Raw genomic sequence first — 57,351 nt, 5'->3', positions numbered from 1 at the left:
CATGCCGGGCGATTCCGATATCGAAATCCGCCAGATCTTCTCCGCCGAGGATTTCGGTGCCGAGTTCACGCCTGAGGCGCGGGCGCAGGAAGAGCGTGTTCGCGAGCTGGCGAAGAAAAATCTGTAATCCTCTTGGCTTCGGCAGCGCCTATAAAGGCCCCAGCTTATCTGGACTTGAGCTTCACATACATCTGACGCATGTCATTGGCCCAGCCATCAATCACAGGTTTAACGTCGGAGGCTTTCATTGCCTGAGTTTCATTTTCCAACGGTTTGCCGGTGCCTTTGCGCACCACCTGCGCCACGACCTTGTTGCTCGCACCGTCGAGGAACACCGCTTCGGTGGCCAGCGTGGTTTCCTGATCACGGATACCGCTGGCAGTGCTGACGGCTGCCGCCACCAACGCCACCGGGATCACTTCATAAGCGTGCAGGCCTTCGGTCTTGCTGCTCACAGCAGTGATGGCCGCACGCACCACAATCACGCCAGGGCCAGGGCCGTTGGCCAACGGCAGATCCTTGCTGATTTCACGCTTGAGCGCCTGATCGTAATAGGAGGTGATGCCGTTGAGGGTCTGTTGGGAAATCTTTGCGGTCGGTTGCGGCTTTGGATAGAGCTGGGTCGGCTCGATGTACACGCTGGTGAACTTGCTGATATCCACTTTCGGATCAATCCAGCGCATCACCTCGGCACCGGACGGCGACTTGGCCTCCTTGAGCTGGCTGTAGTCCTTGAGAAAGCCGGAATACTCATCGGGAGCGACGGTTTTGCTGGAGCAACCCACCACGCCAAGGGTGGCAATGCAGAGGGTGCCCATCATTACTGCTAGCTTCATGCTGTAACTCCTGTCAGAAGGCCTGAATGTATTGCGTAGGGGGAGTTACAGGTATAGCTAAAACCCAGCCGATTGCGTCGCAAAACCACAAAATTTATAGGAGACCCCGCGCGGCCTGACAAACCTCACTTGAGCCACAGTTGCAGATTCCATTTAAGAAATCGAACAAGATGAACATGGGAAATCCGGCGCTGAAGAGAACGGGTCAGGAATGACAAGGCCCGCTCCCACAGGGTCAGTATTGATCTCAAGCGCCGTGTGTCACCAGGACGATGTCGCCCCGCTCTTCAACGCCATCTCCCGGCGACTGTTGGCGCGCATCGCCTTGATCAGCGACACCGAGCCCACCAGCAGAATCGCTGCGCCAAACAGGAAGTCGATGTTGTACAGCTGGAAGTCCTGCACCGGTCCCACCAGCAGCACGCGCACCACGGCAATAGCCACCAGCGTAGCGAGGAAGTCGATCCCCGGTTCGTCGCGATAGAACACGTGCAGCAGCGGCAGGCACAGCACCAGCAGCAACAACAGCACCACAACCTTGAACGAGCCTTTGCGCTCGACGCTGAACGCGCATTCGTGCGGGCCGTAGGCCTTGTAGTCCTCGTCGCGGATCATCGAGTTTTTCTCGTTGATGTACTCGACGCGGTTGTATTTCTGAATCGGGGTGAAGGTGTTGGACAGGTCCATCAGCGTGGTGATGTTCTTGAAGCGCAGGTCGATGCGCTCGCTGCCCTTGAGGTAATACAGCACCGGTTTGTAGCCGTAGCGATAGGTGTCGAACGGAAAGTCGGTGACCTGACCCTGCACGCCGATTGGCCGTGGTTCAAGCTCGGCGTAGGCGCTTTTGGTCGGTGAGGCGAGGTTGCGGCTCAGCGGCTGGATCTTGACCTGTTCGAGGAAGATCGGCGTGACGCCATACGACCACTGCAACGGTTCGAGGCGCAGACGCAGTTCGTTGCGACCCAGATCGTAGCGGTTAAAGGTGCGTTCGGAGACCACCAGCGAGCCACTGAGCATGAACTCGCCGCGCAGGTTGTTGGTGACGCGCAGGGTCAGTTGATCCTTGCCCAACAGCGCCGCTTCGGTGGACGGCGGCGTGCCGCACCACGCGGTGCTTTCACCGGCGCCGCCCAACTGGCCGTCGCGGTTTTCCTTGAACACATAGAAGTAACTGGCCCACAGCGTCAGCATCAACAGCAACGCCGTGAGGCCCAAAATCTTTTTGCCCGCACTCACTACCCAGACTCCCTTCTTCGTTCCGTCGTCCAGCCGAAAACCCGCTGGCGACGGCGACTCTACCAAAAGGCCAGCATCGACCCAAGGGAAAATCCGGGAATGGTGCGGGGTGTAAGGGTTTCCCCTGTATAGAAGGGGCCGCTAGACAATTGTGGTGAGGGGATTTATCCCCGACCGGCTGCGCAGCGGCCGCAGAACCAGCCAACAGGTTTTAGCTGAAGAAATGCTTCGGCAGATTTTAGGTCTGCTTCGCAGCCCATCGGGGATAAATCCCCTCACCACAAAGTATCTATCAAGCAATGGATATTCAGCGTCTGCGGAACAGCGGGCGCGGTTCGATCACCGAGCGGCCGTACAGCACGCTCATGCCGGCCAGTCCTTTCAGGGCATCTTCGGCCGACTTGTCCTCGCGCACCGCAAAACTGTCGAACCCGCACTGACGCATATGGCTGAGCTGGTCACGCAATACATCGCCAATCGCCCGCAACTCACCGCTCCAGCCAAACCGGCTGCGCAGCAGATAGGCCTGACTGTAGGCGCGACCATCGCGAAAGCTCGGGAAATCCAGGGCAATCAGCGGCAGCGAAGCCAGCCACGGCACCACGCTATCAACGTCGTCGTCCGGCCCCAGCCACACCGCGTGGGTCGACGGCGATTGCAGCCAGTGCGCCAGCGGCAGGATCAGCAATCCTTGCGGCCTGCCCTGCTCCGGCTCGCGGATCAGCGTCCACGGATCATCCTCGACCTGCCGCGCCACACCCTGCTCCAGCCGCAGCAGATTGTTCATGCCGAGACCTCCAGCATTTTCGGGTAGACCCGCTCCTTGAACGGCTCCAGGCCAATGCGCGCCACGGTGTCGACAAACAGTTCCTCGCTTTCGCGGTAACGCACGAAGGTGCCGATGATCCGCTCGATCACCAGCGGCACCTCAGCCGCGCTGAAGGACGGGCCGATGACTTTGCCCAATGCGCTGTGTTTGCCCTGCGCGCCGCCGAGGGTGATCTGGTACCACTCGCTGCCGTTCTTATCGACACCGAGAATGCCGATATTGCCAATGTGGTGGTGGCCGCAGGCGTTCATGCAGCCGGAGATGTTCAGGCTGATGTCGCCCAGATCGTGCAGGTAATCGAGGTTGGCGAAACGCGCCTGAATCGCCTGGGCAATCGGGATCGACTTGGCGTTGGCCAGCGCACAGAAATCCCCGCCCGGGCAGGCGATGATGTCGGTCAGCAGGCCGACGTTGGCGCTGCCCAGATTGTGCTCGCAGGCCAGTTGCCAGAGCTCATACAGGTCAGACTTCTGCACATCGGGCAGGACGATGTTCTGCTCGTGAGCGATTCGAATCTCGCCGAAACCGAAACGCTCCGCCCAATCGGCCACCGCCAGCATCTGCAACCCGGTGACATCCCCCGGGGGCGCACTCAGGCCGGGTTTGGTCGACAGCACCACGCTGGTGTAACCCGCTTTCTTGTGCGGCTGTACATTGCGCGCAACCCAGCGAGCGAACGCCGGGCTTTCGGCCAGACGCGTGCCGAAGTCCAGATCGGTATCGGCCAGGGTGTGATAGATCGGCGGCACGAAAGCACTGGCGACTCGCGCGTATTCAGCCTCGGTCAACTGCGCCGGGCCGTCCTTGAGGTGTTGCCATTCTTCCTCGACCTCTTTGGCGAACGCCTCGATGCCCAGCGCCTTGACCAGAATCTTGATCCGCGCCTTGTACTTGTTGTCGCGCCGGCCATGGCGGTTGTAGACCCGCAGGATCGCCTCGACGTAGGACAGCAGATGCTGCCACGGCAAACCTTCGCGGATCTGCACACCGAGAATCGGCGTGCGCCCCAACCCGCCACCGACGATCACTCGCAACAGCATTTGCCCGTCGCGCCCCGGATAAAGATACAGGCCGATGTCATGCATCATGATCGCCGCGCGATCCTGTTTTGCCGAGCAGATGGCGATCTTGAACTTGCGTGGCAGGAAGAGGAATTCCGGGTTGATCGTCGACCATTGCCGGAGGATTTCTGCCAGCGGGCGCGGATCGATCAGCTCGTCCGCCGCGACCCCGGCGAAGGCTTCGGTGGTGATGTTGCGCACACAGTTGCCGGAGGTCTGGATCGCATGCATGTTGACCTGCGCCAGACGTTCAAGGATGTCCGGCACCTGCGCCAGTTCGATCCAGTTGAATTGCAGGTTCTGCCGCGTGGTGAAGTGGCCGTAACCGCGATCGTAGTCGGCGGCGATGCTCGCCAGCGTGCGCATCTGCTCGGCACTCAGGGTGCCGTAGGGAATCGCCACCCGCAGCATGTACGCGTGCTTCTGCAGGTAGAGGCCGTTTTGCAGGCGCAGCGGCAAGAACTCCTCTTCGCTCAATTCACCGGCCATGAAGCGCTCGACCTGATCGCGAAACTGCGCAACGCGCTCGAACACCAATGCGCGGTCGTAATCGTCGTATTGATACATGTGCCTGCCCCACCTCATCAATTAATTCTGTGGGAGCGAGCCTGCTCGCGAATGCGGTGTGTCAGGCAACTGCATTGTTGGCTGACACACCGCATTCGCGAGCAGGCTCGCTCCCACAGTTTTCGTAAAGGCACTATGGACGAGCAGCGCAGCACGCAACAGATTCACCTGAAACGATAAAAACCGTATCAGGACGCGGCAGAACGCCGCAGGCAGCACTCCAATCTGATCCGCACAAATGAAATATTCCTGAGCCTGTTTTGTTTCTGGCGGTATTCCTACAGTGCAGCTCGTGCCAGACCAGGGTGGCCTGGCAAGACTTTGCAACCGTGGAAGAACTGACCATGAGCACAGCAACAATCGGACAGGCTTATAACTACAAGGTCGTCCGCCAATTCGTTATCGCGACGGTGTTCTGGGGTGTCGTCGGCATGGCGATGGGGGTATGGATCGCCTCGCAACTGGTGTGGCCGGACATGAACCTCGACCTGCCCTGGACCACCTTCGGCCGCTTGCGGCCATTGCACACCAGCCTGGTGATTTTCGGTTTCGCCGGCAGCGCGCAATTCGCCGCCAGTTACTACGCGGTGCAGCGTACCTGCCAGGTGCGGCTGTATTCGGACAAGCTCGCCGCCTTCACGTTCTGGGGCTGGCAATCGGTGATCGTGATCATGCTGATCACCCTGCCGCTGGGCTACACCACCACCAAGGAATACGCCGAGATCGAATTCTCCGGCGCGGTGTGGATGGCGGTGGTCTGGGTGGCGTATGCCATCGTGTTTTTCACCACCGTGGTGCAGCGCAAGACCAAACACATCTACGTCGGCAACTGGTTTTTCGGCGCGTTCATTCTGGTGATCGCCATGCTGCACGTGGTCAATCACCTGTCGATTCCGGTGGACTGGTTCAAGTCCTATCCGGTGTATTCCGGGGCCACCGATGCCATGGTGCAGTGGTGGTACGGGCATAACGCGGTGGGGTTCTTCCTGACCACCGGCTTCCTCGGAATGATGTATTACTTCGTGCCGAAACAGGTCAATCGCCCGGTGTATTCCTACCGGCTATCGATCGTGCATTTCTGGGCACTGATCACCCTGTACATCTGGGCCGGCCCGCACCACTTGCACTACACCGCGCTGCCGGACTGGGCGCAGTCGCTGGGCATGGCGATGTCGCTGATCCTGCTGGCGCCGAGTTGGGGCGGGATGATCAACGGCATGATGACCCTCTCGGGCGCCTGGCATAAGTTGCGCACCGACCCGATCCTGCGCTTTCTGGTGCTGTCACTGGCGTTCTACGGCATGTCGACGTTCGAAGGCCCGATGATGGCGATCAAGACCGTCAACGCCCTCTCCCACTACACCGACTGGACCATCGGCCACGTTCACGCCGGGGCGCTCGGCTGGGTGGCGATGATCACCTTCGGCGCGACTTATCACATGGTGCCGAAAGTCTTTGGCCGCGAGCAGATGTACAGCACACCGCTGATCAACCTGCACTTCTGGCTGGCGACCATCGGTACGGTGCTGTACATCGCCTCAATGTGGGTCAACGGCATCACCCAGGGCCTGATGTGGCGGGCGATCAACGAGGACGGCACGCTGACCTATTCGTTTGTCGAGGCGCTGCAGGCCAGTCATCCGGGGTTCATCGTGCGCTTTGCCGGCGGGGTGTTCTTCCTCAGCGGCATGCTGCTGATGGCCTACAACGTCTGGCGCACGGTGCGGGTCGCCGACGTGGCGCTGGCGCGCAGTCAGGCGCAGATCGCCTGAGGCCGGGAGCTGAAGAGGATGGATATTTTCTTGAATGTGCTGGGCGTGGTGTTTCTGTGGCTGGCGGTGGAGTACTGCCTGCGCCACCAGACGGCGGAAAGCCTCGACGATGCGAGCATGGTGCCATTTGCCGATGATCCGGAGGTGGCACGGCGGGTGGAACTGGCGACCGGAAAACCCGTGAAAGCGGTGGCGCCGGAAGAGGCGAAACCGGGCTGGATCAACCTCGACATGTAATCCCCGCCCCGTGTAGGAGCTGCCGAAGGCTGCGATCTTTTGATTTTGATTTTCTAAAAACAAGATCAAAAGATCGCAGCCTTCGGCAGCTCCTACAGGGTTTGTGGCGGGTCAGGCGCGATCGCGGGGAATCAGGCTCTGCAACTGCTGCGCGAGAAAGTCTGCATCAAACACAAAGGTGTCCGGATCCTTCAGGCCATTGGTCTTGCGCCACTGCCACTCGCCGCTCGGTAATCCCACCAGCGAAATGCTGCCATAGCGCGCCGCGGTCAGGCCCATCACCGCCAGGGAAATCTGCCCGGCGCTGCCCATCACGTCCGGCACGAATTCCACCATTTTGCCGGCAATCACGATGCTCAGTTTCTCGGTCTTGAAGGTCGAGGTTTCTACCGGAGTGCTCGGCCCGAATGCGACGTAAGCTTCGCGGCTCACCGCCAGCAGGTTCGGTGCCTGCACCGGTTCCAGCCATTGCTGGATCTGGCCGAACAGTTCGGTGATGCGGCTGGCCCACGCCTGCGACTGGGTTTCGAACAGTTGCTTCTTGTGCGCTTCACTCTCGGCATAGTGACGAAGCATTTCGCCCAGTTGTTGTACGTCGTTCATCGGTACGTTCCTCGGGGAGAGCCTGCGAGAGTCGATAGTGACAGATCGAGGCGCCGGCGTACGTTTAACCTCGAACGCCGACACCGTGACACTTGGCAAATGGATCAACGGTACAGTTGCTTTGTACTGGCATCCGTCGTGCAACCGATGGACACTCGGCCGGAGCCCGACTTTTCCAATACGGGCCATTGAACGAGGAACTTCAATGCGTACCATCGGCTTGATCGGCGGCATGAGCTGGGAATCCAGCGCTGAATATTATCGACTCATCAACCAACAGGTCCGCGACCGCCTCGGTCCGCTGCGCTCGGCGCAAATCCTGATGTACAGCGTCGACTTCGGCCCGGTCGAGCAGGCCCAGCATGCCGGGCGCTGGGACGATGCGGCGGCGATTCTGGTGGATGCTGCCCGCAGGCTGGAGGCTGGCGGCGCCGAGTGCGTGGTGCTGTGTACCAACACCATGCACAAGGTCGCGGAGCAGATTCAGGCAGCGATCAGTATTCCGTTCCTGCACATTGCCGAACCGGCAGCGCAGGCCGCGCTGAATATTGATGCGCACACGGTGGGCCTGCTCGGCACGGCGTTTACCATGGAGCAGGACTTTCTCAAGCAGCGCCTGATTGCGCAGGGTCTGAAGGTACTGGTGCCGGACGACGCCGAGCGCAGGGACGTGCACCGGATCATCTACGACGAACTGTGCGTCGGAGTGATCAGTGATGAATCACGCAAAATCTATCAGCGAGTGATCGAAACGCTGACCGCGCGCGGTGCCCAGGCGATCATCCTCGGCTGCACGGAAATCGGTCTGCTGGTCAAACCCGAACACAGCGCCCTGCCCCTGCTCGACACCACAGAACTGCATGCGCAGGCGGCGGTGGCATTCGCGCTGGGCGACTGACTCGCGCAAAACCTGTGGCAGCGTGCCTTGCCCGCGAAGAACGATGACGCGTAATACCTGAAAAACCGCGGTGAGTTCTTCGCGGGCAAGCCACGCGCCCACAGGATTTTTGGCTTATCGACGACGCAGACGGGCCATGCTCAGGGTGTCGACCCATTGCCCGTCACGCACGGCGTAGTCACGGAACAGGCCCTCGGTCTCGAAGCCGAACTTGCGGTAGAGCCCGATGGCCGCCTCGTTGTCGGCGTACACCGAGAGTTCGACCCGATGCAGGTTCATCCAGTTGTCGGCGACGTCCAGCGCCGCTGCCAGCAGCTTCGAACCGACGCCCTTGCCCTGCCACGCCAGCGCAACGGCCATGCCGACACTGCCGGCGTGGCTGCGACGAATCCGCGAAAAAGCCTCCAGTCCGAGATGCCCGATCACCGCACCTTGATGCAGCGCCACCAGTTTCACCATCCGCTCATTTTCCGGCATCAGTCGTTGGCGCCAGATCTCGGCAGACTGAAACGGCATCTGCAACACCTGCCGGGTCACGGCCGGGTCGTTGTAAAGCGCGGTGACGCCCTCGACGTGGGATTCGCTGAAGCGTTCGAGGTGAATGGCGGGGTTGTGCTCAGGCATGAAAGATCCCTCCTGGATCAGTGCGTGGCCGGTCACTTTAAACCGCTTCTTCACGGACTCGCCACGACTGTTTAAAGCCGTTGACCGAAACGTCCGGTAAGCCACAACGCCTTGCGCCATTGCCTACGCATCCGCCAGAATCCGCCGGCTTGTACGCCTTGAGGGCCGGCTCTATCGTTTCCGGGTCGCTGATGAATCAGCGATCGGGTTTAGCAGCTCGGCAATTCTCAAGGCACGCTGGTTTCGCCATTTCTGTTTTATGGCGGCTTGCGTGGGGCACTTCGGTGCGCCGGGATCCTTGAGCCTGGACTGCTAACCCGCGTACAGCCGCCACCCCATTCGTTTAGCAGCGATGGATGACGGCTCCATTTCTCAAGGAGCTTCACCATGATCAAACCAACGCCAAACCCACCCGAACCGACACCACCTCGCCTTACGAATCCGTGGATTCGAAGACCTTCCACGAAGCCGCCGAACGCGCCCTCGACCACTACTTCAATCCCCTGCTCCCCAGAAAACCGCTGCTCAAACCCAACACCCGCTACCTCATCGCCCCCGGCATCGACAGCGAAGAACTGCTGGCCGACGCCTGCGAAACCCTGACCTCGGCTAAAACCATGGCCGCCGACTTCGCCGGGCTGGTGGACGGCTCGCATCGGCATGTGCTGCTGGGGATTGCGCAACTGATCATGCTGGCGGAACTGGCGGTGAACCGGGTGCTGGATAATCTGGATGTGGCGGCTGAACCTCAGCCCTGAGTGTTGAAACTGAAACGGCCCCTTCGCGGGCCGTTTTTGCGTCTGCAGGAAAACTGTTCATTGATGACCATTCGTCTTGAAACCACGCTCACCTGTCAGATCTGACAGGTGACGGTTCTCTTCTATCGCGGTGTGATGGGGCACGTCCCGAAGATAGCTACGCACCCTACGCCAGGAGAGCAGCATGAGCACGAGCATCAACATCAATTCGACACAGATCAGCGCCTTGCTCCAGCTATATCCGATGGCCATCCCGGGCGCAGTAGAAAACCTGCAACCGCCAGGGGCCTACCATCTCGGCATTCCCGAAAGCATTCATTCGCCATCCACCAAACTCTTCATGGTGATCGACCCGGTCACGTTGTTTTCTACTCCCTCTGAAGCAGGTAACTCCGTAAGGCTGTGGGTCAACGGCCAGGCGACATCCGTGATCAAGCCGATCAAGCCGGGCGAAGAGAACAACCGCATTTTTATGGAGTTGCTTTGGGGAGTGATGAAGGATGGCCTCAATACGCTGTACTACGAAGTCACCCGGGTCAGCGGTAATAAAGATCAATCCACCCCGATACTGAATGTGCTGTTCAACAACCCGGTCTCCGGTATCACGGTCAGCCATCCGGCCAGCATTGGCCCGGGGCAGCCGGCCACGTTCACCCTCACGCGCGACTACCCGCGCGAATATGACGTGATGACGCTGACCGTGGGGACGTGGAGCAAAACAATTCCCTACGTCCATCCTGCCAACCCGGTTACCTACACCCTGACGACCCTTGACCTCCAGCAGATCGGTGACGGTACTCGTTCAGTGAGCGCCACCAATGAAGATCAACTGAGTAACCTCAGAGTGTCGCCGACGACCTCCATCGTCATCACTGCCAACACACTTGTTTTACCGCCCCCTTCCGTCACAGGGCAGACAGGCAACAACTTCAATCCGACGTTGCAGAATGTCGAGGGAGTGGTGCCTGCGGGCACTTTGCTGCCCAGCGACAAGATCCACTTCGTGTGGGAGGGCGCGATCAGTGCGCCAGGGGCTTCCTTCACCAGTCCGCAACGCCTGGTCAGTGCCGGTCTGAAATTCGTGGTACCGCGCTCGGTGCTGGCCTACAGTCTGGGCAACGGGATCAAGGTCTCCTATGTCATCGAACGCAATGGTGTTACGACCTCGTCGAAAGTCTTGCCACTGAATATCCTGCCATTGCCCGCCACGGCGTTGGTCCCTCCGAAGATTGTGGAAGCGGACGCGAACAACGTGCTGGACGTTATCGCGCTGGGCGCGAAGAACGCGACGATTCACGCCTTGCTCTGGACGCTGATTGCCGATGGCATGCCGTGCTGGCTTTCGCTGGAGGGCAAGAAGGCGGACGGCACGGCGCACAATCTGGTCTTGTGGAATGGTCTGCTGGCGCGGGTCAATCCGACTTGGGTCAGCCAGGGTTTCTGGCCTCAAGCGTTGGTGAACAGTTACTTGAAGCAGCTGGGAGATGGCACTTCACTGATCATCAAGTTCGCGGTGTCGATGGACATGAGCAATGTCAGGGCGACGGCCGTGGAGTTTCCGGATCGGGCCTACATGATCAAGGCTGTGGCACTGGTCGTGCCGACCATCGGCAACGTGAACGAGGACACCGCCACCGGTAAACCTGTTGCGGGCGCAGGATTCACCACAGCGACCACGCTGGTGATTAGAGGCAAGCTGAGCCCTGGCCAGCAGGGCGAGTTGTACGATGGCAGCGGCGCGAGCGCGAAGCCGTTGGGCAAGATGACCGCCAACCCGGCGGGAGACTATTCGATCACCATCACGGTCGCTCAGGGCGCCCATCGGTTCTACATTCAGTCGCTGTATCACCCCGGGACTGTGTACTCCAATGTCTGGACCCTGACTGTGGTGGCCAACGTCAACGCAATCATTGACTGGATAAAAGAAAACAGCGCCACCGGTGCACTCGTTCCGAAGGGAGGGTCGACCACGGCGACCACGCTGGTGATCAGCGGTAAAGCGAGTGCCGGTCACACGCTCCAGTTGCTGGATCATGCTGCCTTTAAAGCCACGATCCCGGTCGATGTTAAAGGCGTTTACACTTACACACTCACGGGCCAGGCACCGGGGGAGCACAGTTATACGGTAAAAGCGAATTATGGGAGTGGAGTGGAGTCTTCAGCGTGGGCTCTCAGAATTATCCTGTTTTCTCCACTATATGATCTGACTGACTTTAACGATCTATCAATGCGTGGTTGGATAAAAGGTCCTGCAGGTAGGGAACTCCAATTCTGGCCTACTCAAGATCGCCCTGGATATCATTTATTTAACAATACTTCCGGCTCGGGCTCTCATGCTGGAACAGTGTTGTCGAAGGAGTTTGAGGTTTTCAGCGGACGAACATATGAATTTAGAGTAACCGCAAAAAAAGTTAATCCCGGCACACCTAATGATGCACTTTTAGTTTTGTACATTGGAAATAGTGCTTCTTCAACATTTAGAATTTCCAGTAATCCGTTTCAGGATTATTCATTTAGAGCTGCGGCCCTGACAACGGGAAAAATTGCTTTTCAGATTGTCAATCTTCAAAGTGCTATGGATGGTAACGACTATGATATTGATAGCCTTCTGGTTCGATCATTGTGATTTTTTTGGGGAATGATAAAGGGGACGCATTTATTTAATTCTGAAGCGCTCGAAGTGAATGGCGGGGTCGTGCTCAGGCATGAGAAATCCCTCCTGGATCAGTGCGTGGCCGCTCAATGTAAACCGCTTCTTCACGGATTCGCCACGACTGTTTAAAGCCGTTGACCGAAACGTCCGGTAAGCCACAACGCCTTGCGCCATTGCCTACGCATCCGCCAGAATCCGCCGGCTTGTACGCCTTGAGGGTGGGCTCTATCGTCTCCGGGTCGCTGATGAATCAGCGATCGGGTCTCGCAGCCCGCGATCTCTAGACGCACAACATCCTCCAGTTTTATGGCGGCTGTACGTGGGAGACCCTCGGGTCTGCCGGTTCTAGAGTCCCGGTCTGCGACCCGCGTATAGCTGCCCCCCTTTCGTATCGCAGCGAATCGTGGCGGCTCCATGACTCTGGAGATTCAATCATGATCAAACCAACACCAAACCCACCCGAAACCGACTCGACCTCGCCCTACGAAACCCTCGATTCAAAGAAATTCCACGAAGCCGCCGACCGCGCCCTCGACCACTACCTCAATCCGTTCCACCCCAGAAAGCCGCTGCTCAAACCCATCACCCGCTACCTCATCGCCCCCGGCATCCCGAATGAAGAACTGCTGGCCGACGCCTGCGAAAACCTGACCTCGGCCAAAACCATGGCCAGCGATTTCGCCGGGATGATCGATACGCCGCAGCGGCATGTGCTGCTGGGCATCGGGCAACTGATCATGCTGGCGGAACTGGCGGTGAACCGGGTGCTGGATAATCTGGATGTGGCGGCTGAACCTCAGCCCTGAGTGATGAAACCAAAACGGCCCCGCATGGGCCGTTTTCGCGTCTGTAGGAAAACCGTTCTCCGACGACCATTCGTCTTGAAACAGCGCTCACCTGTCAGATCTGACAGGTGACGCTTTCACGTATCCAGCGTTTGATGACGCCTGCATCCCTACCTCGCCGGAGCATCGACATGACTACGCCTACCTCACTGCAAAACACCAATCTGGTGCTGGCACCTCCTTTCGTGCAGGGCGCCACTGATTCAGTTATCGGCGCGCGCATCGGTGTCCCGCTTGCCATTTACAATCTGGTGCCCGACGGCCTGGGCGCGAGAGTTCGAATCGATCCGCCACTGGCAGGCACGGTCGATCCGACTGATACCATCGTGCTGAAGCTAAAGGGTGAGGTGGCGCCACTGGACAGCAAGCCTGTCGGCAACCCGGACGCCCCGATTGAAATGCGTATTCCAGTGGGGCGACTGCACTCCGACCGAGTCAACGAGCTGTACTACGAAATTTTTCGCAACAGCCAGAACTTCAGCTCTTCCACGCCGATGCTGGAAGCGCTCTTCAACATGATCCGGCCTGGCTTGAAAGACGTCCGCCCCGATATCGTGGGCCATTCCGAACTCGGCATGACGCTGCCTGACGAGATCAAGAATGGCGTCGGGCCAGGGTTTGTCAGCGCACAGGTGTGCTTCACCTATCCCTATTGCCGGGCCTACGACACGATCACACTCAAGTGCAATGGGGAGATCGTCACTTTCGAAGTGGGCGCCAACGACGCACCGCAACCACCTGACCCCGGCTCGCCGGCACCGACCACCGTGTGTTTTATCGTGGATCGCGCATTCCTCGACAAGGCCATCAGGCCGAGCGGCAAACTGGACTTTTCATTCACCGTGACTGACCAACTCCTCAATACACCCGACCCCGACGCCGTGTGGTCAGCCTCGCAAACCGTCGACGAGGACCTGGACGGCAAACGCTTGCAGGGGGTGATCTATCGTGAACGCCCGAACGATCCTGGCGATGTGTCCGAGATCATCGACCTGGAGTTACTGGGTACCAATCGACTGCAAGTGATTGTGCTGACCAACGACCCGCGCCTGCTTGCGGGGGATGTCATCGATGGAACCTATACGGCAAGCGCTGAAGGTAAACTCGACGTCGTGGTGCCGTTGAAGGGAGTTGTGGAAGCCGACGAGTTCGGACAGAAAAAGGTCTTGATCCTGTGGGTAGACAATAACAAGGTGATCGCCGGCAGCACAGTGAAGAGCATGTATGCGGTGCTGCGCAATGGCACATCTATCGGCCAATCGGTCGCGGCCATGGCCCGAGTGGTGGGTGAAGGGTTACCGGATCTGCTGCCACCACGTTTTCAGAAATCGGTGGGTGGTGTTCTGGACCCGTTGGATCCCGCTAACCTGAAAGGTGCAAACGGCCAGGTGGAAGTGCTCGGTTTCCGTTCAGGCGATGTCGTAAAACTGATTGGCTCTTGGGCTGGCTCACCGACATTCGATTTCAAACCATTGAATTCCGCAAGCCGGGCCAACTTTCCTTTGGACAGCGCATTTCTCGCGGCGAACATGGGTAAACAGTTGAAGTTACGTTATGTACTGCAACGTAGTGGCAAGCTGTACGACTCGCAAGTACTGGACGCCTCAGTAAAGAGAATTGCGGATCACGATCCGAGACTGCCTGTGCCGACGATTGATGGGAACGACACATCTAACCTGGACGCTACAAAACTGCTTCCGTCCTCCGTGCTTCAGTTGCCGGCGTATGCACATCAAGTGTCGGGACAGAGCGGATGGTTACGCTATGAGGGGGTGGACAGCAAGGGTAATCCGGTCTTCCACGACGACCTGAATGGTGACGCCCTGAGCGCCGGACCGGGACTGGTCCGGCCTGTACCGTTGACTTGGTTGCAAGGGCTCATGGATGGCAGTGTGTTCACCATCCTGTTCAGTTTGAACTATGACGGGGTGGCCAATGCGGGATTGGCGGTGAAGTTTCCGGTTCGCAGTTACACCGTTCAGGCACAGCCTGATGTCGTGGTGGCGTTTCTCAATGCGCCTTACACCGCTACGACGGGCGAACAGGTGACGGGGATTGAACTGCTTGTCACTCAGGCAGGGCTGCCCAGTGCAGGACAGACTGTCACCATCACCTTGCCACAGGGGACGACGTTTGCCGGAGGGGCGGGAACCAAGGACTTCGTGACCGGCGTTGACGGGAAGATAGCGGTTAATGGGGTTAAGGCGGGGAGTGTGGAAGGGGATCATTCAATTACTGCTGTCAGTGGTAGAGCAACGGCCAGCGCGAGGTTGAGCATTCGTGCGGATGAAGGAGAAGTGATCGACCATACGGACTTCACTAATGGTACAAATGGTTGGTCGGTTCGTAGCGGAGCTCAGACATTAATGAAGGAAGGCCAAGATGGATTCTTACGATTCATCTCCGATACCAATTCCCTCTCAGCCATTACTAAGACATTCAGCTTAACCAAAGGAAAATACCAACTCACAATAACAGCGAGAACGACTCATCAAACTTCGAACTTATGGTATCATTTCCATAATGCCTGGGCATCAGCGCCGCTCGGCACATTCTGGAGCGAAGTTAGCAGCGAACTAACCTTAAGCGCAGACGTAAATCAATCCGTATCTTGCGGCTTTCCATGGGCCGGTACCAAAGGCAATCTGGGCGACATAACCTCTATAAAAATTATAAAACTGAAGACCAATTAACCCGACACATCTAATACAGCAAAAAAAAATGAAAAATGGGACAAGGAAAAAGTGGACGGATTTATTAAATTAAGCCCGTCTTTTTTACGAGAAAATAAAAGGTGACGGATTTATTTGCCTGCAATAAAAGCAAATGAACGGGACGGATTTATTTAACTGGATAAATCCGTCTTTTTTACCGTTATTCAAACCACTCCCCACGTTCGCTAAACGTCCGCCGAATCAACTCCACGAGCACCTGTACCTCTTCAACACCCTGCGAGTCACTGTTCACCGCCAACCACGCCTGCAACCGCATCGCCTCCTCAAACAACCCCGGCAACGCCACCAACCCGCGATCAAACCGGCTCATGTACATCGGCAACAAACCAATGCAAGCGCTGCACCGGATCATCTCCAGCATCAGCTCGTAAGACTGCATCTGCACCACCCCGGCCAAGCGCTGTTCGACGAGATTGTTCCACGGCCGGAAGCTATCGATCTGCCGGTCATGCTGCCATTGCACCAGCATGAAATCGGCAAGATCATCCGGGCTCCCTGGCCGTGCGGTCACGCGGGAATAGCGTTTGGCAATGTGCGGCTGGTATTCCAGTTGCGCGAGGCGTTGCGGTTCGCTGGTGGCGAAGGTCGGGCCGGGGTACGGGGTTTCACCATGGGCGAGCCACAGCACGATGTCGGCGCTGACGGCGCGCAGAGCCAGTTCGCTGTCGAGGGCGATGATCTCGAGGCGAACGCTGGCATTGCGCCGCAGCAACGCAATCAGGTCGCGACCGAGGATGTCATGCAGGATCGACTCGGCGACCGCCAGCCTGATCAGGGGTTGCTCGATCACCGGCAGCTTGCGTTCGTGAGCCAGCGCGATCAGTTGCGCCTGCAATTGCTGGCCTTCGCGGGTCAGGCTCAAAGCGCTGCCCTGAAAGCTGAACAGCGCGCATTGCAGTTGTTGTTCGAGCTGCGCCAGTTGTTTGCGCAGCAGGCTCGAGCGCACGTTGAGGCTGCGGGCGGCCTGCATGAAGCAGCCGCAACGGGCGCTGACCAGAAAGTATTGCGCGACCTCGGCATCGATGCTCGCGACTTGCGCCAGCCAAGGCTCGCGCTCGCCCTGTGCCCAGCGATAGTCGGGGCTACCCTGTCGTCCTGCGGGTTCGGTGAATGACATCGATGACTCCCTGTCGATCTTTGTTGTTGATGCTTCCGGCGCGGTATGGAACGTCTGAACCTGTGAAGATCCTGTGGGAGCTGGCTTGCCAGCGATGGGGGACTCACATCCAGCCCCTGTGTTGCCTGACACTCCGCCATCGCTGGCAAGCCAGCTCCCACAGGGTTATTGGTGGGTTTCGAGGACCTTGTTCAGCTCGGCCCCGTCGATACTCAGCGTCGCAGTATTGAGCATCCCGTCCAGATACGCCTGGGCAATCTGCTCTTGCCGTTGCGCCCGCAAGGCCTGGGTCAGTTGATCGCGCAATTCATCGAGGGTTGCGGTACGTGCCGGCTGCTGTTCGGTGAGTTTGATCACATGGAAACCGGCTGCGCTCTGCACCGGGTCGGACACCGCGCCGACCTTCAACTTAGCCACCGCCCCCCGCACCTCCGGCACCAGTTGCTGCAACGGTTGCAGCCCGCTGTCGCCGTCGCGTTCGGCGGTCAGCCGATCCTGCGAGTACTGAGTCGCCAGCGCGGCAAAATCCCCCGGCGTGCCCTGGGCTTTCTTGCTCAGCTCGGCCGCCTGTTTGCGCACGGCGTCCAGGCTCTGGGCATCCGGCACCGCGAGGAAAATCTGGCTGACCCGATACAACGGCGGAGTCATCCAATTGGCCTTGCCAGCGTCGTACGCCTGTTGCAGCTCGGCCGCACTCGGATAGTCCGCCGGCACGGTGCTGACCGAGCGCAGGTAATCGCGAAAGACGATCTGCTCGCTGGCCGCGCGGGTTTGCCGCACCACGTCCGGACGCTGCGCCCAACCCTGAGCGTCGGCCTGCTCGAGCACGGCTTTCTCCGCCAGACGGGTACGAATCCAGCGCTCCAGTGCTTCACGGTTGCCGCGCAGTTGCTCGGCACTTGCCGGTGGCAATGTCGCCAGCAACGCCTGCAACTCCTGCGGCGTCACCTGCTGATTGCCCAGTCGCGCCACGGCCGGCCCCGCAGCAACCGCCGCCAACGGCGACGATTGCTGGGCGGCAACCGGGTCAGTACCCGGTCGCAGCACCAGCGCCACGGCTACCACCAACAGCGCCACTGCCCCGGCGCCGATCACCATGGCAGGCTTTTTCACAGCGCGACTTCCTCTTGCTCAGTGGTAGCGACTTTGGCTGTCGAGGCTTGCGCGGCCTGGGTGAAATCACGCAGGTAGACGATGAATTCCTGCAGCAAACGGTCCCACAGCTCCAGGCTGCCACGCAGGTGATCGTTGCTCACACCCGCCGCGACCACCACGTCCATTTCCATCACCAGAAACTCGCCCTGCAACGACAACCGGGCAAAACGCCGGGTGGCGTTCCACTGCTCGGCCACGCCCTGTGGCAACTCACCTTGCACCCGCAGCGCACAGCTGAAGGTGAAATCGACATAGCTGCCCTGCTCCACCGCCGGGTTGCCGAAACGCACGGCATAACCGATGCCCTGACTGGCGCTGAGCAACTGCACGATGCCGTTCTGTTCCGTCTGGTTGACGCGATAACCGGCCGCTTGCAGGACTTCGGTCAGGGATTGCGGGGATACATGGCTGATCAATTGAGTCATGACTTCTTCCTTGTTTGTTAATCAATGCGCGAGCGCAGCTTGCGGCGCGTCGAATTGAGTCTTGTAGAGCTCGTCACCGAACCCCTGCGCCAGTTCATCGAACTTGACCCGGGCGCTGCCCGCGAAGGGCTGGCGGATCTTCATCACCTCGGCCACATCAATGTTTTCGTAGGCGCTGAGGATCTGCTTGGCGACGCCGTACATCTGCTGATTCTTGACTGAACATTGCTGCACTTGTGTGTCACGTTCAGCCAATTGCGCTTGAAGCTTAGACCGTTCTGCCTCTTTGGCACGGGCCATGACCAGCAACTCGTCGTAGGCCTTCTTGAACTTGCCGACCTGTTCGCTACTGGCGGCGACTTGCGCTTGGGCCTGGTTGTGCAGGTTCTGCTGCTGGCCGGCCAACTGCTCGGCCAGGCCTTTAGCCTTGGCCAGTTCAGCGGTCAATTGCTTGATCTGCGCCTGCGCGGCCTTGGCCTCATTCTGCGCCGCCAGTTGCGCGGCGCTGGCCTGGGCCTGCTGGCTCTGCAGGGTCTGCAACTGCTGGGTGGTGCTGCGCAACTGGGTGCGCAGACGCTCCTCCATGCCTTCGGCGTGCGCGCCTTGCGCGATGAAAAAACTCAGCCCCAACCATAAAACTCGTGCGTGCATGACCGTACTCCCGGCGCCTTAGAAGCGCGTGTTGATCTCAAGCTGCAAGACGTCGATGTCGAACGGCGCACCGTACACGGCTTCGGTGCTCATCCAGCGGCCGGTGGCGTAGACGTTCTTCGCCAGACCGTAGTTGCCGCCGAGGATATAGCCCTTGGCGTTGGTGCCGCCGAGGTGGAACGACGAGTCGTTGAAGCCATCAGGCAAGGCGTCCGGCTGGATGTACTTGTAGCCGGCGAACAGGTTCCAGTCGCCCTGCTTCTTCAGGTCCAGCGCGTTGCCGAGGGTGAACTGGACCATCCACGCATTGGCGCCGCTTTCGATCTCGCCGTTGCTGTTGAGGTTGTTGACGATCTGCCCTTCCGAGCGTTTGCGCATGTCGCCTTCGTCGTAACCGAGGTTGTGGATGTAGTTGCCCTGGCTGCGCAATTTGAAGTCTTGTGGCAGATCGGCGTCCCACACCAGGTTCAGGTCGAGCAGGTTGAATTCCGACGCCAGGCCGACGAATTGCGGCTGCGGCGTGGTGGTCGGGTTGGCCGGGTTCGGCGTGATGTCGCGCAGCAGGAACACGCTGTTGCCCTTCTGCATGAACGCCGCCCGAGTGCCGTCGGTGTCGCAGCCCGGCGCACCGGCCCACGGTGCGCAAGGGCTGGAACGCTGCCCCTGGATGTCGTCGAAACGGTAGTAAGCCAACGCGCCCTTGAGGCGGTTGTTGCTGTTGATTGCCCACTTGGCGCCGAGCTGCGCACCGTACAGCCACTTGTTGTCGCTTTCTTCCTTGTCGAAGCCATTGCTGGTGCTGGTGTCGTTGGTGTAATCCACCGGGAACGCGCCGACGGTGCCGAACACACCCCAGTCGCGGTTGAGCTTGTGGTCGAAAAACGCCGCCACGCCGTCGAAGTTGAGGTCGTTGGAGTACAGCATGTCGGTGGACATGAACGGGTTGGCGAAACGCCCGCCAGTCAGGGTCAGCTCATCGGTCGGTTTCCAGTTCAGGTAACCCTGATCGAGCCAGATGTCTTTCTTGGCGAAACCGCCGCCGAGGTTCTGCGTGGTCGATACCGGGTTGTTGTCCGAGCCGGTGCCGATGCGGATGCCGGCGGTCCATTCCGGCGAGATCACCGCTTTCATCCCTAGCCGCGCGCGCAGCCGGAACAGATTGGTGCGGTCTTCGCGGGTATTGAGCAACAGCGGCAGGTTGGTGCTGCTGTTGGGGTTCACGTCGTACGGGCCGTTGTTGTTGAGTTTGGCGAAGTCGACGATTTCGTTGCTGTTGCTGCCCGAGTAGTAGCGCGATTCGTCACGCAGACGAATGTCGCCGTCGAAGCTGATGCGCGATGCCCAGTCCGGGAAGGTATTGGGCGCGGCCCAGTTTTCCTGCTTGGCGGTGGCCATGACTTCGGCCTTGACCTGATCGCGGATCTGGTCGCGCACTGCGGCCGGCACATATTGCACGCGCACATCGCCCGGTGCCGCTACCGGTCCGGCCGCTACGGCGGTGGAAGTGGCGGCCTGTTTGGCCTGCGCCGCTTCGTTCTGCGCCTGAGCGATCAGCGCGTCGGCCTTGTCTTGTTTCAGAATGCCCTGCTCGACCAGCAAGCGGATCAGATTGATCGTGGCGTTCTCCGAAGGCGCAGGCGCTGCCGCGGCCTGACCGACCAGGGTCGCGATGACCATGCCGACCGCCAGGGACAATCGATTCACGTTGGAAATCATCTGCACACAACTCCTTTTCATACAGCTTTATGAATTCGGTTAACCCGGACGCCGCCCTTGCAGGGACAGGCGCACAGGCAAGGTGATGGAGGCCGGTGGCCGTTCGCTCAGATGCGGCGCGTTGCGCAATGCGGCCAGCACCTGAGTGTCGATCTCGGGCTTGCCGCTGGACTTGACCAGCTCGACCCGGGTGATTTCGCCGACGCTGCTCAGCCACACATCGGCCTGCAGCGAAAACGCAAGGTTGCGCAGGTCCGGGTTCTCGCGCAGCAAACGCTGGAAGGTGAACGCCAGGAACTGGCTGTAGGTGCCGGTACCCAAGCGTCCGCCACCGGCTCCGGCCATGCCGCCGCCCTTGCCGGCGCCGATGTTGAAAGCGTCATTGCCGCTCTGGGCGTCGCCGTCGATTTGCATCGGGTTGGCAAGATCGTCCGCCGGTGATGGCGGCGCCTCCTCCTCGGGCTTGACCTCTTGCGGCTCGGGCGTTGGCTCGGGCTCGACGACTTTTTCTTCCACCGGGGTTTCCGGTTCCGGCGGTTTTTCCGGAGGTGGCGGTGGTGGTGGCGGCAACGGAATGATCGTCGGCACCTTCGGCGCTTCACGGCGGATGCCGCTCATGTCATTGGCCCACTGCCACAGGAACCACGCGGCGAACGCGCCCAGCAGCAGCCCGGCGCCCCACTTCAGGTAACGCAACGGCGAGCGCTTCACCGGCAGCGGCTCAATCGGAAGTTGTGCGGTCATCACTCAACCCTGCGTCGGTTTGCCGGTCACCAGACCGACCTGAGACAGTTCGAGCCGGCGCAGCAGATCCAGCACTTCAATGACCTTCTGGTACTGCACCGTGGCGTCGCCGCGCACGATCACCGGGAAGTCCGGGTTCTGCGCTTTCTCGATGCGCAGGCGCTCTTCCAACTCCGGCAGGGTCACCGGGTAGGCATCGAGGAACACCTGACCGCCATCATTGACCGAAATCGCCTTGGTCTTGGCCTCCGACAGCGACACCGCGGCGCTGGCCTTGGGCAGGTTGATCTGGATCCCGGAGACCTGCGCCGTGGCAGTGAGGATGAACATCACCAGCACCACCATCAGCACGTCCACCAGTGGCGTGATGTTGATGCTGTCCACCGCTGCATCTTCGTCATCGTCGTGGGAGGCATTTACGGACGCCATGGCAATGCTCCTCAGGCCGGTACGGAGTGGTTGGCGTGATGGCCGCGCTGATGCGCCGCTTCACTGGACTGACCTTCACCGTGCATCTCCGCCAGACGGGTAATGAACTCGTCGACGAACACGCGCATGTCGGCGCTGACTTCCTTGTTGCGGGTGATCAGGCGGTTGTAGCCAAACAGCGCCGGGATCGCGACAAACAGGCCCATGGCGGTGGCGAGCAACGCCGCCGCCATGCCCGGCGCGATGGCGTTGATGTTGACGTCGCCGGCCATGGCGGTGCCGAGGAACACCACCATGATCCCCAGCACGGTGCCGAGCAGGCCGATGTACGGGCCGCCAGCGATGGCGTTGGACAGGGTCGAGAGTTTCGAACTGAGCGCCTGGTTCTCGCGGGTACGTACGCCGTCCATCGAGCAGCGAATGGCTTCGATGGTCGCTGCGGACACCGAAGAGGTGTCGGCGCCCTGCTCGCGCCGGGTGCGGATTTCCTTGACCGCCACCGCATACAGACGCCACAGCGGCGAGTGCTGCAGACGCTGGGCCAGTTGCGCGTCGTCGGCGAACATCTCCAGACGGGTACCGACCTTGGCGAACTGCTCGCGGAAATCCTCGTTGGCCTTGCTCACGCGGCTGAGGGTGCGGTTCTTGCGCAGCATGATGATCCACGACTGAAACATCATCAGCACCAGCACGGCGATGATCACCCAGGCGTCGACCGGCACCGCGTTGAGCAGGAAACCGAGGCTGCCGAAGCCGAAACCGGACTGTTCTTCGTCAACGCCGTAGGTCACCAGTTTCGACTCGGCACCTTGCGCGGTGGCATCGGCCAGCAGCAACGGCGCCGGGCGGGCAACTTTGGAAAGGCGCAGTTCGTCGATAGCCCCCACAAATGGCTGGTACGGGCCAGCGGCCAGATCACCGCCAACCGCCATCACCGAATTGAACGCTGGCATCGCTTGCGCGAGGGTCGCACCCTCACGACCGTTGATGTACAGGCTGACTTTCGAACCTTCCGCGGTCAGCGCAACATGCTGCCATTGCCCTGGATTCAGCGGCTGAGTGGCCACGGCGCGCTGGCCGTCTATCTCCACAAACGGCACGCCTTGATTGACCCCGACCAGCAGACTGTTGGCGCCTTCGCGACGGGCCAGAATCAGTTGCTCGCCATTGGCCTGATCCAGCCGCAGCCAGGCACTGAAGGTGAACGCACTGCCAGCGCTGTGCTGCAACGACGGACTGGCCGGCAGCAACAACGGCTGGCCGCTGAACTGCAAGGCGCGCCCGACCACGCCGTCAATCGCCGCGCCGGTGGCGCTTTGTGCGGTGTTGCCGTAGGCGGTGGTGTCTTTGGCCGGAGTGCCGGTGGCGCCGTCGAAGTGATACAGCGCGGTGTAATTCGGATCGAAGGTCAGCTGGCCGTTGCCAGTGGCCGGGGCCTTCTGGTTGCCGTAATACATCCAGATGTCCTGACGCTGGCCGCCCTCGACATTCGGCACATCGACCCAGATCAGCGCCATGCCCATCAGCGCGTCGAAGCTTTCGATCTGGTGATTGAGCACGGTCTTGTCATCGGCGGCGACGAAGCGCAAATCCGCGCCGTCTTCCTTGACCCCGTCGAAGGTGAAATTGCCGGTGTGCAGGCGTACCAGCAGCGCGGTGCGACCGAGGGCCTGATTGATCCCGGCGCCCTGCGGCGTGGTGTCGACGGCGATCTGTTTGCGGTAATGCCAGTCGTCCTGCCACCAGGCCTGCGCCGTGGCCGGGAGCACGAAGCCCAGGCAGATCAACAACGAAAGAATGAGGCGCTGCATGAACGTGCTCCTTTAGAACGTGGCTTGAAGGTTGAAGTGCAGGCGCGATGCCTGCTTCGAGGTGTTCGGCCCTTCGAGTAGCGGGTAGCCCCAGTCGAGGCTGCCGGACAGCCATTTGCTGAGGCTGGCGCGGGTACCGAGGCCGACGCTGGCCAGGGCGTAACTGGCGTCCTGGTCCGGTAACTCGTCGCGCAGGTACAGTTGCGCGCCTTCGGCAAAGGCGTAGAAGCGCCATTCCTGCATCCAGTTGCCGGCGTATTTCGCCAGCGACGGCGTGCGCAGTTCCTGACTGAGCAGCACGCCGTCATCCCCGGTGCGTTCAGCGGCCAGATAGCCGCGCACCGAAGTGGCGCCGCCGGCGGAGAATTGTTCGTTGGACACCAGTGGCCCCGACGCCAATTGGAAGGCGCCTTTGCTCGCGCTTTGCCAATCGTTGTCGAAGGTCCAGGTGAAGGTGCTGTCGCCCTTGACCACCGCGAAACTCGGGTTGGCGCGGTAGCGTTTGTAGTCGAAGTCTTCGTCGGAACTGCCGTAGCCGAAGATGCTGCGGGTGGCCGCCACCAGGCTCAAACCGAGGCCGAGCTGACTCTTTTCGGTGTAACGGAAGCCGTTGTAGGCGAAGGTGAACGGCGCGTATTTCAGCGGCACCTTGTCGCTCTCGCCGGACAGGGTCAGGCGCTCGTCGAAATCCTTGAAGTCGATGCCGGCCGACAGCGAGTTCGACCAGTTGCCGCTGGACGGCAACGTGTAGATCGCCGACACGCCATAGGAGTGGCCCTTGCCCAACACGTTGCTGCCGCCGAGGGTCGCGACATTGCTGTCGGACTGGTAACCGGAGAACTGCACGCTCCAGCGCTCGGTCAGCGGCGCGGTGTAGGACGCCGACCAGACCTTGGCGTTGTCGGTGTCCTGCGGCGCGGTGAAGTACGTCAGGTTGATGCTGTGGCCAAGCTGCCAGAGGTTGTTGTAGCCAAGGCTGGTCACGGCACGGAGCTTTTCGGTGTCGGCACTGTAGTCGTTGTTGAGGCCGACGCTGGCGCTCCACGGGTTCTGGTCTTCGACCTGCAAGTCGACGTCCATGGTCCCCGGGCGTTGACCTTCGCGCACCAGCGGCATGACCTGGCGCCCCGGGGTTTTATTGAGCTGCGCCAGTTCGCCCTGAACCTTGGCGAAGTCCGGCACTTCGCCCTCTTTCAGCGCCGGGACGTTGTCGCGGATGTCCAGCGGTGAATAGTGTTTGGCGCCGACCACGCGCACCCGGCCGACCTTGGTTTCGCTGACTTGCAGGTAGACGATACCGTCAGCCACTGCTTGCTCCGGCAACTCGACGAACACCGATTGATAGCCACGCTCCTGATAAGCCTTTTGCAGGGCATCGCGGGCGCCTTCGATGTCAGTCATGGCTTTTTGCGGGCCGAGAAACGGGTACACCGCCTCTTCGATCGCCCGCGCGTCGAGCACGGTGTTGCCGCGCACGAAGTATTCGTTGACGTCCACCAGACGCTGCGGCGCGGCATTTTCGGCAGCCTCTTCGGCGAATGCCGGTTGCGCGCCGACCGTCACCAGCAGCCAGCCCCACAGCGCCAGCCGTGACGTGAAAATCTGATCCACACTACCCCCTGAATTCGCGATGACCTGTTGGCGCTGTCGCGCGCCTTGTGTGTTGCGTCAGTTGCTGACTGTCGAGGCACCGCTGTGCTTGCCGAGCCAGGTGTGCAGCAGCGCGAAGTTCAAGGAGAACTCAGGCATTTGCAGCAAGGCACCGCAGAACACTTCGCCAATGATTTTTTGAATGAGCAGCACCGCACGCGGCTCGTTGAGCAGCGTGGCGATGTCGCGACTGAGGACGTTGAAGCTCCAGACTTTCTGGTTCAGGCCAAGACCGACGAACCAGCGGAACAGCAGGTTGTAATTGAGCTGTTCATACAGTTGCTGCTCGCTGGGCACCGAATACAGCAGTTGCAGGAGCAGGATGTGCATGACCGTTTGCGCGGGAATCAGCATGCCGGGCTCGGCATTGAGGTCATGCAGCAGGTCTTGGTGGGCCGCAAACAAGTCGTCGATCTGCGGGCGCAGCAACACCAGCGAATGGCCTGGCGGAATGTAGCTGGAGACCTCTTTCAAGGCGCCCTGCCAGTCATCCTGCGACACGATCCAGACCCACGGCGCACCGTAGCGATACACCGACACCGGCTTCTTGCGCGCCGCTTCGACGATCTTCGACAGGCGCTGATCGAGTTCCTGCATGCCCACTTTCGAGTAGCGTTCCATAGTCCCCATTGCCTCACTCCCGGCGTCCCGCCTCGGCTTGTGAAAAGCGCCCCGTTGGGCCCCTCAAGCGCGTTACATAGGCATGACCGGACTGGCTATGTGCTACCGAACTTTTGTCATGAAAGCTTCATGCTGGAATTGATGGGAGAGCAAAATCAAAAGATCGCAGCCTTCGGCAGCTCCTACAGTGGGACTGAGTAGACCCTGTAGGAGCTGCCGAAGGCTGCGATCTTTTGCTTCAGGAATAAACCGGCCACATGTCGACGATCTTGCCGCCACGCACGGCCAGCAGATCACCGAATTGCGGGAGGACGGCTTCGGTCTGGGTCGGGCGCAGGAACACTTGATCCTCGACGGTCAGGCCCACCGCATTCGAACCGTTGACCATTTCCTGATTCGAACTACGCCCATACACCCCATTACTCTGCAAGCCGGCGGGCGATTCGAACTCGGCCATCCAGTTGCCGCCGTAAATGAAAAAGGTCTGGCGCTGATTGACATCCCACCACGACAACAGCTTCGACCTGTCATCCAGCGCCGGGATGTTCACCGCGCCGGTGCTCTTCAACACCGGGGTGGCAATGTAGGTCGCTGGCACGTGGTCAACCAGCGATGGCAGGTCGTAATGCGTCGGTTTGAGCATCGCCGTGCCCACCGAAACCTCGGTGCTCAGTTTCTCGTTTTCGTGGATGCGGTAACTCGGACTGCCGGCGGTGTTCAGGCACAAGTGGTCATTCCATAACGCCGGAAACTGCTGGCGAGTGAAATCCACGCAGCGCTGATAAATCACCATCACCTTGGCGAACAGTTCCTCGGGCGAACCGAGTATTCCCGGCACGCCCATGCCCACAAACGGGTCATAACCCATGAACCCGGCGAACGCCAGGTGCTGCGGGTTGGCGCTGATCAGCGCGAGCATCTGCCTCAGCACACTCACATCACCGACCCCGCCGCGATGCAGGCCGACATCCAGCTCGATGTTGATCCGCATCCGTGTGCCCAATCCCTGCGCCAGCGCCAGGTATTGCTGCAGACGTTCGGGATTGTCGATCAGCCATTGCAGCTGCTTCGCCGGGTCGAACGGGCCTTTGTGGGTTTGATAGAACAGCTGTGCCGAACGCACCGGCAGCGGCTTGCCGAGCAGGATGTCGGACTGGGGAAACGTGAGTGCGTCGTGATTGAGGAACGGCTGGTGAAACGACATGAGCTTTTGCGTCCCGGCCCGTTGCGCGATGTAGCTCAACAGCCCCGGTGACGGCAGCGACTTTTCCACCAGCCGCAGTTGTTTGCCGCCGCGTCGCACCGACTGCATGACCACGTCGATGTTGTGGTCGAGCCGATCCAGATCGATCAAAAGCACCGGACGCATTGGGCCGTGGTCTTTCAATTCTTTATTCAGGGCGCGGAAATACTCGCTGTACGGGTTGCCATGATCGCCCGGTCGCAACCAGGCACCGACTCCCAGCAATAAGGCGCCAACGCCCACGGTGCCCAGCATGAACTTGCGTCGATTGACCGCCATCAGCTCACCCCCAGAATTGACGACAGATGCGCGTTGAGAAAACGTCCGCTGGGGTCCAGTGCCTGGCGTACGTCGACAAACTCGCGCCAGCGCGGGTACAGCGGTTGCAGGGTGCGCGCATTGAGCGTGTGCAATTTGCCCCAGTGCGGGCGACCGTTGTACTTCCAGAAAATCGGTTCGATGGCGGCGAAGAAGTTGTGATGGTCCATCTGATAATGCTGGTGCACCGAGATCGAACAGCTGTCGCGGCCCTCGAACATGCTCAGCGCAATGTCGTCGGCCTTGACGTAGCGGTACTCGATGGGAAACCAGGTGCGCAGGTCCTTGTCCTGAATCAGCTTGAGGATTTCGCGCAGGCAGGCCGGGCCGTGTTCGGCGGGCACCGAGTACTCCATCTCGTTGAAGCGCACGGTGCGCACGTTGGCGTAGATGTCGAACGAGTCGCCGACCCGATCATCGAAACTCGCCAGATGCCGCAAGCTGTTGAGCAACGAGGTGCGCAGGCCGGGGAAATCACTGCCGTACTTGTCGATCTTCTCGATCAGGGTCACGAACTCGTTGCCACCCTCCTCCTCGGGCGGGATCGGCGGTGTGGCCGGGTCGCCGGTTTCGTTGAGGGCGATGGACAAGGCGTAGTCGGAATGGGTGACAACGAGCATTTCCCAGTGCTGGTTTTCGCGGGTGTTCTTGTCCAGATCTTCAAGCAGTTCTTCGGTCTTGGCGATCCACTGGGTTTCCCGCAGACGATACGCCGGACGGTTTTGCAAGCGGATTTTAGTGGCAACACCCAACGCGCCGAGGGATACCCGGGCGGCATTGAATACGTCCGGATGACGCTGGCTGTCGCAGTCCAATACCTCACCACTGGCGGTCACCAATTGCATCCCGCAGACGTGGGCCGAATAAGACTGAAAGGTCTTGCCGGTGCCGTGAGTCGAGGTGGAAATGGCGCCGGCGAGGGTCTGGTAGTCGATATCGGCCATGTTCTGCAGGGCCTGGCCAATGTCCTTGAGTGGCTTGCCCATACGCGACATCGGCGTGCCGGCGGCGAATTCGGCCTGCAGGGTTTTCGGGTCGTGATCGAGCAGACCGTTGAAGTAGCTCAGCGACAGCAACGTGCCGTCGGTGGGCACCAGCGCACTGAAGGAATGCGCCGAGCCGACGGGACGAATCTTGCCCGGTGCCTGTTGGATGACTGCGGTCAATTCATCCAGATTCTTTGGCGCTACCCGCGCCGCCGGCAGGCAACTCTGCCCGCCCGACCAGTTGCGCCAGGGAATCAGCCGTGGCGCGCGCATCAACTGGCCCAGCGCCGGATTGGAAGCCAGCGCGCTGAACGCGCCGACGATACTTGCCCGTTGCAACAACTGACGGCGTGTCAGATCCATGCTCATGCGCGCGCCCTTATTGTGGGAGGGGCTGATCGGCCATGAAGCCGATCAGTTGCAGGAATTGTTCTTCCGAACACTCGACGCACTGGCCCATCGGCGGCATGCCGTTGTAGCCGTTGATGGCGTGATCAAGCAGGGTGTCGGTGCCCTGCTGCAGGCGTGGTTCCCAGGCCTTGCGGTCGCCGGTCAGCGGCGCGTTGGCGGCCGGGTTGGCGTGGCACAGCTGGCAGCTGTTGGCGTAGATCTGCGCCAGTGCCGGGTCGGAGGGCGTGGCGTTGTGGGTGGTCGCCGGCGGTGCAGCTTTTTCGCCGCAGCCGCACAGGGCGACAGACAGCGCCAGCATTAAAGTGAGTGGGATTGCCCGCATAACGATCCTCGCCTGGGTAGCGCTTTTTGTTGTGATCACACCTTAAGGCAGGCACGGCAGCGGGTTGAGGGCATTGCGGGACAACGAGGGGGGCATCCGGGGCCAGCCAGAATTGAGCTCGGGCTCGGACAGCACCACAAAACCTGTGGGAGCTGGCTTGCCAGCGATAGCGGAGTGTCAGCCAATGAAAGTCGCGCAAGTGCCGGCCTAATCGCTGGCAAGCCAGCTCCCACAGGGTAAACGGCGTTGCTGATTCCGCTCTGTTCCGCCTCTCTGCGTGACATTCGCGTGACATTCGCGGGTTTAAATTCCCGCGTATTCAGGCGTATAAACTGTACAGACTTTTGGATCTGCATACGGACATCAATACGGGGTAGCGACATGACCACAGCAAACATCCTTGGCAACCTGTTCCCTTCTGTCAGCGACATCCCGGAAAAATACCGCCTCGACGCTCAGGTCGAGCAACGCGAATACCTCGTCGATGGCGAACTGCGGCGCTGGGACGGCCCGCTGGCCACGGTACGCAGCCCTGTGTATCTGCACGGCGAGAATGGCGATGAACAAGTGATTCTCGGCAGCACCCCGCTGCTGGATGCCGACACCGCCCTCACCGCCCTCGACGCCGCCGTGCGTGCCTACGATCGCGGTCAGGGCCTGTGGCCGACCCTGCGCGTCGCCGAACGTATTCAGCATGTCGAAGCGTTCCTCGGCCGTATGCGTCAGCAGCGCGAAGCCGTGGTCAAATTGCTGATGTGGGAAATCGGCAAGAACCTCAAGGACTCGGAAAAAGAGTTCGACCGCACCTGCGACTACATCGTCGACACCATCAACGCGCTGAAAGAACTCGACCGCCGCTCCAGCCGGTTCGAACTGGAACAGGACACCCTCGGCCAGATTCGTCGTGTGCCGCTCGGTGTCGCGCTGTGCATGGGCCCTTACAACTATCCGCTGAACGAAACCTTCACCACGCTGATCCCGGCGCTGATCATGGGCAACACCGTGGTGTTCAAACCGGCCAAACTCGGCGTGCTGCTGATCCGCCCGCTGCTTGAAGCGTTCCGCGACAGCTTCCCCACCGGCGTGATCAACGTGATCTACGGCAGCGGCCGCGAGACTGTCAGCGCGCTGATGGCCAGCGGCAAGATCGATATTTTCGCCTTCATCGGCACCAACAAAGCCGCCAGCGACCTGAAGAAACTGCACCCGAAACCACACCGTTTGCGCGCCGCGCTGGGTCTGGATGCGAAGAACCCGGGTATCGTCCTGCCGGAAGTCGATCTGGACAACGCCGTCAGCGAAGCGGTCACCGGTTCGCTGTCGTTCAACGGCCAGCGCTGCACTGCGCTGAAGATCCTGTTTGTGCATGAGGATGTGGTCGACGCCTTCATCGAAAAATTCAACGCCAAACTGGCCACGCTCAAGCCAGGCATGCCGTGGGACAGCGGCGTGGCACTGACGCCGCTGCCGGAGTCGGGCAAGGTCGACTACCTGCACGGTCTGGTGGCTGACGCGCAGAGCAAGGGCGCGCAAGTGGTCAACCCCAATGGTGGCGAGAGTCGAGAGTCGTTCTTCTACCCCGCCGTGCTATACCCGGTGACGCCGCAGATGCGCGTGTACAACGAAGAACAATTCGGCCCGGTGGTGCCGATCGTGCCGTACCGCCACCTCGATACCGTGATCGATTACGTGCTGGAATCGGACTTCGGTCAACAACTGAGCCTGTTTGGCACCAACCCGGTGGCGATCGGCCGACTGGTCGATACCTTCGCCAACCAGGTCGGGCGGATCAACCTCAACGCCCAGTGCCAGCGCGGCCCGGACACCTACCCGTTCAACGGGCGCAAGAACTCCGCCGAGGGCACGCTGTCGGTACACGATGCACTGCGGGTGTTTTCGATCCGCACACTGGTGGCAACCAAGTTCCAGGACAGCAACAAGGAGCTGATCAGCGAAATCATTCGCGGCCGCGATTCGAGCTTCCTGACCACCGACTACATCTTCTGACGAGGACCTTGCACTGAGTACATTCAGCACCCACCGACTGCCACCGCTGCTGCGGCGGATCCTGCGTCCGTTGCTGGACCCGTACCGCCGCTACCGGCATGCCCGGCTGATCCACGCGGTACGGGTCGCGTTGGGGCTGCTGGCGACCATCCTGCTGACCACCGGCATCAACCTGCCCCACGGCGAGTGGGCGTCGGTGACCATGCTGGTGGTGATCGGCGGCTTGCAGCATCACGGCAACATTGGCAAAAAAGCCGCCGAACGCGCCACCGGCACCCTGATCGGTGCCGGCGTCGGACTGGTGCTGGTGGCGCAACAGGCATGGCTGGGCCTGCCATGGCTGACCTACTTTGCCATGGCGGTGGTCTGCGGATTCTTCTCCTATCACGCGATCGGCAAAGGCGGATACACCGCCCTGCTCTCGGCGATTACCGTCTTCATCGTCGCCGGGCATGGCGACAACCCGATCACCGACGGCTTGTGGCGCGGGGTCGACATCCTGATCGGCATCGCCCTGGCCCTCGCATTCTCCTTCGCCCTGCCGCTGTACGCGGTGTATTCGTGGCGCTACAACCTGGCCGATGCCCTGCGCGACTGCGCCACGTTGTACGGGCGAATCATCAGCGGCCAACCGGTCAGCGCCGATGAACACCTGAAGCTGATGGGCAGGGTGACCGCGGTGATGGTGCAACTGCGCTCGCTGATGCCTTCGGTGTCCAAGGAAGTGAAAATTTCCATGACCGAACTGGACGCGATTCAACGCAACCTGCGCATGTGCGTCAGCACGCTGGAGATCCTCGGCAACACCCGCCCGGATGCGAACGACCCCGACGCCATGGCGCACCTGCAATCGGCACTGCGGGCCGAGCACCGGGTGATCCGCGTGCAACTGATCGGCATGGCCCGGGCCTTGAAGTCCGGCGCCACGCAGCGCCTGCAGCGCCCGCTGGAGTTGCCGGACGCCAGTCTCGACACACCGGTCTACAGCACACTGGACGGTTACCGGTTGCTGACCCGACAACTGGCCGCGAACATTGGTGAACTACGCCAACGCCTGGCGATGACGGCGCCGCGCTGGAACATCTGAATCAGCGGAAAAATCCGTGTAACAAAGCGGACACCATCACTACAATGCGCCCACAACGGATGTGACATGGACGCATAAATGCAATTCAGGAAGAGTATCAACGCCCTGCGGGCACTGGCCGTGCTGTCGGTCGTGCTGTTTCATTTCAAGGTGCCAGGGTTCGAGGGCGGGTTTGCCGGGGTTGACGTGTTCTTCGTCATCTCCGGATTCCTGATGACCGGCATCATCGTCAATGGCGTGCAACAACAGAACTTTTCCCTCCTCGGCTTCTACGCCTCTCGCGCCCGCCGCATTATTCCTGCCCTGCTGGTGCTGTGCGTTACGCTGCTGGTCTTCGGTTATCTGTACCTGCCGCTGGACGACTTGCGCGAGACGATCCGCACGATCAAGAGCAGTCTGCTATTCAGTTCGAACTTCAGTTTCGCCGAAAGCGGCAATTATTTTGCCGCACCCCTGCACGAAAACTGGTTGTTGCATACCTGGTCACTGTCGGTCGAATGGCAGTTCTATCTGTTCTATCCCGTGCTGATCATGGGTTTGCACAAGTGCTTCGGCGCCGATAAAACCCGCTTTGCCCTGGTTGCCCTGGCGTTGATGTCGCTCGCGGCGTCCATCATCGTGACCCGCGTCAACCCGACGTTCGCCTTCTACATGCTGCCCACCCGCGCCTGGGAAATGATCGCTGGCGGCCTGGTTTTTTTGTTTCCGCTACGATTGAGCCCGCGCGGCGGCGCGATTTGCGAAAGTCTCGGCCTGCTGGCGATTGCCGTCAGTGTGCTGGGCTTTTCTGAGGCCGATCTGTGGCCGGGCTACCTGGCACTGCTGCCGGTGCTGGGGACGATGCTGGTGATTCACGGCAATACCCGGTCGGTGTTCAGCAGCAATTCTGCGCTGCAATTTGTCGGGAGTATTTCCTACTCGGTGTATCTGTGGCATTGGCCGCTGGTGGTGCTGCTGTACTTGTGCGGGCTGTTGACCAGTTGGCCACATGTGATCGGCGCGATCATCGCCTCGTTCACGCTCGGCACCCTGTCCTTCTACCTGGTTGAGTCTAAGGTGAACAAAGGTACGACCGCCACACGCACAGTCATCAAATTCGCGTCGCTGACGGTGGCTGTGGTTGCCGTGTCGGCAGTCACGTCGTCGCTGGTCAAGCAGCATCCCGATTGGCGCCCGGCGCTGGTCGAACTCGGTCAGCCGGAATACACCAGCAAACTGTATCCGCAGGAATGCTACCCCAACGCTTATGCAGCGGCGGATTGCAAACTCGGCACAGGCGAGGTGTCGGTGATTCTGTATGGCGACAGCCACGCGCAATCGACTGCAGCAGCGGTGCAGATAGACAACCCTCAAGCCGCGCTGTCTTGGTCACGGGGCGGTTGCCCGACCCTGGCGCACTTCGCCATGCACGACAAAACCGTCGAAAGCCAATGTCGAGGCTTCAATCAGGAAAAGCTGCAACAACTGAAAACCGCGTACGCCGGCGTGCCCGTGGTGCTGTTCAGCCGCGCGGCGCTGTACGCGGATTCAGGGCGGGAAAACAGCTATCGGATTTCCTTTCCCGAGCGTCAGGCCGCGTTTGCCGAAGCCTATACCGAAGAGTACGTCAGCACGGTCTGCTCGATCGCTGAAAAGCATCCGGTGTATATCGTCAAACCGATCCCGGAAATGCCCTTCAGCGTCTACAAGGGTTTGAATCTGAATCAGCGGTTGTTCGGGCAAACCTCGGACATTTCCCTGCCGTTACAGGCTTACGAGAAACGCAATCGCATCGCCATCGCGACCATCGAAGCGGCGGCCAGCCGCTGCAACGCGACGGTGATCGACCCGACGCCGTACCTGTGCCCCGATGGCCACTGCATGGGCTCCATGGACGGCGTCCCGCTGTACTTTGACGACAACCATCTGGTGGATGCCGGCAATCAGCAGTTGAAAGGACTGTTCCGGGCTGTGATCAAACCGATCTGAGCTGACGCCGGGCTTTCAAGCCCCAGCCCTGTTGCATCCCGGCGGCGGCCAGCAGAATCGCCGCCACGCCGACCCATTGCAGGATCTGCAGGCGATGGCCGAAGGCAAACCAGTCGACGAAGATCGCCGCAATCGGGTAGATGAACGACAGCGCACCGGTCAGGGCGGTCGGCAGTTTCTGGATCGCGCCGTACAGCAGCACATACATCAGGCCGGTGTGGACGATGCCCAGCGTCACCAGACTGGCCCAGGCTCCGTGTGTTTGCGGCAAGCCGTTTAGGTGCGCGAACGGCGCGAGCAACAGCACTCCGGTGCAGACCTGGATCAGCGCGATCAGATGCGGCGGCGTGCCAGTGAGGCGCTTGATGATCAGCGCCGCGATCGCGTACAGCAACGCCGCGCCCAGCGCCAGCGCAATGCCCAGCAGATATTCGTGACCGCTCTCGCCCTGCCCGCCGTGGGCGCTGACGATCGCCAGCATGCCAAGGAAGGAAATCGCTAGCCAGAACAGTTTCTGCAAGGTGATTTTCTCGCCGAGAAACAGTGCCGCCAGGCCAACCAGCATGAACGGCTGCACGTTGTAGACGGCCGTCCCGATGGCAATTGAGGCCCGGGAATACGAAGCGAACAACAGCACCCAGTTGCCAACAATCGCGGCGCCGCTGAGGACGGCCAACAGGAACGTGGTACGGGTCAGAATGCCCGGACGCAGGAAGCCGAACGCGGCACAGATCAGCAGCAAGGTGCCGGCGCCGAACACGCAGCGCCAGAACACCACGTCCAGCACCGGCTGCCCGGAGACCAGCACGAACCAGCCAATGGTCCCGGAAATCAGCATGGCAGCGGTCATTTCCAATGAACCACGGCGGATTGAGTTGTCCATCATCGATCTCCCTAAACGTTTTGACGAAAGCGTGGGCAAAGTATGCCAAGCCGGCTTCCTGCGCCTCCAGCGCAAAAAGCAGGCTAAACTCGGTTTCTGCCTTTTTTATCGCGGGTGGTTTCCCGCAAATGCCTTATGCCGGAGTTGCGCCATGACCGACGATATCGACCAGATCCTCATCAGCGCCCTGATGGAAGATTCACGCCGCTCGCTCAAGGCACTGGCGCAGATCAGCGGCCTGTCGTCGCCCAGCGTGGCCGAGCGCCTGCGCCGACTGGAGGAGCGCGGCGTGCTCAAGGGCTATACGGTTGAGATCGACCCGAAATGCTTCGGCTATCAACTGCAGGCCATCGTCCGGGTGAGACCGCTGCCGGGGCAATTGCAGGAAGTGGAACGACAGATCCTGTCAATTCCGGAATTCACCGAGTGCGACAAAGTCACCGGGGAGGACTGCTTCATCGCCCGCCTGCACGTGCGCTCGATGGAACAGCTCGACACCCTGCTCGACCGCCTCAACACGCTGGCCGAAACCAACACTGCGATCGTCAAGAAGACGCCAGTCAAGCGCCGGTTACCGCCGATGGCGTAAGTGCTTTTTGTACCTGTTCGGCGTAGATTGAGGTTTTTTCCGGCTAAGGATTGGCGGTGATGAAGGTTCAGGCATTGATGCTGTCGGCAGTATTGCTCACTGGCTGCGGGACGGTGCAAACGGTTGCGTTCAGCGACAAGTTTTCCGTGGACCAGCTGAAAACCAAGAAAACCTACTGTGGCGCCGTTCCGCGCATTTACAGCGGTGCGACCTACGACTTTTGCATGCTGCACGCCGAAAAACCGGATGACGTCGACGCGTTCAATTACAACAATGCCTCGTTTGGCCTGGTGGTAGATGCCGCGGTTTCGGGTGTGCTGGATACATTTCTGCTGCCCTACACCATTTACAAGCAACAGGCCGATGGCAGCATCGTGATCAACTGATCTGCTTTTTGCAGACAACAAAAAACCCGCCGATGCGGGTTTTTTGTTGTTTCAGGCCAGCGATCAGTCGTCGCGGCTCATGATGCCGAAGATCTGCAACAGGCTGATGAACAGGTTGTAGATCGATACGTACAGGCTGATGGTCGCCATGATGTAGTTACGCTCGCCACCGTGGATGATCGCGCTGGTCTGGAACAGAATGCAGACCGACGAGAACAGCACGAAACCGGCGCTGATCGCCAGTTGCAGGCCGCTGATCTGGAAGAACATGCTTGCCAGAGTGGCACCCAGCAACACGAAGAAACCGGCGGTAATGAAACCACCGAGGAAGCTCATGTCCTTGCGGGTGATCAGCACGTAGGCCGACAGACCACCGAACACCAGCGCGGTCATCGCGAATGCCGAACTGACCACTTCAGCGCCGCCCTGCATGCCCAGGTAACGGTTGAGGATCGGGCCGAGCAGGAAGCCCATGAAACCGGTCAGCGCAAAGGCGGAAACCAGGCCCCACGCGGAATCACGGAGTTTGTTGGTGAGGAAGAACAGCCCGTAGAAACCGATCAGCACCACGAAAATGTTCGGGTAGCCAACACGCATCTGCTGGGCCACAAACGCCATCACACCGCTGAATGCGAGCGTGAGCGCCAGCAAGCCGTATGTGTTGCGCAGGACGCGGCTAACCTCTAGCTGCTCAGCCTGCACGCTGTTGTGAACTGCGTAATCCTGTTCGCGCATGGCGACACTCCTGTTGGTTTGAAACGTTCAGTGGCAAAGATCATAACAGACGCTCTGTAACAAGCCATGCACAGAGTTTGACAGTGTGTTTCATTCAGGTATTATGGCGCCCGCAACGCAAACGGAGGTGTGGCCGAGTGGTTTAAGGCAACGGTCTTGAAAACCGTCGACTGTAACAGGTCCATGAGTTCGAATCCCATCGCCTCCGCCATCTTATGTACGACAAAGCCCTGATTTTTCAGGGCTTTGTCGTTTCTGGCATTCGGAAATTTTGCTCATCTTTTACTGGATGGTTTCCGCATCTTTTCAGTCATTTCGTCAAGCCGTGACGAATTGGCTGGCAGCCACTACCGTTACCTCAGTCGAATCGAAAGGGGCGGACTCGAGTCACCGATAGTGGCTAGCGATGGCCAGCCCATATGGTGAATAACCAGTTCTGGTTCACCTAACCCCCGTCAACCCGGCTCGTGCCATATCCAGCCAACAGCTGGTTACAGACTTATATCTGCGATTTGACTGGCTGCTGGAAGCAAGGGGCCGAGTCGATTACGAGTAGCATCTATTGGCCGAATGCGGTTTGCCCCAAAGGGCAGCAACCGGCCAAAAGCGATCGGTGAGTCACTGCGCGAGTCCAATCCGCTTCCACTGCCGCGCCTGATCGACGGCCAATAAGGGGTTTCACAGATGGCGGCGTCCTGATTGGACGCCGCCTCAGGTCATTACACGACCACGTTCAACAGCAACACCACAAGCAAACCGACCACGGCGACGATCGATTGCACCACCGAAATAGTCTTGGTGGCTTCGCCCATCGTCATGCCGAAGGATTCCTTCACCATCCAGAAACCTGCATGGTTGGCGTAGTTGAAGAACAACGAGCCGCAGCCAATGGACAAGGCCAGCAGCGGCAGGTTGAGGCTGGGATCAGCACCGGCAAGCGGCGCCAGCAAGCCGGCAGCCCCCACGATACCTACCGTGGCGGAACCGGTAGACACCGAAAGCAACATGGCGATCAACCAACCGAGGATCAGCGGAGGGAACGCCGACTGCTGAGTCAGGTGCACAATCGCATCGCCCACCTTGGCGCTGGTCAGCAGTTCCTGAAAGGCACCGCCGCCGGCGATGATCATGATGATCGAGGCGATTGGCTTGAGGCTCTTGCCCAGCGAGTCGCGCAATTGCCCCGCATCGCCGCCGCGCGCGAGTACCAGACTGGCCCCGGCGAACAGCACGCCCAGCAGCATCGCTATCAGCGGATTGCCGAGGAAAGCGGCCATTTTCAGCAGCGCATTGTCCTTGGCCAATACCATCTCGGCGACGGCATGGAACAGCATCAGGATCGCCGGCAGCAAGGCTGCCAGCACGCCAAGGTATACGCTGGGGCTTGGTTTATCGTCGGCTTTTTCAGCCAGGGTGAACTGATCCAGCAACACCTGATCGGGCCGAGTGCTCATGCGCGGGGAAATGAATGCGCCATACAATGGGCCGCCTAAAATCATGGCCGGGATAGCCGCCAGGAAGCCATAGAGCATGGTGGGCCCGACCGAGGTTTTCAGCGCGGCGATGGCCGTCAGCGGGCCAGGGTGCGGCGGAACCATGCCGTGCATGGCGGCCAGTGCGGCAATCACCGGAACGCCCACATAGATATACGCTGAACCCTTGAAGCGCGCCTGACTTTCCAGCTTGCGCGCCACGCTGAAGATCAGCGGCAGCATGATCACCAGGCCGACCTCGAAAAACATCGGTATGCCAATCACAAACGCGACCATCATCATCGCCCACGGAATCATCCGATCCGATGTGCGCTTGAGGATGACCGCAGCAATCTGCTCGGTGACGCCAGCGTCAGCAAGAATTTTGCCGAGCATCGCCCCCAGCGCAATGACCACCCCCACTGCCCCCAGAGTCTTGCCGGCGCCGGTGACCAAGTGGGAGACGATGCCATCTGGCTCCATACCGGTTGCAAAGCCTACGCCGACGGAAACTACCAGCAAAGCCAGCAGCGGGTGCATTTTGAGGCGCGAGACGATCAGCGCTACCAGCACCAGGACGCTGATCAATGCGGTCAGTAACAGATCTATATCTAAGGGAGTCATGAAAGGTTCTCGGTTGGGCTGGTGCCCAAATTCTTGTATGTGGGTGAGATGAATGGCATCTGCAACGGCCAGGTTTCAGCGTTCGACTTTCTAAAAACCGAATAACCTTCGAGGCGCTTGCACCAGCAGCGAGTCGCTGGCTTGCGCCGAAAGTTCCAAGGCTTGCAACTGGTCGACGACGGTGGCGAAACCGATGCTTTGCTCATGCTGCGTATGCGGCCAGTCACTGCCCCATACCAACTGATGCAGGCCGAAGCTTTGTTCCAGCAACGGTAATGCCCTTCGAGCGAAATCAATGTTCTGTTGTGGCGTACCTCCCAAACGATAGATTCCCGATACCTTGATCCAGATCGGACTTTTCGATCCGGCCTCAAGCAACTCGCCAAACCCGGGCTGATCGAGACCCGCATTCGCGTCCGGCCGCCCAAAGTGATCGATCACCAACTTCACGCCGAACGGCGTCAATTGCTGGATCAGGCCCGGCAGTTCCTTGACTTCCCGGTGCAACTCGACATGCCAGTCGAGATCAGCGATATCGCTGAAAAACCCTTGCCAGGCACTGTCACGAAAATCAGGTAACGCCTTGCCGATCAGGTTCAAGCGCACGCCGACCACGCCCAGTCGAGCCATGTCATTCAAGGTAGAACGACTGACGCTTGGCTCCAGCACTACCACACCGCGCAACTGCTGCGGCGCGTGCTTCAACGCCGCCAACAGGTAGCTATTGTCGGTGCCAAGGAAACTGGGTTGCACCAATACACCGTGACTCAGACCATGCGTTTGCAAATGCTCAAGGTACTGGCCAAGCGTGGCGTCGTACTCAGGGGTGTAGCGCCGTGCACCGATCAGATGCAGATCACGGCTGAACACATGGGCATGGGAGTCGATGCCGGTGATCGACTTGGGGCGGGTATCTGACATGGGTTTTATCTACTGAAGGTTAGGATCATCACGCCCGAGCGCGTTGATTGCCGCTGATACCGGCTGAAACGGAAGTGGCATTGGCTTCAAGGTCCCTGCCCCGGGTTTCAGGCAGGCACAGTGCGGCAAACACCGCCACGCCGTAGGCGATCCCGGCATCGATACCAATCGCCGAACCCAGCGACATGGAGTCACTCATGTGCCCGACCAGGAATGGAAATACAGCGGACAGCACCCGGCCAAAGTTGTAGCAAAAGCCGACGCCGGCGCCACGTACATCGGCAGGGTAAAGTTCGTTGAAGAGCGCTCCCAGACTGGCCGGAATACCGGCGGCGAAGAACCCCAACGGGAACCCCAGGAACAGCATCTGCGTATTGGTCAGCGGCAAAAATACGTAGCACTGCACCGTGACCACGCAGCACAAGGCAAACAGCACAATGTTTTTACGACGGCCAATGCGATCGATCAAATAGCCGCTGGCCACACAACCACACCAGAAGGCGAAGATGATCACCGCCAGATACGCGCCCGAGTTCAGCACAGAGAGATTGCGCTCGGTCTTGAGGAAGGTCGGCAACCAGGTCATTACCGCGTGATAGCCACCGTGCGCGCCCAGTCCCAGCAGCCCGCCAAACAGGGTCACGCGAATCAGTTCCGGGCGAAAAATGCCGGCGAGCGACTTGAAGAAACTCTGCGGAATGGCGTTGTCTTTTTGCAGACGCTGGAAGCTGTCCGGCTCCTCAACGTTACGACGTACCCAGATGATCAGGAACGACGGCAGCAACCCGACAAGGAACATCACACGCCAGGCCATGTCCTGTGGCACCCAGGTATAGATCAGCGTGAACACCCCGACCGCCAGGCCCCAACCCACCGCCCAGGCACTTTGCACAGTGCCCATGACCTTGCCGCGATAGTGCGGATTGATCGTCTCGGCCATCAGCACCGCACCGGCCGCCCACTCCCCGCCAATCCCGAAACCCTGCAGCGCCTTGACCACCAACAGCTGATTGAAGCCCGTGACGAAGGCCGAGAGAAAGGTGAAGAACGAGAACCACACAATCATCAACTGCAACGTGCGCACACGGCCATAGCGGTCAGACAACGTCCCACCCACCCAGCCACCGAGTGCCGAGGTGACGAGGGTAACGCCGCTGATCAATCCGGCATCGCCCTTTGTCAGCGCGAACGCGGCGATCAGCGCCGGAATCGCCAGACCGAACATTTGTACTTCCAGCGCGTCGAGCGACCATCCGCCGAAGCAGGCCCAAAACGTTTTGCGCTCCCGAGGAGTGACTTGGCGATACCAGCTGAACATGATTCTTATCCTTATAGGTGTTACGCAAGGCAGCCGACAGCCAACCGCACCGCGACAGGGTCAGCTTTGGCAAACAAACAGAAATCGGGCGGCGATCTAGCCGCCGCAGAACGCTCCGCTACGCAGGCAGACGTCAGCGAATATCCACGCTGTAGCGAAAGTGCTCCGCGTGGCCGCGCGAGCGACGCCATTCCAGCGGGCTACCCGCGTAATCGCGGGCCAGACGCTCGATCACGATCACCGGACTGTTGACCGCTACCTGGAGCAATCGGGCATGCACGTCATTCACCGATTCAGCGGTCAGCGTCTCTTCGGCCGATGCAACAACCTGTCCGCATACTTCTTCGTAGATCGGATACAGCAGCGGTCCTTCGCGACTGAGGTCGATCTCCAGCAGCGCCTGAAACCGCTGGCGGGGCAACCAGATTTCTTCGGCGAGCACCGGCTTAACATCGAGCAGACGCACGCGAACAATACGAATGACCGGCGCATCGGCGGGCAACCCCAGTGCTTGCGCTACGGCCGAAGGTGCGGCAACGGGCTCGATCGAGAGGATGCGACTTTCCGGGACCTGGCGCTCACCGGAAACAGTCTGGAATCGGAAGAAACGGAACAATGAGGATTGAAACTGCGCCCGGCGAATGAACGTCCCTCGCCCTTGCTGACGCTCCAGAATGCCCTCACTGACCAACGCATCAATCGCTTTGCGCACCGTGCCGGTGGACAGTTGGTATTCCGCAGACAGCGCCGCTTCAGTAGGGATTGCCTCCCCCGGACGCCAGCGATTATTGGCGATCTGCTCAGCCAATTGGTCACGCAGGCGTTGGTACAGCGGGAGTCGGGCATCACTGGATAAAGAATTCATCGACTTTATTCACCTTGTTATCTAGTCATCTATATGAATCTTGCGGCGAGTATTTGCCCAGATAACTTGCCTGTCAAGGAGCGGCTGTTCGTCCTGCTGACGAATGGCTGCCCCACTGCCCTTTTCATAGACATGCGGGGTTGAGCTGGCGATGTCAGATGCTGGCCAAATGTGGAGGGTCAGGAGTGACAGCCGAAAGCTGACGGCCGAGGATGACCGCTCCTGGTCGAAACCCGCCTGTCACGAAGGGCAACCTAATCATTAACCTGGTGCGATTTCAACATGTTAAAGCGTCGTTCCCAAAGACCGCTTCTGCCCGGTAGCGGTCGGTTTCCCGATGTCCGCTTCTGACTGTTTCCTGCCTGTCACGACTGACTAGCGCAATCTCTCAGCGGATCGATGCCGTCGAGATTTCTGGTTCAGAAATGATGAAACCTCTCCAACTTGAGATAGTGCGATCGGCATGTTCAAATGAGTAATGGCCTTTTGCTACGGTACTCTCAATTGAAACAGAATCGCGGAATCATCCTATTTTTTTCGGCAATGACTTTGCTCTTTATCCTGGTGCAGGTGTGGCACGCAAAATCTGGCCAGGAAGAGAAAAAGCAGGAGCGGGAGCGCCAACTCAAAGGGCTCGCACTCATCATGAGTGTGCAGTCCGGAAAAGTATCTGATGACTCAACTCGCGTCGATTCTGTGACCTACAGCGATGAGGTCATGCGTATCTCTTACACACTCACAAAAGTTACCAAAGACGAAATCGATTCTGACGAATTCACCAAGGATGCAAGAGCGCTTGCAGCTTCTGCATTCTGTAACGAAAAAGGTTTGGGACAGTTCGTGAAATCGGGTCTTTCCATTGACCTCCTCTACAAAGATTCAACCAGTTCACCGATCGTCAATTTTCAGATAGGCAAGTCCGACTGCCTCTGAAGCCCGCCCCTTTCAGTGGCGCGCCTTTCATCAATTGAGTCGTGCTTGTGTCTGCCGGTGTACAGGGAAACATAAGTCATTGGAGTCGTTTCAGCTCCGACAGGCAGACGACAGACAGCGGTGCTTGGCTCACCGGTCTTGACCTGCCTGCAAAATACAGTTGAAGCCTGACAAGCCGCTCACGACCGTGAAAGCGTTTTCAGACGCTCCACCAACGCCGCTTCAAAAATGACGTACAGCTTTTCAGCATCGCCTGCACGCAAAACCTCACTGGTTTCCAGCCCCAGCACGAAGCCATCCGCACGCGCCCCCGCCTTCACCGCAATGATCATCGAATCTGCCCGGACAATCTGCGCCAGCAGCCGATCAGCTTCGCGCTGCATCTTCTCGCTCAACACTACGCCTTCCACTTTCTCACCTTGCCTTCAATGCGACATCGAACAAATGTGTGTTCAAGGCTACGCCGCCGATAACGGTGCCTCAAGCGACACGCAAACGATCCTTCATTATGGTAGCCATCAGACCCCTTCAAGTGAACGAATCCGTTTTGCCGGCAATCAAACGCGAAGTTTCAAACGCGTTTAGCCGTTGCCAGCTCGAACAATCATGACCGGAGAACACTGCATGCCTCTCAGTGACACCATTCACAGAGCGTTGCTAAGCGCAGAGGAACGTTCCTCTATCGCTGAAATTGAAGCCACTACCAATATTCTGCAACTGGTCACACGCATGACCGGGACGCGCTTTGCGGCGATCGCCAAATTCACCGACACGGAATGGATTGTCTGTTCCGCCTACGATCCGATCGAGCTTGGAATCCACACCGGTGACACGCTGGAACTGGAAACCACGCTGTGCAGTGAGTTTCGCAGAGACCCCCAAGTGCTGTTCGTGCCACAAATCAGTCGCGACGGCAGGTTTTCCACGCGTCCCGTAGTGAAGCAATATTTGATTGAAAGCTACGCTGGCGCGCCCATTTTTCTTCCCGACGGTCAACTGTGGGGCGCACTGTGTGCCTTGGACTCTAGGGCGGTCATATTCGACGACCCGGATCTGGCGGACACGTTAGGCCTGTTCGCGAGGCTGATCGGCTGTATCTTTTATTCGAATCTGACAGACGTCGGCAGCGGCTACAGCAAGAACGGATGAAGTATTTTCGAATAACTAAAAAACAGCCCTGAATATTCAGGGCTGTTTCATTTCTGGCGTGTGAGATTGGCGCTCCCTCCTTCAACACCGCGCAGGAAACATCGACGTGGTGCGCAAAACCTGGTTCCAGGACAGGAGCTACCAGTCCGTCGCCCAAGAGCGGGCCGACGTTTGCATAGGGCTGGGCCGCACGCTGCCATTTGGCTTCTGAGCGAAACGCCGTTCCCCCCGTAATTGACTTTTATCAACCACTGACACGCTGTTCTCGCCGACATTGAAGCTGACGTGGCAGGGCGAAATCTATGCCGACCAGTGAGCGCTCCGGTTCGGATGTCCGTAAGCCGCCGTCCATTCGCAAAGGAGAATTCAAAATGAGCAACTCCGTGAAGAAAATGCCGGTCACTACCGATACCAAAGACAAATCCCTTCAGCATCCGCTGACTGCAGACTTGTGGCGCCCTCTGGAAAAACTGCGCCAGCAGGTCGATCACCTGTTCGAAGACTTCAACCGCGGTTCGGGGTTTTCACCCTTTGGTCGTGGGCTGTTCGACGTCGAACCGCTCTGGCGGCGCGAACTGATCGGTCACGGCATGCCGGCCGTGGATATCAGTGAAAAGGACAAAAGCTACGAGATCACCGCCGAATTACCCGGCATGGATCACAAGAACATCGAGATCAAACTGTCGAACGGCAGCCTGATCATCAAGGGCGAAAAGAAAGAGGACAAGGAAGAAAAAAGGAAGGGCTACCACCTGAGCGAGCGTCACTATGGTTCCTTCGAGCGGGTCTTCAACCTGCCCAAAGGCGTCGACGCCGAGAAGATCGACGCGAGTTTCAGCAAAGGTGTGCTGAGTATCTCGTTGCCGAAAAAGCCTGAAGCCATGAAAGCGGACAAAGTCGTACCGATCAAGGGCGAGTAAGTTTCGGGCTGTCGTACCCCTTGCCGGGAAACCCCGGCAAGGGTTTTTTATCCGCCGCCCTTGGCCCAATTGCTGCAAACGCTGGCCGCACGGACTCACTATTTGCGGCTGGCCTTTTCCAGCATCCGGCTGGCGCGTTCATTGGCCTCATCGGCCGTACGTTGTGCCTGACTGGCTGCAGCGGCTGCCTGATCCGCCCTGGAGTAAGCCGCGTCGGCACGGGATTGTGCCGCGTTTGCAGTGCTCTGGGCGGCGTCGATTCGCGTGTCCATTTCCTGCGCCTTTTTATTGCTGCACCCCGCGCTCATCGCCAAAAGGACGCTGAGCAGAACCACAGATAAACGCTTGTTCATGATGACTCTCCTTGGGTGATTGCGCCGGGAAAAGTCCGGCGCCCCCTGAAGTATCTGGCGTCAGCACGGCCGGCCTCTGATTTTTGTCAATGAACGGCCAACCGACAGGCAACTGGATGTTGGCAGTGTTAATCACCGGTCGACACTGCAATAAACCCATCACGGCATTTGTCGCAGGCAGACGTCGCTGTCAGACCGCCAACAGGTTGCACGGCACCTGATAAAGAATATGTTCGGTGGTGCTGCCCAGCAGCTTGTCCAGCCCGTGGTATTGCACCCGGCCCATGACGATCACATCCACATGCTGTGCATCGGCGAACTCACTGAGTGCGGCAACCGGGTGGCCGACCACGAAATGCCGGCGCTCGGCGGGTACTCCATAGCGCTTGGCCAGGTCGATATAAGCGCTCTCGAACTCTCTGCGCAGTTCCTTGGTCAGCTCTGAAACCGTCAAGCCTTCGCCCAGCTCCTCCAGGTACTCCTGCGAAATGTCGTAGGCGTACAACAGATGCAACTCGGCGTCACACTGGATCGCCATGGCCGTGGCCTGATCGATGATGCGCTTGTTCAATTGGTCGTTGACCGGGTCGCTTGCGGAGGCGTCGACCGCTGCCACGATCTTGCGTGGCAATGCCTGGCCTGCCCCGCCCAGCAGATAGACCGGGACCGGGCAATGACGCAACAGGTGCCAGTCCAGCGGGGTGAAGAAGGCGCGTTTGAGCAACGACTCATGCTGCACTTGCTTGATCAGCAGGTCGGGCATCATCTCGGTGACGAGGTCGAGGATCTCTTGCTTCATGTCATCCGACCAGGCGACTTCGACTGTCACGTCAATGCCTCTGTCGCGCAGGTTGCCGGCCTGATATTTGAGCCAGTCGCGGTGATCCTGCAAATAGTTGGCCCGGGCTTTTTCCCGGTCGCCTTCTTCAAGCAACCAGAGAATGTCCAATGACTTGACCAGCGCCACGATATGCAAGGTCGCCCCACTGGCCTTGGCCAGCGCAGCCGCATGACTGATCGCCGGAGAGCGGCGCAGAGCCGGATTGATCACCAGCAACAGACTTTGATATTGGCTCATGATTGTTCTCCAGTCGGATGAACCGTGCGGGACGGTCAAGATCGTCACCAGCGGATATGACGCTGTTACACCTGCCGTTCGGCCGAACGCACATCGGCCGCGTTACCCAGTTCGGCGCTGTCCCGGTAATCCGGCACTGACACCGACCAGCCCAGTTCCAGGCTGATACGCCGCCGCAAAACGTCCGAGGCGTTGGGTTCGCCATGCACCACGTAGGTGTGTTTCGGTGCACGTTTGAAACCGCGCAGCCACTCGATGATTTCATCGGCATCGGCATGCGCGGACAGGGTCTGCATCGGTACCACTTCGGCGCGGATCGGCACCTCCTGACCGTGGATACGCACTGACGGCGCACCGGCAACGATCTGTGCGCCCCGCGTGCCGCCGGCCTGGAAACCGGGCATCAGTAGCGAGTTGGCCGGGCTCGGCGCCAATGCCTTGAGGTGGTGCAGCACCCGTCCGCCGGTGGCCATGCCGCTGGCGGCGATGATCACGGCCGGAATGCGCTGATGATCGAGATCGATCGACTCCTGGGTCGAACGTATGAAACGCGTGCCTTGGCACATGCCCTCGCATTCTTGCAGCGACAACCGGTGCTCACTGCGAAAACGCTGATACAGACGCGTGACATCCGTCGCCATCGGGCTGTTGAGGTAGATCGGCAGATCCGGAATCGCGTGTTTCTGCTTCAAGCGATACAAGTGATACATCAGCAGTTGCGCCCGACCGACCGCAAATGACGGTACCAGGGTAATGCCATGGCGCAACGCCGTGCGGTTGATCACGTCGGTCAGTTGTTGCTCGGGGTCGTCGGCAGGGTGCTGGCGGTCACCATAGGTCGACTCGATCAACAGGTAATCCGTTTGCTCGATGGTTTCGGGGGCAAACATCAACGGATCGTTGGGCCGCCCCAGATCGCCGGAGCAGACCAGCGTGACACCGTCGGCAACCACCTCGACCGTGGCCGCACCCAGAATGTGTCCGGCACCGCGCAGCAAGATGCTCAGACCGGGAACAATCTCGACCCGATGATGCAGCTCCACCGGCTGCAACAGTTTCAATGCCTGCTCGGCGTCCTGCTCGGTGTACAGCGGCAACGCCGGCGCATGCCTGGAAAAACCATGTCGGTTGGCGAATCCGGCCTCTTCTTCCTGCAGGCGCCCACTGTCGAGCAACAGGATTTTCACCAGTTCACAGGTTGCTGCGGTGGCATAGATCGGGCCACGGTAGCCGTTGCGCACCAGCACCGGCAGGTAGCCACTGTGATCCAGATGAGCGTGAGTCAGCACGATCGCGTCGAGATCCCGCACGGGCAGTTGGAAAGGATCCCAGTTGTGCAGGCGCAATTGTTTGTAACCCTGAAACAGCCCGCAGTCGATCAGCACATGCCGGTCGCGGTGATCCAACAGGTATTTGCTGCCGGTGACCGTGCCTGCCGCTCCCAGAAAGGTGATTCGCATGGCCGTCTCCTGAATGTGGATAAGAACGCCGACACTTTCAGCCCAAAACGCTGATTCATGGTGTTTCGAGATGGTTGCCGGCTATTTGCGATTGGCCTTCTCAGCCAGCCGTTTGGCACGCTCATTCGCTTCATCGGCAGCACGTTGCGCCTGTTCCGCCTTGAGCACCGCCTCATCGGCCCTCAGCCTGGCAGTCGCCGCGTTGTCTTCAGCGGACTCCAGCCGCGCGTTGAGTTCATCGGCCTGCCGATGACTGCAACCAGTGGTCGCTGCCAGCAGCACACTCAGCACCACAATCGGCAAGCGCTTGTTCATGGTTGTTCCCTCGATTGCTCACGACGGTAAAGGTCATGATTCGAGTATCTGGCGTTATCCGGTCACCACTCTGATCTTTGTCAAACAATCACCGACTTGCAGGCGCCATCAGCCAATGCGAGGGCGAGGCCGGCATTGTTGATATACCTCAATGCGCGCGCGTCACCGCGGTGTAGAAAAACAACAGCAGGCACGTTTTGACCTGATCAACACCTACTGAAAGAGGACACCGTCATGAGCGACTTGAACCTGCGCAAAAATATTCTCGAAGAACTCGAGTTCCAGCCGGAAATCGATGCCGCCAACATCGGCGTCACGGTGGAGGACGGTGTGGTCACTCTCAGCGGGCATGTCAAAAGCTATGCCCAGAAGGTCAGTGCCGAGCGCGCGGTGAAGCGCATGAAAGGCGTGCGCGCAGTGGCTGAAGAGCTCCAGGTACGACTGGACAGGAATGCCGGCACCGCGGACGACACCATCGCTGCCCGGGCGCTGAAGATAATCCACTGGAGCTGCGACATTCCCGAAGGTGACGTCAAGATCATCGTGCAGAGCGGACGCATCACCCTGGAAGGTGAAGTCGACTGGCAGTATCAGAAGGAAACCGTCGAGCGTTCGGTACGCAAGCTGTCCGGCGTGACCGGCGTGAGCAATTGCATCACCCTGCGTCCACGGCTGGATGTCTTCGATATTCAGCAACGCATCGAGGCCGCGCTCAAACGTAACGCCGAAGTCGATGCCCAGGACATTCACGTCAAAGTCGAAGGCGATGTGGTGCGGCTCGAAGGCCGGGTTCACCTGTGGCGCGAACGCCAGATTGCCGAGCGCGCGGCCTGGTCAGTGCCCGGCGTCGGCCGGGTCGAAGACCATCTGTTGCTGGCGTGACACGCTCTTCTTCCTGGAGCCAGGCCAATGCTTGCCGTCACACTGATCAACAGCCTGGTCGTGGTCATCGCGGTAGTGATCCACTATGAGTGTCTGCTGCGCCTGAATGACTGGATGCCGCGCCTGAAAATCTGGAGCCGGTTCAGAATCGTTGTCGGGGTGTTGGGCAGTCTGCTGGCCCATGCCATCGAGGTCTGGGCGTTCGCCGTGGTTTATTTCCTGATGTCCCGCGCGGGCGAATGGGGACAGCTGACCGGCAACTTCGACGGCTCTTTGATGGATTGCGTGTACTTCTCCTTCACGACGTACACGACCATCGGTTTCGGCGATATTTCGCCGGTCGGCCACCTCAAGTACCTGACGGGGCTTGAGGCCTTGACCGGCCTTGTCCTCATAACCTGGACCGCGTCGTTTCTGTTTCTGGAAATGCAGAAATACTGGAAGAACAAATAGCCACTCATGGCGTCTGGCGGGGTGTCCATTGCCAGTTGCGCACTTCGGGAAGGTCTTCGCCGTGCTCGATGAGGTACAGCTTGTGTTGCTCCATGACGGCCCAGTAACGCTCCCGCGCAACGTTTACGAGATCCTGCAGGCGTGGCACCCGCTCGATCACGTCCAGCGCCAGTCGGTAGCGATCAAGATCGTTGATCACGGCCATGTCGAACGGCGTAGTGGTCGCGCCCTCCTCCTTGAAACCTCGTACGTGAAAGTTGGCATGATTGGCGCGTTTGTAGACCAGCCGATGGATCAGCGCCGGATACCCGTGAAAGGCAAAAATCACCGGTCTGTCGACGGTGAACAGCGCATTGAACGCGCTATCCGACCAGCCATGAGGGTGCTGACTGGACGGCTGCAGCAGCATCAGGTCGACGATATTGACCACCCTGACGCGCAAGTCCGGCACATAGTCGCGCAACAGGGTCAAGGCGGCCAGGTTTTCCAGCGTCGGCACATCGCCGGCGCAGGCCATGACGACGTCCGGATCCTGATCATCGTGACTGGCCCACGCCCACCGGCCGCCACCTGCCTGGCAGTGTTGCTGTGCCGCGTCGATGCTCAGCCACTGCCATTCCGGTTGCTTGCCGGCGACGATGACGTTGATGTAATTACGGCTGCGCAGGCAGTGGTCGGCGACCGATAACAGGCAGTTGGCATCGGGCGGCAAGTAGATGCGCGCCACGTCCGGCTTCTTGTTCGCCAGCATGTCGATGAATCCCGGATCCTGATGCGAGAACCCATTGTGGTCCTGACGCCAGACGTGGGAGGTCAACAGCAGGTTCAGCGATGCCACAGGTTTGCGCCACGGCACCTCGGCGGCTGTCTTCAGCCATTTGGCATGCTGATTGACCATCGAGTCGACGATATGGATAAACGCCTCATAGCACGACAGCCATCCATGCCGACCCGTCAGCAAATAGCCTTCCAGCCAGCCCTCGCACACCTGCTCGCTGAGAATTTCCATCACCCGGCCGTCCGCCGACAGGTTCAGGTCGTCAGGTTCCAGCGGATCGATCCAGGTCTTGGCGCTGACCTCATACACCGCATCAAGGCGATTGGAGGCGGTTTCGTCAGGGCCAAACAGCCGAAAGTTGCGGCTGGCCAGGCTGTTTTTCATCACATCACGCAGGAATTCTCCCAGCACTCGGGTGGCTTCGGCGCGTAAAGTCCCCGGCCCAACCACGCTCACGGCGTAATCGGCAAAACCCGGCAGGTCCAGCGCACGCAGCATCACACCGCCATTGGCGTGGGGATTGGCACTCATGCGCCGGTGTCCGGTGGGCGCCAGCGCGGCGATTTCCGGCATCAAGGCACCTTGGGCATCGAACAAATCCTCGGGACGATAACGGCTCAGCCACTCTTCCAGTTGTTGCAAATGGAGCGGCTGGGTGAAGTCGGCCAGCGGCACCTGATGCGCGCGCCACGTGCCTTCAACCCGATGGCCGTCGACAAATCCGGGGCCGGTCCAACCCTTGGGCGTGCGTAACACCAGCATCGGCCAGAGCGGCCGTGACACGGCCCTGGACGGCGGCCGTTGCCGCGCTTCGAGCTGAATCTGGCGAATCCTCAGCACGATGGTGTTGAGTGTCTGCGCCAATGCCTGATGCACTTGCACCGGATCATCGCCCTCAACGAAAAAGGGATCGTAGCCATAGCCGTACATTAGCGCCGAGAGTTCATCCTCGCTGATTCTGGACAGCAACGTCGGGTTGGCAATCTTGTAGCCGTTGAGGTGCAGGATCGGCAGCACCGCCCCGTCACGCACAGGATTGAGGAATTTGTTCGAGTGCCAGCTGGCCGCCAGCGTGCCGGTCTCCGCCTCACCGTCGCCGATCACGCAGGCGACAATCAGGTCAGGGTTATCGAACGCGGCCCCATAGGCATGCGCGAGGCTGTACCCCAACTCCCCGCCCTCGTGAATCGACCCTGGAATCTGTGCCGACACATGACTTGAAATTCCGTACGGCCAGGAAAACTGACGAAACAGGCGCAGCAGACCGTTGGTATTGCGCTCCACCGCCGGATAACACTCGGTATAGGTGCCTTCCAGATAGGTCTGCGCCACGATCGCCGGCCCGCCATGACCGGGGCCGGTCACAAAAAGCATGTTGAGGTCGTACTGTTTGATCAGCCGGTTGAGGTGGGTGTAGATCAGGTTAAGCCCCGGCGTCGTGCCCCAATGCCCCAGCAAACGCGGTTTGATATGAGCCCGGCGCAAAGGCTCCTTGAGCAGCGGGTTGTCCTTGAGGTAAATCTGCCCGACAGCCAGGTAATTGGCAGCGCGCCAGTAAGCGTCCAGGCCTTCCAGTTGTTGCGCATTGAGGAAATCGCTCATGAGGTTTACCGCCCCGGGTTCGCTGAACAGAGATTCGTCCGTCGATTCTGAAAGCCTGAAACCTGCAAGACTTGATTTAAATCAAGCGCCGTCATCAGTGCTCCGGTTCTATGGGAAACAGACGCTGCAGGAGGGAGCGCAACTCAGCGCTTTCTTGCAACGCGAGGAGAATCATCGTGCGTGCCATGGTCCTGTATTCACCCGGGCAACCGCTGCAATGCGAAGAACGGCCGATCCCCACGCCCACCGCGCAGCAACTGTTGCTCAGGGTACTGGCTTGCGGGGTGTGTCGTACCGATCTGCACCTGTTCGACGGCGAGTTGCCACAAGCGGTTCTGCCCCGCGTGCCGGGGCATGAAATCGTCGGAGAAGTCATCGCCGCAGGCGCCGATGTGGCCGCTGAATGGATTGGCCGGCGGGTTGGCGTGCCGTGGCTGGGCTGGACCTGCGGCGAATGCGTCTTCTGCCGCTCGGGGCGGGAGAATCTCTGCGATCAGGCGCAGTTCACCGGTTGTCAGCTGGATGGCGGCTATGCCGAATACACCGTCGCCGATCAGCGCTTCTGCTTTGCAATCCCGGATACGCTGAGCGACATTCAGGCGGCGCCGTTGTTGTGCGCCGGCCTGATCGGCTTTCGCGCCTTGCAAATGGCTCAGGGCGCGCAACACCTGGGGCTGTACGGATTTGGCGCGGCGGCACATCTGGCAATTCAGATTGCCCGCGGTCGCGGGCAACAGGTCTACGCCTTTACCCGAGCGGATGACCACGAAGGCCAGGCCTATGCACGCACCCTGGGCGCCGAATGGGCCGGGCCTTCGGATCAGCCGCCACCCCATGCGCTGGACGCCAGCCTGATCTTTGCGCCCGTCGGGGCGCTGGTGCCACTGGCGCTGTCCGCCACCGTCAAGGGCGGCTGCGTGATTTGCGCCGGCATCCACATGAGCGATATCCCCGCCTTTCCCTATCGTTTGCTGTGGGGCGAACGCAGCGTACGCTCCGTGGCCAACCTGACCCGTGAAGACGGCACCGCGTTTTTTGCGCAGTTGCAGCACACCCCCGTGCATTGCGACGTCACCCGTTTTGCCCTGAAGGACGCCAATCAGGCGCTGACGTGTCTGCGCAGCGGGCACTTCAACGGCGCCATCGTGCTGACACCCTGAGACTCTGTGGGAGGCGCCCGACGCCACTGATTGACAACGTCCTGTTCGCCCCCCGTCACCACTCGGCCGGTACAAACCGGTTACGCCCCGCCGTCTTGGCGTTATACAGCGCCTGGTCGGCCACCTCGATCAAACCTGGCACGTGATCCAGTCGTGCCCCCGACGCCGCCGCAATCCCGATGCTCACGGTCACACGCCCGACCGGGCTGGAGGGGTGCGCAATATGCGCTTGCGCGAGGCGATCCAGGATCAATTGCGCGACGACCGTTGCACCGGCAACGTCGGTGTCCGGCATGATCACCGCCATTTCTTCTCCGCCATAACGCGTCAGCAGATCCGACGGGCGCCTTACGCAACCCTCGAGGATTCTGCCGACCCTCTGCAGGCAAGCATCGCCGGCGACATGCCCGAATGAATCGTTGAACAGCTTGAAGTAATCGATATCGATCATCAGCAACGCCAGCGTCGTGCCGTCACGTTGGGCGCGCCGGGCTTCCATGGCGAGGCTCTCATCGAAGCAGCGTCGGTTGGCCAGACCGGTCAGGGCATCCTTCATCGCCAGCAACTCAAGCTGGCGATTGGAGGAGAGCAACTGTTGCTGTGTGCCGCGCAATTGATCTTCAGCCCTGGTACGTCGGCGGATATCCAGCATCAGGCACCAGCCGATCAGCCCGGTAAGCCCCAGCAATCCCGTGACCACCACAGCCGACAGCCAGGCTTCCATGCGCCACGCCGCGAGGGCCTCGCGCTTGCCGAGAGCGACGGTGGTAATCAGCGGCAGCCGGTCGCTCTTGCGGAAGGCGTAAAGCCGCTCGACGCCATCCAGGCTGGAGGTAAACGACGCGGTGCCGACGGATCGATCGACCAGATACTTCGCATAGATCGGCGACTTGGAAAAGTTGCGCCCCATGTCCTGCTCGCGGAAGGGATAGCGCACCAGCAACGTACCGTCGGTATAGGACAAGCCGATGGCGCCCTCCTGCCCCACATCGATCTTGCCGAACAGGCGCAGAAAGTTTTCGACCCCCAGCGTCACCGCCACCACCCCGGCAAATTCGCCGTGCGCATCGTTGAAACGGCGGCTGACGGTTATCACCCACTCCTGATTGGAGCGGCTCTGGATCGGCGGACCGATAAAGGTGTCGCGGCTCGGATCGTCGCGATGATGGATGAAGTAGGCGCGATCACGGCTATTGGCCCCGGCCGGAATCGGTCGGTTGGACGACATCAGCCAGCGGCCCTGATTGTCGTAGATAGTGATGCCGCTGAGCTGCGGCATCAGCGGTTCCTGACGGTTGACCAGTGCGCTCAGACGCTGAATCTGCGCGGGGCCACTGCCTTCGGTTTCCAGACGTTCGACGAGCCCGAGCAGCAGCAACGAACTCTGGCGCACGATGCCCTCGGAATAAGTCGCCAGCGCCTGGGTCAGGTTCAAGCCATGAACGTTGACTTCCTCCAGCGCACGCTCGCGAGAGGCCAACACTTTCCATACCGTCAGCGACGCGAGGGAACAGCCGATCACCAACAACAACAGCACTACCAGGCGGGTATCACGCTTCACATCACTACCTTTGGGCAAATCCGGTTTCCGTTCCTGCGGCGGGTCGACCGACTCGAGGACTACAGCCGCTTGTCCTTGCCGGGGGCAAGGATACAAGTCGCACGGGCTTGCTGCAGCAACAGAATAGGTGGCGCAAAAAACACGCCGCAGACTTCAGAAAAGCCATCGCGCCTTGGGAAACGATGACAAGCATGCCAGAGCAAACCATTGCCAGGCTTTCAGGACTGGACGGCTGAAGCGCGGCAGAAGCCAACTTTCTGACGCCTGTTTCACGACCCTTGGCCGAAGATTTGCCAAGCAAAAAAAATTGGCACTTTTGCACAACAAGTTGACATCCAAAAGCATGCCACGGGCGACCGATATCATTAGAGTATGCGCCCTTAAAAAGGAAAGGACTCTTGATGACTCAGTCACTCTCACGGCGCGTTGTGGCGATTACCGGCGCCCTGGGGAATCTCGGCGAGACCCTGGCGGACATGGCCGCCGCCCGGGGCGCGGATCTGGTGCTGATCGATCAGGCGACGATCACGCTGCCCAGTTCCCATAACCGACTGGTCCTGTCCGGCATCGACCTGACTTCCTTTGCCGATTGCCAGGACGTCGCCCACCAGATCAATCGCTACTTCGGGCGCCTCGATGCATTGGTAAACGGCGCCGGCGGTTACGCGTGGGAGCCACTGCTCGGTGGTGCGATAGAAGCTTGGGATCGGCTCTACTCGCTGAACCTGCGAACCGCCTTGAACGCCAGCAAAGCCCTGCTGCCGTTGCTGCTGCAATCCTCAGCGGGGCGCATCGTCAATATCGGCGCGAGCATGGCAGCCAGGGCCGGACTGGGGATGGGCGCTTACGCTGCGTCGAAATCCAGCGTACTGCGCCTGACCGAAAGCCTCGCCGAAGAGCTCAAGGACATGAGCATCACGGTCAACGCCGTGCTACCGAGCGTGCTCGACACCCCGCAAAACCGTGAGGCCATGCCCGACGCCGAGCACCAGCGCTGGGTGACGCCCGCGCAACTGGCGGCGGTCATTCTGTTTCTGATTTCGGAACAGGCGTCTGCGGTCACCGGTACCGGCATTCCGGTGATCGGGCGCATGTAGGGTCTACTGACGCTGCGCGCCTTGGCGACGTCGCTTTCTTCACCTTTCGGAAAAGCAAGATCACCGGATGACCGGACTTCCCCTCCCCCCATGCGACCCGCCACTTCCAGCGCTGCTTTCGTGAACCACGTCCTTGATGTCGCCGAGCAACACGGTTGCGATAGCGACTGGCTGTTGCAACAGACCGGACTCTCACGCGAGCAGTTGTCCGATTCGATTGTGCGCATTCCCATGCACCAACTGCGGACCTTGCTGGAACTGGCGGCGCGCAGCAGCGACCTGCCGCATTTCGGTCTGCTGGTCGGCGCCGCCGTGCGCCCCGGCACCTACGGCGTACTGGGTTATGTGCTGATGACCAGTGCGACGCTCGGCGAGTCGCTGAACATGATTCTGCGGTTCGGCAAGATCGTTTATGACAGCCCGTCCAGCCAGACCCGGATCGTCATCGGCGACGGCCGCGTGACCCTCGAAGATCAGCGCATCAATGAACTGGAGCCTTACTGCGCCCTGCATCAGGAAACGTTAATGGCTGGATGGGCGGCGTTCGGTCGCTGGTTGATCGCCAGCAACTCGCCGATGCTGGAGGTCAGAATGAGGCATCCGGCGCTCGGCGAGCCGGCACTCTACGAAGCGTTTTTTGGTTGTCCGGTGCAGTTCGAAGCCGGGAGCAATGCGCTGGTGTTCGCCGAATCGACCCTCTCGTCACGCATTCAGGGCGCCGACCCGCGCATGCATCGCAGCATGCTGCTGGAGGCCGACTGGCAGCTGTGTCTGTCGTACCCGGCATTTTCCGTGACCGACCGTTTGCGCGCCTTGCTCACCGAACAGTTGCCGACCGGCGATTTCAGCCTGAAAAGCCTGGCCCGGCAGTTGGCGATTTCGCCGCGCACCTTGCAACGCAAACTGGCGGCGGAAGGGGAAAATTTCAATCAGGTGCTGGAAACCATGCGCATGGAACTGGCCGACCATTACCTGCGCCGCACCGAGACCAGCATCATGAACATCGCCCTGATGCTGGGTTACTCGCAGGCCAGTTCTTTCAGCCATTCCTTCCGTCAGGCGCGCGGGATTTCGCCGGTGGATTACCGCAAGTTGCTGCGCGCCAGATAAGCCCGATCACGGTTTCAGCTCCAGCAGCGGCTGGCCCTTTTTCACCACATAGGTTGCCAGTTCCACACCGTGGTCCTGGCCGACGTTCCTCGCCACATGAGCAACACCTGCCGGGATGAACAGCGAGTCCCCGGCTTTTAGCGTGACCGCCGGGCGCCCCTCCAGTTGATACTCCAGCGTGCCGCTGAGCACGTGCGCCACCTCGACGCCGGGATGCGCATGCCGCGGCGCGGTGACACCCGGCTCGAAATCGATACGTGCCTGTATCAACTCGCGATCCGCGTCACCCAGGTCCTGACGCATCAGCTCGGTACGGCTCAAGCCCTGTTGCCAGCTCATGGCCTGAGCCTCCGCCGCCTGCGCCAGACCGGTGAATGAAACCAGTGCGGCCA

Annotated in this window: 53 protein-coding genes, 1 tRNA gene and 1 pseudogene (2 of these 55 running past the window's edge); 22 read left to right on the top strand and 33 right to left on the bottom strand. The window is 59.8% G+C overall.

Annotated features, from left to right (window positions below; genetic code table 11):
* Positions 1-127 carry the 3' end of a YciI family protein gene (locus tag GTQ41_RS12665; protein WP_041066976.1) on the top strand. The gene continues 299 nt to the left of window position 1, outside the view, so the window shows 127 of its 426 coding nt (coding positions 300-426); the start codon falls outside the window, past its left edge; the stop codon is at positions 125-127.
* A gap of 37 nt (positions 128-164) precedes the next feature.
* Here GTQ41_RS12665 and GTQ41_RS12660 read toward each other — a convergent pair whose 3' ends face one another.
* The 4 genes from GTQ41_RS12660 to GTQ41_RS12645 all read right to left on the bottom strand — a co-directional run bounded on the left by GTQ41_RS12660 (position 165) and on the right by GTQ41_RS12645 (position 4,529).
* Complete coding sequence (locus tag GTQ41_RS12660; protein WP_047294146.1) at positions 165-836, bottom strand: DUF3313 domain-containing protein; 672 nt, start codon at positions 834-836, stop codon at positions 165-167.
* 261 nt (positions 837-1,097) lie between these two features.
* Positions 1,098-2,072, bottom strand: a complete 975-nt coding sequence (locus tag GTQ41_RS12655; protein ID WP_047294144.1) for a hypothetical protein — start codon at positions 2,070-2,072, stop codon at positions 1,098-1,100.
* Between the two features lie 307 nt (positions 2,073-2,379).
* On the bottom strand, positions 2,380-2,859 hold the full coding sequence (locus tag GTQ41_RS12650; RefSeq protein WP_047294142.1) for a DUF934 domain-containing protein: 480 nt from the start codon (positions 2,857-2,859) through the stop codon (positions 2,380-2,382).
* Positions 2,856-4,529, bottom strand: coding sequence for a nitrite/sulfite reductase (locus GTQ41_RS12645; protein ID WP_047294140.1), 1,674 nt, complete (start codon positions 4,527-4,529; stop codon positions 2,856-2,858). Before GTQ41_RS12645 ends, GTQ41_RS12650 begins: the two co-directional genes overlap by 4 nt.
* Positions 4,530-4,873: 344 nt before the next feature.
* On the opposite strand from GTQ41_RS12645, the gene ccoN reads away from it, so the two are divergent.
* Positions 4,874-6,301, top strand: coding sequence for a cytochrome-c oxidase, cbb3-type subunit I (ccoN, locus tag GTQ41_RS12640; protein WP_047294666.1), 1,428 nt, complete (start codon positions 4,874-4,876; stop codon positions 6,299-6,301).
* A gap of 18 nt (positions 6,302-6,319) precedes the next feature.
* Positions 6,320-6,538, top strand: a complete 219-nt coding sequence (locus GTQ41_RS12635; RefSeq protein ID WP_047294138.1) for a hypothetical protein — start codon at positions 6,320-6,322, stop codon at positions 6,536-6,538.
* Between the two features lie 111 nt (positions 6,539-6,649).
* On the opposite strand, the gene GTQ41_RS12630 is transcribed toward GTQ41_RS12635, so the two are convergent.
* Positions 6,650-7,141, bottom strand: coding sequence for a hypothetical protein (locus tag GTQ41_RS12630; RefSeq protein WP_047294136.1), 492 nt, complete (start codon positions 7,139-7,141; stop codon positions 6,650-6,652).
* 205 nt (positions 7,142-7,346) lie between these two features.
* On the opposite strand from GTQ41_RS12630, the gene GTQ41_RS12625 reads away from it, so the two are divergent.
* Positions 7,347-8,039 (top strand): aspartate/glutamate racemase family protein, encoded by a 693-nt coding sequence (locus GTQ41_RS12625; RefSeq protein WP_047294134.1) that lies wholly within the window; start codon positions 7,347-7,349, stop codon positions 8,037-8,039.
* Positions 8,040-8,153: 114 nt separating this feature from the next.
* On the opposite strand, the gene GTQ41_RS12620 is transcribed toward GTQ41_RS12625, so the two are convergent.
* Positions 8,154-8,663, bottom strand: a complete 510-nt coding sequence (locus GTQ41_RS12620) for a GNAT family N-acetyltransferase (RefSeq protein WP_047294132.1) — start codon at positions 8,661-8,663, stop codon at positions 8,154-8,156.
* Between the two features lie 387 nt (positions 8,664-9,050).
* On the opposite strand from GTQ41_RS12620, the pseudogene GTQ41_RS12615 reads away from it, so the two are divergent.
* From GTQ41_RS12615 to GTQ41_RS12600, 4 genes and pseudogenes are all read left to right on the top strand, one after another.
* A pseudogene (locus GTQ41_RS12615) lies at positions 9,051-9,421 on the top strand (DUF6124 family protein).
* Positions 9,422-9,605: 184 nt separating this feature from the next.
* Positions 9,606-12,047, top strand: a complete 2,442-nt coding sequence (locus GTQ41_RS12610) for a hypothetical protein (RefSeq protein ID WP_047294130.1) — start codon at positions 9,606-9,608, stop codon at positions 12,045-12,047.
* A 461-nt stretch (positions 12,048-12,508) separates the two neighbouring features.
* Entirely contained in the window at positions 12,509-12,880 is a 372-nt protein-coding gene (locus GTQ41_RS12605; RefSeq protein ID WP_047294128.1) for a hypothetical protein, read from the top strand.
* A gap of 170 nt (positions 12,881-13,050) precedes the next feature.
* Positions 13,051-15,612, top strand: coding sequence for a hypothetical protein (locus tag GTQ41_RS12600; RefSeq protein ID WP_052912743.1), 2,562 nt, complete (start codon positions 13,051-13,053; stop codon positions 15,610-15,612).
* Between the two features lie 181 nt (positions 15,613-15,793).
* Here the strand turns inward: GTQ41_RS12600 and GTQ41_RS12595 are convergent, their stop codons facing one another.
* The 13 genes from GTQ41_RS12595 to GTQ41_RS12535 form a co-directional block, all read right to left on the bottom strand.
* Positions 15,794-16,771, bottom strand: a complete 978-nt coding sequence (locus GTQ41_RS12595) for a LysR family transcriptional regulator (RefSeq protein ID WP_047294126.1) — start codon at positions 16,769-16,771, stop codon at positions 15,794-15,796.
* Positions 16,772-16,936: 165 nt separating this feature from the next.
* Positions 16,937-17,884 carry a peptidylprolyl isomerase gene (locus GTQ41_RS12590; RefSeq protein ID WP_047294124.1) on the bottom strand — a complete coding sequence of 316 codons (948 nt, stop codon included), beginning with the start codon at positions 17,882-17,884 and terminating at the stop codon, positions 16,937-16,939.
* Positions 17,881-18,351: a YbjN domain-containing protein gene (locus GTQ41_RS12585; protein WP_047294122.1), complete on the bottom strand. Its 471-nt coding sequence runs from the start codon at positions 18,349-18,351 to the stop codon at positions 17,881-17,883. Before GTQ41_RS12585 ends, GTQ41_RS12590 begins: the two co-directional genes overlap by 4 nt.
* A gap of 21 nt (positions 18,352-18,372) precedes the next feature.
* Positions 18,373-19,002, bottom strand: coding sequence for a hypothetical protein (locus tag GTQ41_RS12580; protein WP_047294120.1), 630 nt, complete (start codon positions 19,000-19,002; stop codon positions 18,373-18,375).
* A gap of 18 nt (positions 19,003-19,020) precedes the next feature.
* The gene (locus tag GTQ41_RS12575) at positions 19,021-20,718 is read right to left on the bottom strand and encodes a putative porin (RefSeq protein ID WP_047294118.1); all 1,698 of its coding nucleotides are present in this window, start codon (positions 20,716-20,718) and stop codon (positions 19,021-19,023) included.
* A gap of 39 nt (positions 20,719-20,757) precedes the next feature.
* Complete coding sequence (locus GTQ41_RS12570; protein ID WP_047294116.1) at positions 20,758-21,462, bottom strand: energy transducer TonB; 705 nt, start codon at positions 21,460-21,462, stop codon at positions 20,758-20,760.
* Between the two features lie 3 nt (positions 21,463-21,465).
* A complete protein-coding gene (locus tag GTQ41_RS12565; protein ID WP_007955109.1) occupies positions 21,466-21,891 on the bottom strand; it encodes a biopolymer transporter ExbD in 426 nt (141 codons plus the stop codon).
* An 11-nt stretch (positions 21,892-21,902) separates the two neighbouring features.
* A complete protein-coding gene (locus GTQ41_RS12560) occupies positions 21,903-23,702 on the bottom strand; it encodes a DUF2341 domain-containing protein (RefSeq protein WP_047294114.1) in 1,800 nt (599 codons plus the stop codon).
* A 12-nt stretch (positions 23,703-23,714) separates the two neighbouring features.
* The gene (locus tag GTQ41_RS12555; protein WP_047294112.1) at positions 23,715-25,313 is read right to left on the bottom strand and encodes a ShlB/FhaC/HecB family hemolysin secretion/activation protein; all 1,599 of its coding nucleotides are present in this window, start codon (positions 25,311-25,313) and stop codon (positions 23,715-23,717) included.
* Positions 25,314-25,370: 57 nt separating this feature from the next.
* On the bottom strand, positions 25,371-25,982 hold the full coding sequence (locus GTQ41_RS12550) for a transposase (RefSeq protein WP_080963271.1): 612 nt from the start codon (positions 25,980-25,982) through the stop codon (positions 25,371-25,373).
* 229 nt (positions 25,983-26,211) lie between these two features.
* Entirely contained in the window at positions 26,212-27,420 is a 1,209-nt protein-coding gene (locus GTQ41_RS12545; RefSeq protein ID WP_196302429.1) for a DSD1 family PLP-dependent enzyme, read from the bottom strand.
* A 74-nt stretch (positions 27,421-27,494) separates the two neighbouring features.
* Complete coding sequence (locus tag GTQ41_RS12540; RefSeq protein WP_196302428.1) at positions 27,495-28,823, bottom strand: D-arabinono-1,4-lactone oxidase; 1,329 nt, start codon at positions 28,821-28,823, stop codon at positions 27,495-27,497.
* 76 nt (positions 28,824-28,899) lie between these two features.
* Entirely contained in the window at positions 28,900-29,253 is a 354-nt protein-coding gene (locus GTQ41_RS12535) for a cytochrome c5 family protein (RefSeq protein ID WP_047294104.1), read from the bottom strand.
* Positions 29,254-29,634: 381 nt separating this feature from the next.
* Here GTQ41_RS12535 and GTQ41_RS12530 point away from each other — a divergent pair, with 381 nt between their 5' ends.
* The 3 genes from GTQ41_RS12530 to GTQ41_RS12520 all read left to right on the top strand — a co-directional run bounded on the left by GTQ41_RS12530 (position 29,635) and on the right by GTQ41_RS12520 (position 34,315).
* Positions 29,635-31,260 (top strand): NADP-dependent glyceraldehyde-3-phosphate dehydrogenase, encoded by a 1,626-nt coding sequence (locus GTQ41_RS12530; RefSeq protein WP_047294097.1) that lies wholly within the window; start codon positions 29,635-29,637, stop codon positions 31,258-31,260.
* A gap of 46 nt (positions 31,261-31,306) precedes the next feature.
* The gene (locus GTQ41_RS12525; RefSeq protein ID WP_179294985.1) at positions 31,307-32,347 is read left to right on the top strand and encodes an FUSC family protein; all 1,041 of its coding nucleotides are present in this window, start codon (positions 31,307-31,309) and stop codon (positions 32,345-32,347) included.
* A gap of 78 nt (positions 32,348-32,425) precedes the next feature.
* Complete coding sequence (locus GTQ41_RS12520) at positions 32,426-34,315, top strand: acyltransferase family protein (RefSeq protein WP_047294093.1); 1,890 nt, start codon at positions 32,426-32,428, stop codon at positions 34,313-34,315.
* Here GTQ41_RS12520 and GTQ41_RS12515 read toward each other — a convergent pair.
* Complete coding sequence (locus GTQ41_RS12515) at positions 34,302-35,198, bottom strand: DMT family transporter (protein WP_047294091.1); 897 nt, start codon at positions 35,196-35,198, stop codon at positions 34,302-34,304. The two genes, GTQ41_RS12520 and GTQ41_RS12515, sit on opposite strands and share 14 nt — an antisense overlap.
* A gap of 151 nt (positions 35,199-35,349) precedes the next feature.
* Between GTQ41_RS12515 and GTQ41_RS12510 the strand changes: the two genes are divergently transcribed.
* The gene (locus GTQ41_RS12510; RefSeq protein ID WP_007915449.1) at positions 35,350-35,787 is read left to right on the top strand and encodes an Lrp/AsnC family transcriptional regulator; all 438 of its coding nucleotides are present in this window, start codon (positions 35,350-35,352) and stop codon (positions 35,785-35,787) included.
* Positions 35,788-35,846: 59 nt separating this feature from the next.
* Positions 35,847-36,173, top strand: coding sequence for a YceK/YidQ family lipoprotein (locus tag GTQ41_RS12505; RefSeq protein WP_047294089.1), 327 nt, complete (start codon positions 35,847-35,849; stop codon positions 36,171-36,173).
* A 63-nt stretch (positions 36,174-36,236) separates the two neighbouring features.
* On the opposite strand, the gene GTQ41_RS12500 is transcribed toward GTQ41_RS12505, so the two are convergent.
* A complete protein-coding gene (locus tag GTQ41_RS12500) occupies positions 36,237-36,908 on the bottom strand; it encodes a Bax inhibitor-1/YccA family protein (protein ID WP_027613775.1) in 672 nt (223 codons plus the stop codon).
* A 123-nt stretch (positions 36,909-37,031) separates the two neighbouring features.
* Here GTQ41_RS12500 and GTQ41_RS12495 point away from each other — a divergent pair.
* A tRNA-Ser gene (locus GTQ41_RS12495) sits at positions 37,032-37,119 on the top strand.
* 508 nt (positions 37,120-37,627) lie between these two features.
* Here GTQ41_RS12495 and GTQ41_RS12490 read toward each other — a convergent pair.
* The 4 genes from GTQ41_RS12490 to GTQ41_RS12475 form a co-directional block, all read right to left on the bottom strand.
* Positions 37,628-39,004: a GntP family permease gene (locus tag GTQ41_RS12490; protein ID WP_047294087.1), complete on the bottom strand. Its 1,377-nt coding sequence runs from the start codon at positions 39,002-39,004 to the stop codon at positions 37,628-37,630.
* Between the two features lie 90 nt (positions 39,005-39,094).
* On the bottom strand, positions 39,095-39,925 hold the full coding sequence (locus GTQ41_RS12485; protein WP_047294085.1) for an amidohydrolase: 831 nt from the start codon (positions 39,923-39,925) through the stop codon (positions 39,095-39,097).
* Between the two features lie 28 nt (positions 39,926-39,953).
* On the bottom strand, positions 39,954-41,243 hold the full coding sequence (locus tag GTQ41_RS12480; RefSeq protein ID WP_047294083.1) for an MFS transporter: 1,290 nt from the start codon (positions 41,241-41,243) through the stop codon (positions 39,954-39,956).
* 133 nt (positions 41,244-41,376) lie between these two features.
* Positions 41,377-42,108 (bottom strand): GntR family transcriptional regulator, encoded by a 732-nt coding sequence (locus GTQ41_RS12475; RefSeq protein ID WP_047294081.1) that lies wholly within the window; start codon positions 42,106-42,108, stop codon positions 41,377-41,379.
* A gap of 504 nt (positions 42,109-42,612) precedes the next feature.
* Between GTQ41_RS12475 and GTQ41_RS12470 the strand changes: the two genes are divergently transcribed.
* On the top strand, positions 42,613-43,041 hold the full coding sequence (locus GTQ41_RS12470; protein ID WP_230679374.1) for a hypothetical protein: 429 nt from the start codon (positions 42,613-42,615) through the stop codon (positions 43,039-43,041).
* A 179-nt stretch (positions 43,042-43,220) separates the two neighbouring features.
* Here GTQ41_RS12470 and GTQ41_RS12465 read toward each other — a convergent pair whose 3' ends face one another.
* A complete protein-coding gene (locus tag GTQ41_RS12465; protein WP_027613841.1) occupies positions 43,221-43,451 on the bottom strand; it encodes a hypothetical protein in 231 nt (76 codons plus the stop codon).
* A 214-nt stretch (positions 43,452-43,665) separates the two neighbouring features.
* Between GTQ41_RS12465 and GTQ41_RS12460 the strand changes: the two genes are divergently transcribed.
* On the top strand, positions 43,666-44,190 hold the full coding sequence (locus GTQ41_RS12460; protein ID WP_047294079.1) for a GAF domain-containing protein: 525 nt from the start codon (positions 43,666-43,668) through the stop codon (positions 44,188-44,190).
* 371 nt (positions 44,191-44,561) lie between these two features.
* Positions 44,562-45,110: an Hsp20/alpha crystallin family protein gene (locus GTQ41_RS12455; RefSeq protein ID WP_047294077.1), complete on the top strand. Its 549-nt coding sequence runs from the start codon at positions 44,562-44,564 to the stop codon at positions 45,108-45,110.
* A gap of 98 nt (positions 45,111-45,208) precedes the next feature.
* On the opposite strand, the gene GTQ41_RS12450 is transcribed toward GTQ41_RS12455, so the two are convergent.
* The 4 genes from GTQ41_RS12450 to GTQ41_RS12435 form a co-directional block, all read right to left on the bottom strand.
* The gene (locus GTQ41_RS12450) at positions 45,209-45,463 is read right to left on the bottom strand and encodes an Lpp/OprI family alanine-zipper lipoprotein (RefSeq protein WP_047294075.1); all 255 of its coding nucleotides are present in this window, start codon (positions 45,461-45,463) and stop codon (positions 45,209-45,211) included.
* Positions 45,464-45,653: 190 nt separating this feature from the next.
* Positions 45,654-46,541, bottom strand: a complete 888-nt coding sequence (locus tag GTQ41_RS12445) for a universal stress protein (protein ID WP_095666714.1) — start codon at positions 46,539-46,541, stop codon at positions 45,654-45,656.
* A 65-nt stretch (positions 46,542-46,606) separates the two neighbouring features.
* The gene (locus GTQ41_RS12440) at positions 46,607-48,001 is read right to left on the bottom strand and encodes an MBL fold metallo-hydrolase RNA specificity domain-containing protein (RefSeq protein WP_217325510.1); all 1,395 of its coding nucleotides are present in this window, start codon (positions 47,999-48,001) and stop codon (positions 46,607-46,609) included.
* Between the two features lie 81 nt (positions 48,002-48,082).
* A complete protein-coding gene (locus GTQ41_RS12435) occupies positions 48,083-48,316 on the bottom strand; it encodes an Lpp/OprI family alanine-zipper lipoprotein (RefSeq protein WP_047294072.1) in 234 nt (77 codons plus the stop codon).
* A gap of 234 nt (positions 48,317-48,550) precedes the next feature.
* On the opposite strand from GTQ41_RS12435, the gene GTQ41_RS12430 reads away from it, so the two are divergent.
* Positions 48,551-49,198: a BON domain-containing protein gene (locus GTQ41_RS12430; protein ID WP_047294071.1), complete on the top strand. Its 648-nt coding sequence runs from the start codon at positions 48,551-48,553 to the stop codon at positions 49,196-49,198.
* A 27-nt stretch (positions 49,199-49,225) separates the two neighbouring features.
* On the top strand, positions 49,226-49,651 hold the full coding sequence (locus GTQ41_RS12425) for a potassium channel family protein (protein ID WP_047294069.1): 426 nt from the start codon (positions 49,226-49,228) through the stop codon (positions 49,649-49,651).
* 4 nt (positions 49,652-49,655) lie between these two features.
* Here the strand turns inward: GTQ41_RS12425 and GTQ41_RS12420 are convergent, their stop codons facing one another.
* On the bottom strand, positions 49,656-52,031 hold the full coding sequence (locus tag GTQ41_RS12420; RefSeq protein ID WP_047294067.1) for a phosphoketolase: 2,376 nt from the start codon (positions 52,029-52,031) through the stop codon (positions 49,656-49,658).
* A 176-nt stretch (positions 52,032-52,207) separates the two neighbouring features.
* Between GTQ41_RS12420 and GTQ41_RS12415 the strand changes: the two genes are divergently transcribed.
* The gene (locus GTQ41_RS12415; RefSeq protein WP_047294065.1) at positions 52,208-53,191 is read left to right on the top strand and encodes a zinc-dependent alcohol dehydrogenase family protein; all 984 of its coding nucleotides are present in this window, start codon (positions 52,208-52,210) and stop codon (positions 53,189-53,191) included.
* A gap of 55 nt (positions 53,192-53,246) precedes the next feature.
* Here the strand turns inward: GTQ41_RS12415 and GTQ41_RS12410 are convergent, their stop codons facing one another.
* Positions 53,247-54,752, bottom strand: a complete 1,506-nt coding sequence (locus GTQ41_RS12410) for a sensor domain-containing diguanylate cyclase (RefSeq protein WP_217325509.1) — start codon at positions 54,750-54,752, stop codon at positions 53,247-53,249.
* A 401-nt stretch (positions 54,753-55,153) separates the two neighbouring features.
* On the opposite strand from GTQ41_RS12410, the gene GTQ41_RS12405 reads away from it, so the two are divergent.
* Entirely contained in the window at positions 55,154-55,849 is a 696-nt protein-coding gene (locus tag GTQ41_RS12405) for an SDR family NAD(P)-dependent oxidoreductase (protein WP_047294060.1), read from the top strand.
* Positions 55,850-55,969: 120 nt separating this feature from the next.
* A complete protein-coding gene (locus GTQ41_RS12400; RefSeq protein ID WP_230679373.1) occupies positions 55,970-56,959 on the top strand; it encodes an AraC family transcriptional regulator in 990 nt (329 codons plus the stop codon).
* 6 nt (positions 56,960-56,965) lie between these two features.
* On the opposite strand, the gene GTQ41_RS12395 is transcribed toward GTQ41_RS12400, so the two are convergent.
* A protein-coding gene (locus tag GTQ41_RS12395) for a cupin domain-containing protein (RefSeq protein ID WP_047294056.1) crosses the window boundary here: on the bottom strand, positions 56,966-57,351 show its 3' portion. Its footprint extends 28 nt past the window's final position; the window shows 386 of its 414 coding nt (coding positions 29-414); the start codon falls outside the window, past its right edge; the stop codon is at positions 56,966-56,968.

The organism is Pseudomonas sp. AN-B15 (assembly GCF_019056475.1).
GTDB classification, from domain to species: Bacteria; Pseudomonadota; Gammaproteobacteria; order Pseudomonadales; family Pseudomonadaceae; genus Aquipseudomonas; species Aquipseudomonas parakoreensis.
Note: the sequence above shows the minus strand (reverse complement) of the source record. Positions and strands in the feature narration are given on the sequence as shown.

Excerpts from the sequence above, each read along its gene's own strand:
- GTQ41_RS12445 (WP_095666714.1), bottom strand. The coding sequence starts at position 46,541 with ATGAGCCAATATCAAAGTCTGTTGCTGGTGATCAATCCGGCTCTGCGC.
- GTQ41_RS12480 (WP_047294083.1), bottom strand. The coding sequence starts at position 41,243 with ATGTTCAGCTGGTATCGCCAAGTCACTCCTCGGGAGCGCAAAACGTTT.
- GTQ41_RS12630 (WP_047294136.1), bottom strand. The coding sequence starts at position 7,141 with ATGAACGACGTACAACAACTGGGCGAAATGCTTCGTCACTATGCCGAG.
- GTQ41_RS12550 (WP_080963271.1), bottom strand. The coding sequence starts at position 25,982 with ATGGGGACTATGGAACGCTACTCGAAAGTGGGCATGCAGGAACTCGAT.
- GTQ41_RS12485 (WP_047294085.1), bottom strand. The coding sequence starts at position 39,925 with ATGTCAGATACCCGCCCCAAGTCGATCACCGGCATCGACTCCCATGCC.
- GTQ41_RS12565 (WP_007955109.1), bottom strand. The coding sequence starts at position 21,891 with ATGGCGTCCGTAAATGCCTCCCACGACGATGACGAAGATGCAGCGGTG.
- GTQ41_RS12535 (WP_047294104.1), bottom strand. The coding sequence starts at position 29,253 with ATGCGGGCAATCCCACTCACTTTAATGCTGGCGCTGTCTGTCGCCCTG.
- GTQ41_RS12595 (WP_047294126.1), bottom strand. The coding sequence starts at position 16,771 with ATGTCATTCACCGAACCCGCAGGACGACAGGGTAGCCCCGACTATCGC.
- GTQ41_RS12515 (WP_047294091.1), bottom strand. The coding sequence starts at position 35,198 with ATGGACAACTCAATCCGCCGTGGTTCATTGGAAATGACCGCTGCCATG.
- GTQ41_RS12430 (WP_047294071.1), top strand. The coding sequence starts at position 48,551 with ATGAGCGACTTGAACCTGCGCAAAAATATTCTCGAAGAACTCGAGTTC.
- GTQ41_RS12580 (WP_047294120.1), bottom strand. The coding sequence starts at position 19,002 with ATGCACGCACGAGTTTTATGGTTGGGGCTGAGTTTTTTCATCGCGCAA.
- GTQ41_RS12475 (WP_047294081.1), bottom strand. The coding sequence starts at position 42,108 with ATGAATTCTTTATCCAGTGATGCCCGACTCCCGCTGTACCAACGCCTG.
- GTQ41_RS12570 (WP_047294116.1), bottom strand. The coding sequence starts at position 21,462 with ATGACCGCACAACTTCCGATTGAGCCGCTGCCGGTGAAGCGCTCGCCG.
- GTQ41_RS12405 (WP_047294060.1), top strand. The coding sequence starts at position 55,154 with ATGACTCAGTCACTCTCACGGCGCGTTGTGGCGATTACCGGCGCCCTG.
- GTQ41_RS12600 (WP_052912743.1), top strand. The coding sequence starts at position 13,051 with ATGACTACGCCTACCTCACTGCAAAACACCAATCTGGTGCTGGCACCT.
- GTQ41_RS12650 (WP_047294142.1), bottom strand. The coding sequence starts at position 2,859 with ATGAACAATCTGCTGCGGCTGGAGCAGGGTGTGGCGCGGCAGGTCGAG.
- ccoN (WP_047294666.1), top strand. The coding sequence starts at position 4,874 with ATGAGCACAGCAACAATCGGACAGGCTTATAACTACAAGGTCGTCCGC.
- GTQ41_RS12660 (WP_047294146.1), bottom strand. The coding sequence starts at position 836 with ATGAAGCTAGCAGTAATGATGGGCACCCTCTGCATTGCCACCCTTGGC.
- GTQ41_RS12530 (WP_047294097.1), top strand. The coding sequence starts at position 29,635 with ATGACCACAGCAAACATCCTTGGCAACCTGTTCCCTTCTGTCAGCGAC.
- GTQ41_RS12460 (WP_047294079.1), top strand. The coding sequence starts at position 43,666 with ATGCCTCTCAGTGACACCATTCACAGAGCGTTGCTAAGCGCAGAGGAA.
- GTQ41_RS12505 (WP_047294089.1), top strand. The coding sequence starts at position 35,847 with ATGAAGGTTCAGGCATTGATGCTGTCGGCAGTATTGCTCACTGGCTGC.
- GTQ41_RS12425 (WP_047294069.1), top strand. The coding sequence starts at position 49,226 with ATGCTTGCCGTCACACTGATCAACAGCCTGGTCGTGGTCATCGCGGTA.
- GTQ41_RS12645 (WP_047294140.1), bottom strand. The coding sequence starts at position 4,529 with ATGTATCAATACGACGATTACGACCGCGCATTGGTGTTCGAGCGCGTT.
- GTQ41_RS12635 (WP_047294138.1), top strand. The coding sequence starts at position 6,320 with ATGGATATTTTCTTGAATGTGCTGGGCGTGGTGTTTCTGTGGCTGGCG.
- GTQ41_RS12510 (WP_007915449.1), top strand. The coding sequence starts at position 35,350 with ATGACCGACGATATCGACCAGATCCTCATCAGCGCCCTGATGGAAGAT.
- GTQ41_RS12490 (WP_047294087.1), bottom strand. The coding sequence starts at position 39,004 with ATGACTCCCTTAGATATAGATCTGTTACTGACCGCATTGATCAGCGTC.
- GTQ41_RS12450 (WP_047294075.1), bottom strand. The coding sequence starts at position 45,463 with ATGAACAAGCGTTTATCTGTGGTTCTGCTCAGCGTCCTTTTGGCGATG.
- GTQ41_RS12575 (WP_047294118.1), bottom strand. The coding sequence starts at position 20,718 with ATGATTTCCAACGTGAATCGATTGTCCCTGGCGGTCGGCATGGTCATC.
- GTQ41_RS12625 (WP_047294134.1), top strand. The coding sequence starts at position 7,347 with ATGCGTACCATCGGCTTGATCGGCGGCATGAGCTGGGAATCCAGCGCT.
- GTQ41_RS12605 (WP_047294128.1), top strand. The coding sequence starts at position 12,509 with ATGATCAAACCAACACCAAACCCACCCGAAACCGACTCGACCTCGCCC.
- GTQ41_RS12520 (WP_047294093.1), top strand. The coding sequence starts at position 32,426 with ATGCAATTCAGGAAGAGTATCAACGCCCTGCGGGCACTGGCCGTGCTG.
- GTQ41_RS12500 (WP_027613775.1), bottom strand. The coding sequence starts at position 36,908 with ATGCGCGAACAGGATTACGCAGTTCACAACAGCGTGCAGGCTGAGCAG.
- GTQ41_RS12620 (WP_047294132.1), bottom strand. The coding sequence starts at position 8,663 with ATGCCTGAGCACAACCCCGCCATTCACCTCGAACGCTTCAGCGAATCC.
- GTQ41_RS12560 (WP_047294114.1), bottom strand. The coding sequence starts at position 23,702 with ATGCAGCGCCTCATTCTTTCGTTGTTGATCTGCCTGGGCTTCGTGCTC.
- GTQ41_RS12440 (WP_217325510.1), bottom strand. The coding sequence starts at position 48,001 with ATGCGAATCACCTTTCTGGGAGCGGCAGGCACGGTCACCGGCAGCAAA.
- GTQ41_RS12420 (WP_047294067.1), bottom strand. The coding sequence starts at position 52,031 with ATGAGCGATTTCCTCAATGCGCAACAACTGGAAGGCCTGGACGCTTAC.
- GTQ41_RS12610 (WP_047294130.1), top strand. The coding sequence starts at position 9,606 with ATGAGCACGAGCATCAACATCAATTCGACACAGATCAGCGCCTTGCTC.
- GTQ41_RS12585 (WP_047294122.1), bottom strand. The coding sequence starts at position 18,351 with ATGACTCAATTGATCAGCCATGTATCCCCGCAATCCCTGACCGAAGTC.
- GTQ41_RS12435 (WP_047294072.1), bottom strand. The coding sequence starts at position 48,316 with ATGAACAAGCGCTTGCCGATTGTGGTGCTGAGTGTGCTGCTGGCAGCG.
- GTQ41_RS12455 (WP_047294077.1), top strand. The coding sequence starts at position 44,562 with ATGAGCAACTCCGTGAAGAAAATGCCGGTCACTACCGATACCAAAGAC.